This window comes from Nonomuraea composti (assembly GCF_012034275.1).
GTDB classification, from domain to species: domain Bacteria; phylum Actinomycetota; class Actinomycetes; order Streptosporangiales; family Streptosporangiaceae; genus Nonomuraea; species Nonomuraea composti.
Genome location: NZ_JAATEP010000028.1, coordinates 1 through 57671 on the forward strand (window position 1 = coordinate 1; position 57671 = coordinate 57671).

Sequence of the window (57671 nt, forward strand, 5' to 3'; positions counted from 1 at the left end):
CCCCGTCATCACCCTGCTCGGCATGTACCTGCCCGCGCTGTTCAGCGGCGCCCTCGTCGTCGAGCGGCTGTTCAACTACCCGGGCATGGGGCTGCTGTTCTGGCAGGCGGCGCTCAAGCGGGACTATCCGATCCTGCTCGGCGTCACGCTGCTGATCTCGGTGGCCACGGTGCTCGGCGCGCTGGTCGCCGACGTGCTCTACGCCGCGGTCGATCCGCGCGTACGACTGAAGGCAGGCCGCTCATGACCGCGCCGCACGAGGAGGAGGCGCCCGTCCGGGGGATGTGGCGGCAGGGCCTCGAGGTCTTCTGCGAGAACCGGCTCGCCCTGGTGGGCGTGGCCCTGTTCGTCCTGCTGGCCGCGTTCTCCTTCCTGGGGCCGCTGTTCTACCAGACCGACCAGGTGCACACCGACCTGACCAAGGTCTTCCTGACGCCCGGCACGGACGGGCACCCGCTCGGCACCGACGGCGTCGGCTACGACCAGCTCGGCCGGCTGATGCTGGGCGGTCAGACGTCCATCGTGGTCGGCCTGGCCGCCGGCCTGCTCGCCACCGTCGTGGGCACGATCTGGGGCGCCATCGCCGGGTTCGCCGGGAGCTGGGTGGACGCGGTCATGATGCGGGTGGTCGACGCGATGATGTCGATCCCGGCGCTGTTCCTGTTCATGCTCATGGCCTCGATCGTGACGCCCACCGTGCCGATGCTCATCGTCATCATCGGCGCCTTCGCCTGGCTCGGCCCCGCCCGCCTGGTGCGCGGCGAGGCCCTGACACTGCGCACCCGCGAGTACGTCATGGCGATGCGCGGCATGGGCGGCACCGGCGGGCGCGCGGTGCGCCGGCACATCATCCCGAACGCCATCGGCACCGTGATCGTCAACGCCACCTTCCAGGTCGCCGACGCCATCCTGTACGTGGCCTACCTGTCGTTCCTCGGCCTGGGAGTGCCGCCACCCGCGGCGAACTGGGGCGGCATGCTGTCCGACGGCCTGTCGGACACCTTCAGCGGCCACTGGTGGCTGCTCTACCCGCCCGGCATCGCCATCATCCTCATCGTCCTCGCCTTCAACTTCATCGGCGACGGGCTGAGGGACGTCTTCGAGGTCCGCCTCCGGCGGCGCTAGCAGGAGGTTTCGTACATGGAGGCATCGAGCGAGCCGCTGCTGCGGCTGCGCGACCTCAGCACCGACATCGCGCTGCGGCGCGGCACCGTGCACGCGCTCGACCACGTCAACCTTGAAGTGAAGCAGGGCGAGACGCTCGGCATCGTGGGGGAGTCGGGCAGCGGCAAGACCATGACCGTGCTGTCGGTCATGGGGTTGCTGCCCGCGGGCGGCAGCGTCGTCGGCGGGGAGATCCTGTTCGACGGCCGCGACCTGCGCACGATGCCGGCGTCCGAGCTGCGCCGGGTACGCGGCGTCGAGATGGGCATGGTCTTCCAGGACCCGCTCACCTCGCTCAACCCCACCATGCGCATCGGCGCGCAGGTGGCCGAGCCGCTGCGCGTGCACCAGGGCGTGAGCAAGGCCGAGGCGCGCGAGCGGGCCGTCGAGATCCTGCGCCGGGTCGGCATGCCCCGCCCCGACAAGATCGTCGACGACTACCCGCACCAGCTCTCGGGCGGCATGCGCCAGCGCGTGGTCATCGCCATGGCGCTCATCCGCTCCCCGCGGCTCCTGATCGCCGACGAGCCCACCACGGCCCTGGACGTCACCACCCAGCGCCAGATCCTGGAGCTCATCGACGACCTGCGCGAGGAGTTCAAGATGGCGGTCATCCTGGTCACCCACGACCTCGGGGTGATCGCCGGCCGCGCCGACCGGGTCGCCGTCATGTACGCCGGGCGCGTGGTGGAGACCGCCACGACCACGGAGCTGTTCCGCGCGCCGCGCCACCGCTACACCGAGGCGCTGATGCGCGCCCTTCCGGAGTCCGCGGCTGATGGACGGCTCTACAGCATTCCCGGCCTGCCGCCGGACCTGTCGCGCCCGCTGACCGGCTGCCGCTTCGCGCCCCGCTGCCGCTTCGCCACCGACGAGTGCCGCACCACCGACGTCGCCCTCACCGGGGACGGGCACAAGTTCGCCTGCCTGCACCCCGTCGCCGAGCCCGTCCCGATCACGGCCTCCACCGGTCACCACCGGGCCGCCGCCACCTCCGCCGCCGACCCCATCCTCGCCGTGCGGGACCTGGTCAAGGAGTACGACGCCGGCGGCGCCGGCCTGCGCAGGACCGCCGGGCGCGTCAGCGCCGTGGCCGGGGTGTCGTTCGACGTCAAGCCCGGCGAGACGCTCGGCATCGTCGGGGAGTCCGGCTGCGGCAAGTCCACCGTCGGCCGTCTCGTCGCCGGGCTCGAGCCGGCCACCGGCGGCCAGATCATCGTGGACGGCACCGACATCGCCACCCTCGACCGGCGGGCCCGCCACCACATGCACCGCAAGGTGCAGCTCATGTTCCAGGACAGCTACGCGGCCATGAACCCGCGCATGCGCATCGACTCCATCCTCACCGAGCCGCTGGAGATCCAGCAGGTGGGCGACGCCGCCGCGCGCCGCGCCCGGGTCAGCGAGCTGCTGGACCAGGTCGGGCTGCCCCGGCGGGCGCTGGAGCGCTACCCGCACGAGTTCTCCGGCGGGCAGCTGCAGCGCATCGGGCTGGCCCGGTCGCTGGCGCTGCGGCCCCGGCTCATCGTGGCCGACGAGCCGGTCAGCGCGCTCGACGTGTCCGTCCAGGCGCAGGTGCTCAACCTCATGCGCGACCTCCAGGGCGAGCTGGGCCTGTCGTACGTGTTCATCAGCCACGACCTGTCCGTGGTCGACTACATGGCCGACCGCATCGGCGTGATGTACCTGGGCAAGCTGGTCGAGATGGGGCCCGCCCACCAGGTGGTGCGCGCACCACGGCACCCGTACACGCAGGCGCTGCTGGACGCCGTGCCCTCGCCCGACCCCGGCCGCACGCCCAGCCCGGACACCACCATCCGGGGCGAGCTGCCGAGCGCGCTCAACCCGCCGACCGGCTGCCGCTTCCGCACCCGCTGCCCGCTCGCCCAGGACGTGTGCGCCACCGAGCCCGTGCTGGAAGGCGGGCCGCACCAGGTCGCCTGCCACTTCCCGCTGCGGCAGGAGGCGCCGGCCGCCTGAGTTCCTTTCAGCGTGGGACGCGGTCAGCGGCGGACCCGGAAGGCCAGGTGCAGCACCCGGTCACCCTGGACGACCACGTGCGGGTCCTCCAGCAGGCGCTGCCCGTCCAGGGAGCCGAAGTAGCGCCTGCCCGAGCCGAAGACCACGGGCACGACGTCCATCGCCACCTCGTCCACCAGGCCGAGGCCGAGGGCCTGGCCGCCGACCTCGCCGGCCGCCACCGCGACGTCGCGCCCCCCGGCGAGCTTGCCGGCCAGCTCGACCGCCTGGGCCACGTCGTCCACGAAGTGGTAGGGGGCCTCGGGGTGCCAGCCCTCGGGCCTGGGCCGGTGCGAGACCACCACCACGTGGTCACCCACGGACGGCCTGCCCTCCCATCCGTTGGTCAGGTCGAACAGCCGCCGCCCGATCACCATCGCCCCGATGCCCGCCCAGACCCGCCCGACGTAGGCGGCCGAGGCCGCGGAGACCTTGAACGCCGAGCCTTCGGCCAGCTCGACGTCGCCGTTGGTGTACCAGTCGAACAGCGGCCCGACCTGGTCGTGCTCGTCGGCGATGAAACCGTCGACCGACACCACGTTGTGCATCACTACCTTGCCCATGACATCTCCTGAATGTGTTCCTGCCGTGCTCTCACCCATGCGTCGAACGCGCGCGGCAGGAATCGACACCGGCCGGAGAAAGTTTTTTTATCCGGCGATCGCGCGGGCGGCGCTCTCGATGACCCGGGCCACCGTCTTCGGGTGGGAGACGGCCACCGAGTGGGAGGCGCGGACCTCGGTCACGTGCGCGTGGGCGCGCTCGGCCATGAAGCGTTGCGCCGCCGCCGGGATGTTGCGGTCCTCGGTCGTGATGACGTCCCAGCTCGGCTTGTCCTTCCAGGCGGCCACCTCGGCCTTCTCCTCCAGCGCCGACTGGGCGATGGGCCGCTGCGTGGCGGCCATCAGCGCGGCCGTGCGGGCCGGCACGTCGGCGGCGAACTGGTGGCGGAACTTGTCGGCCTTGATAAAGAGGTCGGTGCCGGTGCCGCCGCCGGGCAGGGTGAACGGCGTCGGGTCGAGCGCGTCCGGCAGCGTGGAGCCGGGGAACTTGTTCGTCAGCTCCAGCGCGGTCTCGCCGGGGGCGGGCAGGAACGCCGCGACGTACACGAGCGCCTTGACCTGCGGGTCGTTCGCGCCGGCGGTGCTGATGACCGAGCCGCCGTAGGAGTGCCCCACCAGGATCTTCGGGCCCTTCACGTGGTCGAGGACGCTGCGCAGCGCGGCGGCGTCGCTCGCGGGCCCGCGCAGCGGGTTGGCCGTCGCGATGACCGGATAGCCGTCCTTGCGCAGCTCCTCGATCACGCCGTTCCAGCTCGACGCGTCGGCGAACGCGCCGTGCTCCAGCACGATCGTGGGCTTGCCGGGCGCGGTGGTGGCGGGCACGGTGGTGGCGTTCGCGGTGGCGGCGTTCGCGGGGCCGGCGACGACGAGGGCGCCGAGCGCGGCGCCCGCCGACAGGGCTCCCAGCAGGAGCCGCCGCTTGATGCTGACCATGGGACTTCCTTCCGAGCGTTCGAGCGGCGCCGCCCGGACGGGCGGCGCCACCCTCACTCTCGGCCGCGAGGGGGCGCCGCCACATCAGTCACATGACGGTCAACCTGCGGCGAAAGGGCGCCGGTGCGGGAGTGTGCGGGACGGCTCGGCAGCCCGGCCCCCGCCGGACGAACGGAAGCGGACCCATCCGGTTCGGCCGTCATGTGACTGATGTGCCGCGCCCGGCGGGCGGACCAGAGTGAGGGCACCGCAACGGAGTCCGGCCGGACCCCCTCCTCAGCGATCACCCCACTCAGCGATGGGAAACTCATGAAAAGACTTCTGGCCGTCCTGGCGGCCGGTGTGCCCCTGGCGGCGGCGCTCTGCCTTCCGGCCAGCGCCTCGGCCGCCACAGCACCGGCCGCCACCGCGCCGCCGGTCAGCGCCTCCGCCGCCGCCAGTGCGCCGGCCGCCGGCGCGTTCACGTGTGCGGACATCTCCGTCAAAGCCCCCGCGGGCACGACGGTGGAGTCCGTGACGGCGCAGCGCCACGAGGCGGGTCCCGTGCACGTGCCCGCGGTCACGCCGCTGCCCGCCGTGGACGTCCCCGACGTGCCGGCCCACTGCGCGGTCACGGTCACGCTCACCCACCCGGGCGTGGACGACCACGCCAAGGTGCAGGTGTGGCTGCCCGAGCAGGGCTGGAACGGGCGTTTCCAGGCGGTCGGCGGCAGCGCCTTCGCCGCCGGCGACTACGGCGCGGCGCTGGCCGGCGCGGTCAAGGCCGGCTACGCCACCGCGACCACCGACGCGGGCGTCAGCACCTACCTCGACACCGCCTGGGCGCTCGACGACGCCGGCAAGGTCGACACCGCGCTGCTGAAGAACTTCGCCGACCGCTCCGTGCACGAGATGACGCTCGTCGCCAAGCAGGTCATCTCCGCCGTGTACGGCAAGCCCGCCTCCTACTCGTACTGGAACGGCTGCTCGACCGGCGGCCGGCAGGGCTACATGGAGGCCCAGCGCCACCCCGGCGACTACGACGGCATCCTCGCCACCGCCCCCGGCATCAACTGGGACGAGTTCGAGGTCGCCACCCTGTGGCCGCAGGTCGTCATGAACCAGGAGAGGACGTACCCGGCCGCCTGCGAGTTCGCCCTGTTCGACCAGGCCGCGGTCAAGGCGTGCGACCCGCTGGACGGCGCCCGCGACGGCCTCATCGGCGACCCGGCGAAGTGCCGCTTCGACCCGCGCGAGCTGATCGGCAAGACGGTCGAGTGCGACGGCGAGCAGGAGACCATCACCGCCGCCGACGCCGCCGTCGTCCGCAAGATCTGGGACGGCCCCCGCACCCCGTCCGGCAGGAAGCTGTGGTCCGGCATCTCCGTGGGGGCCGCCTTCGACCTCGCCGCCACCAAGCCCGGCGCCGACGGGCAGCGCGTCGGCCAGCCGTTCCCCGTGCCGGCCGCCTGGGTCGCGACGTGGCTCAAGCGCCAGCCCGCCTTCGACGTCTCGACGATCACCTACGCCGAGTTCGCCAAGCTGTTCGCGCAGTCGCAGGCCGAGTACGACAAGGTCATCGGCACCGACGACCCCGACCTGTCGGCCTTCCGCAGGTCCGGCGGCAAGCTGCTGACCTGGCACGGGTACGCCGACCAGCTCATCCCGACGCAGGGCACCGTGGACTACCGCGAGCGGGTGGAGCGCGCCATGGGCGGCGCGCACCGGGTCGACGACTTCTACCGGCTGTTCCTCGCCCCCGGCGTGGACCACTGCGGCAACACCGGCAGCACCGGCCCCGTCCCGACCGACGCCCTGGGCGCCCTGACCGCGTGGGTCGAGCAGGGCAAGGCTCCCCGGACGCTCAGCGCCGCCGTCAAGGACTCCTCGGGCAAGACGGTCACGCGCGAGCTGTGCCTCTACCCGTCCGTCTCCCGCTACACCGGCCACGGGGACGTGGCCGACGCGGCGAGCTACCGGTGCGTCCGGCCCCGCCACTGACCGGCCCGCGGACCGGGGCCGCGCGCGTGCGGCCCCGGCCCCTCTGGAGGCGGCCCCGGGCTGCGGCCCCCACCCCGGCTTTCGCCTCCGACATTCAGTCATTCGACTGTTCCCGCCGGTGGGCCGCCCGCCCGATCCTTGAGCCACGTCCAGCGCCTACGGAGGATCCGTGAACCCCACTCCCATCGTCTTCATCCACGGCGTGTGGCTGCACGCGCTGTCCTGGGAGCCGTGGGACGAACGGTTCTCCAGGCTGGGGTTCGCCGTCTCGGTGCCCGGCTGGCCGGGCGAGCCCGCCACGGTCGCGGAGGCCCGCCGGCTCCAGGGCGGCCCCCGCGAGGTGGGCCTCGACGCGCTCACCGAGCACTACGCGCGCATCGTCCGCTCGTTCGACACCCCGCCGGTGATCGTCGGCCACTCGGTGGGCGGCCTGATCGCCCAGCACCTCCTCGGCACGAACCTCGGCCGCGCCGCGGTCGCCATCGCCCCCGTCCCGGCCGGCCAGGTCCCGCGCGAGCGGTGGCCGGCCGCGCTGGACGCCGGGCTGTTCCGGCGGCTGTTCGCCAACGCGGTCACGGAGGAGGAATCGGCGCGGCTCTTCGAGCGGCACGCCGTCCCCGCACCGTCCCGGCTGCTGGCGGACCTGGGCGGCCCCCACCCCCGCGCGGACGTGGACACCGGCAACACCGCCCGCGGCCCGCTGCTGCTGATCTCCGGCCAGGAGGACCGGCTGGTGCCCGACTCCGCCACCCGCGCGGTCTACAAGCTGTACGGGGACTCGACGGCGGTGAGCAGCCTCAAGCAGTTCCCCGACCGCGCCCACTCGCTGGTCGTGGACAGCGGGTGGCGGGCGGTCGCCGACTACGTCCTGCTCTGGCTGGCCGAACGAGGCATCCGTGCCTGACGACAGGATGTCCAAGCCTGACGGCGGCCCGCCGGACGAGGCGCCCGTGCCTCACGGCGAGCCGTCAGTGGGCGGCTTTGGCCAGGGCGTCGCGCAGTGCGGCGCGCGAGGCGATGCCCAGCTTCGGGAACACCCGGTACAGGTGGGAGCTGACCGTGCGCGGCGACAGGTGCATGCGCTCGCCGATCTCCTTGTTCGTCAGCCCGCTCGCCGCCAGCTCCGCGATCCGGCGCTCCTGCCAGGTCAGCTCGGCCAGGTGGGCGGGCGAGGCGCCGGCGGGCAGCCCCGTGGCGCGCAGCTCGGTCTGGGCGCGCTCGGCCCAGCCCGCCGCGCCGAGCTGCTCGAACGTCCCCGCCGCGCCGGCGAGGAGCGGCCGGGCCGCCTTCGGCCCCTGCGTGTGCCGCAGCCGCACGCCGTGCGCCAGCCGGATGCGGGCCAGCTCGAACGGGAAACCGCCGCCCGCGGCCTCGGCCCTGGCGTACATGTCGTCCGCCTCCCGGTCGTCGCCGGTCGTCATCGCCACCGCGCCGTACGTGATCATGGCCAGTCGCGGGGAGATGCCGGGCAGCCCGGCGTCCAGGGCGGCGCCGGCGTGCCGGCGGGCCTGCTCCAGCCGCCCCGTGTGCACGGCCGCCTCGACCAGGTCCAGCAGCGTGCGCGGCGCCTGGTGCGCGTACGCCTCGAAGGATCCCGGCCGGGTGATGCCGATCGCGTGCAGGTACGCGGCCTCGTAGTCGCCCTCGCTCAGGGCCGCCGCCGTGCCGACCGCGTCCGCGACCTGCGTCAGGAAGCCGACGCCGCGCGGGCGCGCCCAGGCGTCCACGACCGCTTGCGCCTCGCGCGCCTGCTCCACCCGGCCCCGGACGGCGGCCAGCAGCCCCAGGTAGGCGCGGGTGTGGTGGGCGAACAACGCGTTGCCGTGCGCCGTGTTCAGCTCCAGCGCGCGCCGTCCCGTGCGCTCGGCGTCGTCCCACTCGCCGGCGGCGAGCTGGTCGAGCATGATCAGGTGCAGCATGGTCATGCCGTTCGCGACGGCGCCCGTCTCCACCTCGCGGTCCACGGCCCGCCGCAGGTACGGGCGGTAGCGGCCCAGCGTGTCCACGTGGTAGGCGGCCACGGCCAGGCGGGAGACGTCCCACGGCTCCAGCGCCGACACGTCGGCGAACGCGCGCTCCACCCGCTCGGCCACGCCCGCGCCGTGGCGCACCACGTCGCTCCAGGCGTCCCGGTAGATCGCCGAGCGCGGGTCGATCCGGTGGCCGAGCACGTCCATGAGCTGTTCCGTACGGTGCCACGACGCGCTCTCGCCGGCGTACAGGCTGGTGGCGAGCAGCAGGTCCACCAGCCGGGTGAGCACCTCCGCGCCGCCGTCGACGACCCCGGCCCCCTGGTGGTGGGGGTCGCTCAGGTGCTCGATCGCCGCCGCCACCCGGTGGTGCGCGGAGCGGACGTCGCCGTCCTCGTACAGGGCCACGTACGCGGCGGTGATGGCCGTGGCGGGCGACTCGGACCGGCCCGGCGCCGGGTCCGCGCGGACCAGCCGCTGCGCCTGGTCCAGCAGCGCCGCGTGCCCGGCGATGAAGGCGGCGTCGCCGAGCCGCCGGGAACGGGCGTCCGGCGTCTCGCTCAGCTCGGCCGCGCGGGTCAGCCACGCCACGGCGGCCACCGCGCCGCCGCGCCGCGTCGCCGACTCGGCCGCCGCCTCCAGCGCCGCGGCCACCTCCTCGTCCGGGTCCACCCGCGAGGCCGCCAGGTGGCGCGCCCGCCGCTCGACGTCGTCCCGGTGCACCCGGGCGAGCTCGGCGTGCGCGGCGCGCCGCTGGTTCGGCGTGGCGAGCTGGACGACCGTCGAACGCACCAGCGGATGCCGGAACACCAGGTCGCCCGTGGCGGGATCCACCTCCAGCAGGCCCGCCGCCACCGCCTCGTCGGCCTCCCGCATGCGGTACCGCGCCCCGCTCACCCGGCTCCCGCCCGGCCCCGCGCCGACGCCGTCCAGGGCGCCACGCAGCAGCTCCTCGCGTACGGGGCCGGACAGGCGCTCGATGCGCAGGCCGTACACGTGCTGGAGGCGCCGCGACAGCGGTACGGCACCGAACCCACCCGGCTCGCCCGCCCCCACGGAGGACGGCAGCTCCAGCAGGGCCAGCGGGTTGCCCCGGGCGTGCTCCAGGACCACGCGCCGGGCCGGCGGGGCGAGCCGCGGATGGCGCAGGTCCAGCAGCCGCGCGGCGGCCTCCTCCGGCAGGGCCGTCACCGGCAGCTCGGGCAGCGCGGCCGTGTCGAACCGCGAGGCGACGTCCGAGCGCACCGCGATCAGCAGCTTCACGGAGCCGCCCGCCAGCCTGCGCCCCACGAATCCGCACACCTCGATGCTGGAGGCGTCCAGCCACTGGCCGTCGTCGAGCACGAGCAGCAGCGGCCGCTCCTGCGACGCCGCCACGGCCAGCAGGTCGAGGACGGCGATGCCGAGCGACATGATCGACGGCGCCCCGCCCGCACGCAGCCCGAACACGACGTCGAACACCGCCCGGTGCCCGTCGTCGAGCCCGGACAGGTGGGGGAGCAGCGGGTAGAGAAGCTGGTGCAGGCCGGCGAAGGGCAGCTCCGCCTCCGCCTCGACCCCGGCGGCCCGCACCACGTCGTACTTCTGGGCGGCGGCGAGCCCCGCCGCGTGATCGAGCAGGGCGCTCTTGCCCACCCCGGTCTCACCCCGCAGCACGAGCGCCTGCCCGCCACTCGCCGCCAGGAACGCGGCCAGCTCCTCCCGCTCGCCGTCCCGCCCCACGATCGCGCACCCCGGCGGCACCGGTCCCCCCGAACCGGTCATGACAGCAGGTCCGCCAGGCGGCCGATCTGGCCGAGGTCGTCGGACCAGCAGCTCAGCATCACCTCGTGCGCGCCCGCGTCCCGGTACGCGGCCACGGCGTCCCTGATCGCGCCGGCCGTCGTCGCCATCGTCGCCACCGACTGCGCGGCCAGCTCCGGCGCGAACGCGTAGTACCGCAGCAGCGACTCCCGAGCCCGCGCCACGGTCGGCTCCGGACCCAGCGCCACGTTCACCTGGCCGACGAGCAGCGGCTCACCCGCCCGCCCCGCGTCCTTCCACTGCCGCCTGACCAGCTCGAACAGGCCCTGCGCGGCTCCTGGCGGCACCGGGCAGACGTAGCCGCTGCCCCACCGGGCGACCCGCGCCAGCGCCGCCGGCGCGAACCCGCCGAACAGCAGCTCGGGGCCGCCCGCGCGCAACGGGGCAGGGCCTACCGGGCCGGTCCCGGCCACGACCGGCTCGCCCGCCCACACCCGGCGCATGATCGCCAGCTGCTCGTCCATCCGCCGGCCCCGCGAGGCGTGGTCGGCGCCCACGGCCAGGAAGTCGTCCTGCCGCGCGCCGACCGCGAGGCCCAGCGAGAACCGCCCGCCGGACAACCGGTCGAGCGTCGCGCTCTGCTTGGCCAGCAGCACCGGGTCCCGCAACGGCGCGAGCACCACCTCCGACTGCACCCGGATCCGCTCGGTCGCCGCCGCCATCGCGGCCAGCATCACCATCGGCTCGGGATTGTCGTACACGATCCGGTCCGGCACGCCGATCCGGCCGAACGGGCCCGCGTCCGCGCGTCGCGCCCACGCGAGCAGCGCGGCCGGGTCCGTGAAGGGCACCGCGAGTCCGAGCGTCATCCGCGCCCCGCCTTTCCGCCGTCGCCGTCAGCTTCGGGACGTGTTCGTCCGAACGCGTGCATGCGGCGGACCCCGGTGGTCGCCGCGAATTCGATAGTGGTGGGCATGGCAGGGAGCGTAGGAGCGGCAGGCCAAGACTCCGTTGACGAACGGTCGCCATCGGCGCGGGCGGTGTATACGTTCTGTTGCAGCTCGACCTCCGGCACGGGGTAAGGTCCCCCAGGACTCACGCGCCGAAGTTAGGAGTCGCACCACCATGCCGCTTTACGGGCGGAAGGCCGAACTGGCGGCCCTGGCCGACCTCATCGCCGACCTCCGGGGCCGTAGCGACCTCCAGGACCGTGGCGGGCTCGGGGACAGTGGCGGCCTTCCGCATTGTGGCGGGCTCCGGAACGGTGGTGGCGTCCTCATCCGGGGTGAGGCCGGGATCGGGAAGTCGGCGCTCGTGGCGGAGGCGGCCTCGGCGGCGTCGGCGGCCGGGCTGCGCGTGCTCACCACGACCGGCGTGCAGGCCGAGCGCGACCTCGCCTACGCGGGGCTGCACCAGCTCCTGTACCCGGTCCGGGCGGCCGTGGACACGCTGCCCGCCCGCCAGCGCACCGCCCTGCGCGACGCCCTGGGCCTCGGCGAGGACCCGGAGCCGGCCGCCACCCAGCCGGGCACCCCACCCGACGGGGCGGTGTCGTCCGGTGCGGCGCAAACCGGTGTGTTCCTGGTCGGGCTGGCCGCGCTGACACTGCTGGCGGAGGTGGCCGCTGCCCGGCCGCTGCTGGTCGTCGTCGAGGACGCGCACTGGCTGGATCGCGCCAGCGCCGACGTGCTGGCGTTCGTGGCGCGCCGGATCGAGTCCGAGCCCATCGCCATGATCGTGACCCTGCGCGAGGGAGAGCCCTCACCGCTGCTGGAAGCGGGCCTGGCGGCGATGCCGGTCGGCCGGCTCACGGGCGAGGCCGCCGCCGAGCTGCTGGACGCGACCGCCCCCGGCCTCGCCCCGCCGGTACGGGCGCGCCTCCTGGAGGAGGCGGCGGGCAACCCGCTCGCGCTCACCGAACTCCCCGCGACGGTGACCGGCCTGGGCACGACCGGCTCGGGCGGCTCGGGCGGCTCCGGCGCGATGGGCGCGATGGGCGCGATGGGCACGACGGGCGCGGGTGGTCTGGGCGCGGGCGGCTCGCTCGTCCCCCTGGGCGAGCGCCTGGAGCGCGCGTTCACGGCGCGTTACGCCACCCTGCCCGCGCCGGCCCGCACGGCCCTGCTGGTCGCGGCGCTCAACGAGAGCGAGTCGGTCGCGGAGACGCTGGCGGCCACGGCCCGGCTCCTGGGCCCGGAGCCGCTGACGGGCACGAGCGTGCCCGCGCAGCCACTCGCGGGCGCCGAGGTGGAGATCCTCGTGCCGGCCGTCGAGGCGAGGCTGGTCGAGCTGGGCGGCGGGACGATCAGGTTCCGTCACCCCCTGATGCGCTCCGCCATCCCCGCGGCGGCCCCGCTCCCCGACCGCAGGCGGGCGCACCTCGCGCTGGCCGAGACGCTGGGCGAGCAGCCCGTCCGGCGGGCGTGGCATCGGGCGGCGGCGACGGCGGGGCCCGATGAGGGGGTGGCGGCGGAGCTGGACCGGGCCGCGGCCGAGGCGCGGCGCAGGGGCGCGGCCGCGGCGGCGGTGGCGGCGCTGGAGGAGGCGGCCAGGCTGAGCGAGGAGCGCGAGGGGAAGGCGCTGCGGCTGTTGCGGGCGGCGGAGCTGGCGGTGGAGTCGGGCCGCCGGGACGTGGCCGAGCGCCTGGTGGCGGAGGCTCGCGAGGTGGGTCTGTCGCCGCGCCGCCGCGCCACCGCCGCCTGGCTGCTGAGCGGTTTCGAGGACGGGGTGCGCGAGGACGTGTCCCGGGTGCGGGAGCTGGCCGGGCTGGCCGCGTCCATCGCCGCGGAGGGCCACGTGGAGCCGGCCGTCAGGATCCTGTGGGGCGCCGCGATGCGCTGCTTCTGGTCGGAGCCGGGCCAGGACGCCCGCCGCCTGGTGCTGAGCGTGGCCGACGACCTGCCGCTGCCGGCAAGGGACCCGCGCCTGGTGGCGATCGTCGCGTACGCGGCGCCGTTCGAGCGGGGTGAGAGCGTGCTGGGCGGGCTGCGCGAGCTGGCGGGGGCGGCGGGCGCGGACCCGGAGGTCGATCGGTACCTGGGCAGCGCGGCCATGCAGGTCGGGGCGTTCGACCTGGCGGCCCGCCTGTCCGCGGCGGCGGCGCCCGGTCTGCGCGCGCAGGGCAGGCTCGGGCTGCTGCCGAGGGCGCTGGCCGTGCAGGCGTGGACCTCGGCCAGGCTGGGCGACCTGGCGACGGCGGTCCCGGCGGCGGAGGAGGCGGCGCGGCTGGCCGGGGAGACAGGCCAGCCGTTCATGTACGGGCTGGCCACGGCGGTGCAGGCGGAGATCGCGGCGTTGCGCGGCGACAGCGAGCGGGCCAGGGCGCTGGCGGACGAGGCGGAGCGGGTGGCGCTGCCCGCCGGCGCCCGCCCCGTTCTGGCCACCGTGCAGCTCGCGCGCGGGCTGGCGGCCATGAGCGAGGGACGCTTCGACGACGCGTACGCCGACCTGAGCCGCATCCTCGACCCCACCGACCCCGCCTGCCAGCTCGCCCTGCGCGCCTGCTTCCTCGCCGAGCTGACCGAGGCCGCGCTGCGGGCGGGGCGGGTCGCGGCCGTGCGGGACGTCCTGCACGGGCTGGAACCCCTGGCCGCGTCGGCGCCGTCGCCCGCGCTGCACGTCGGGCTGCGGTACGCGCGGGCCGTGCTCGCCCCGGAGGAGGAGGCGGAGGAGCTGTTCGCCGCCGCGCTGCGGGCGGACCTGACGGCGTGGCCGGCCGAACGGGCGCGGCTGCACCTGGCGTTCGGCGAGTGGCTGCGCCGCCGGCGCCGGGCCGTCGAGTCCCGCATGCACCTGCGTACGGCCAGGGACGCCTTCGACGCGCTCGGCCTGGCCGCCTGGGGCGAGCGGGCCCGGCTGGAGCTGCGCGGCGCGGGCGAGTCGAGCCCGAGCCGGGACCCGGACGCGTGGGACCGGCTCACCCCGCACGAGCTGAGCATCGCGCAACTGGCCGCCGAGGGGCTGACGAACCGGGAGATCGGGCAGCGGCTGTACCTGTCGCACCGCACCGTCGGCACCCACCTGCACCGGATCTTCCCCAAGCTGGGGGTGAGCTCCCGCGCCGACCTCGCGCGGGTGCTCCAGACCTACGAGCGCCCGGACGAGTGAGGCGCCGGCCAGGACGCGTACCGGTCGGACGTGTGAGGCGCCGGCCAGGACGCGTACCTGTTCGGCGAGCGAGGCGGCGGCCGGAAGGTCAGACGAGGGAGGCGCCGGCGGTCGCGTTGATGCTGGCGTACATGCGGCGCAGGCCCGGCCCCGGGTCGAGCCCGAGGTCGTCGTCCAGCAGCCGGGCGATCCGCCGGAAGGCGGCCAGGGCCTCCTCGCGGCGGCCGTCGCGGTCGAGCGCCCACATCAGCAGCTCCCACAGCCGCTCCCGGTACGGCTCGGCCGCCGTCGCCCGCGTCAGCTCGGCGATGGCCGGGCCGCAGTCGCCCCGTTCGATGTCCAGCGCCCACCGCTCCTCCACGGCCGAGGCACGCAGCTGCTCCAGCCAGGTGCGGCGCCCCTCGAAGAACGCCCCGCCGAGCCCGTCGAACGCCGGCCCGCGCCACAGCGCCAGGGCGCCGCGCAGCAGCCGGGCGGCCTCGGCGAGGTGGCCGCGCTCGCGGGCCTGCCGGGCGGCGGCGGTGGTCTGCCGGAACACCGTCACGTCCACCGCGCCGGGGTCCACGACGAGCTGGTAGCCGCCGCCCGCCGACCGGATCTCCGCCTCGGTGCCCAGCCCGGCGCCCCCGCCGTCGGCCAGCACCCGGCGCAGCCGCGAGACGTACGTGCGGGTGCTCACGACGGCGCTGCGCGGCGCCCCGTCGTCCCACAGCGCGCCCACGATCTCGTCGAGCGAGACCTGGCGCCCCTCGCCGAGCAGCAGCAGGGCGAGCACCCCGCGCTGTTGCGGCGGCCCCGCGTCGCGCTCCTCCCCGCCGCTCCAGACGCTGATCGGGCCCAGCAGCCCGAAGCTCACCCCGCCCATCGAGGGTCCCCCACCTCTTGCTTCACGTGATTCATCACCGATGCCGCGAAAGGCATCTCCTCCGACCGACCCTACTGACGCCGCGTCGGGATTTTGACGCATTGCCGGGCTCGTTCGCGGTCCGTAAGCTCTTAGGCACGGGTCCGGTTCCGGCGGCACGTACACGTGACGTACACATATGGCGTCATCTGACGCTCGCGGCGCCGATTCCGGCGCTCCTACCGTCGGGGGCATGCTCCCGTCCCCCAGCAGGTTCACGATCCTCGGGCCGCCCGGGCTCTGCTGCGGCGCCACCCGGCTGGACCTCGGCACGCCGCAGCAGCAGGCCGTTCTCATGCTGCTGCTCGCCAACAGCGGCAGTTACGTCCGCATCAGCGAGGTCATCGACGGCCTGTGGGGCGAGCACGCGCCGGCCACCGGCGAGGCCGTCGTCAGAACGTATATCTCCCGCATCAGGCGGCTGCTGTCGGCGCAGGGGCTGGACGCGGCGATCACCTCCAGGTCGGGCGGCTACATGCTCGATCCGGCGCTGTTCGCGGTGGACGCCCTCGAGTTCGCCGGCCTGCTGGAGTCGGCCAGGGAGGAGCGCGAGCGCGGGCACGTCCCGGGCGCGGTGAAGCTGCTGGAGCAGGCGCTCGGCCTCTGGACGGGCACGGCGCTGGCCGGGGTGCCGGGCGAGGCGGCCGAGCGGGAGCGGTTCCGGCTGGAGCGGCTGCGGCTGGTGGCCGTCCAGGAGCTGCTGCGGGTGCGGCTGGAGCGCGGCGAGCACGCCGAGGTGGCGGCCGAGGTGCCGCTGCTGATCGAGCTGAACCGGCTGGAGGAGCCGCTGTACGAGATCTACCTGCTCGCCCTGTACCGGAGCGGCAGGCGGGCGGAGGCGCTCGAGGTCTACCGGATGGTGTACGACCTGCTCGGCAAGGAGCTGGGGGTCAGCCCGGGGCCGCGGTTGCGTGCCGTCCACGACCGGATCCTGCGGGCCGAGGCGGACCCCCGCGACGAGCCCGCGCCCGCGTCGCCCGCCCGCCGGCCCGCCCAGGAGGCCCGGCCGGACGCCGTGCCGTTCGTCGGGCGGGCCGCCGAGCGTGCCGCCTTCCAGGACCTCCTCCAGCAGGGCCGCCTCGGGGTGCTGTTCGTGCGCGGGCCGGCCGGCATCGGCAAGTCGGCGCTGCTGCGCGGCCTCGCCGAGGACGCCGCCGTCCAGGGCCGCCCCGTACGCCACCTCACGCCCTCCGCCGGGAACCACCTGACGCCTGCCACGGGGAACCACCTGACGCCCGCCGCCGCGGGCCGGTCCGCCAGGAACCGGCCCGCCACGGATCGGCCCGTCGCGGACCGCCCGGGCGCCGATGCCCGCGATCGTCTTGAACGGTTCGCGAAGGAGCTGGCGGGCGCGGCGGGTCCCGTCCTGCTCATCGACGCCTTCGAGGAGCTGGCCGAGCTGGAGCCATGGCTGCGTGACGACCTCCTCAGGCGGCTGCCCGCCGACACGGCCGTGGTCGTGGCGGGCAGGACCGGGCCGAGCGCCGCCTGGCTCACCGACCCGGCCTGGTCCGGCACGATCGCGATCCGGCACCTCGACCCCCTCACCGCCCCGGAGTCCGCCGCGCTGCTCGAAGCCCGGGGCGTCGAGCCGGGCCTGCGCGCGTCGATCGCGGGCTTCGCCGCCGGCCACCCGTTCGCGCTGTCGCTGGCGGCCGAGGTGGGCAGGAGCAGGTCGGCGACGGGCCAGCCGCCGTTCCGGGAGGCGGTCCGGTACGTGGTGGACAACGTCCTGGACCGGCTGGCCGGGGACGTGCCGTCGGACCTGCACCGGCGGGCGTTGCACGTGTGCGCGCACGCCCGCCACACCACGGAGGGCCTGCTGGCCGCGGTGCTGCCGGGCGGCCGGGCGGCGGAGCTGTTCGACTGGCTGCGGTCCCGTCCGTACGTGGAGACCGCCGCCCACGGCCTGGACGTCGGCGGCGTGCTGCGCGAGGCCCTGGAGCACCACCTGCGCTGGCGCGACCCGGCCGGCTACGAGCGGATGCACCGCCGCGTCCGCCACTACGTCATGGGCGAGCTGCTGCGCGGCGCCCGCGACCCGCGCGCGTGCGTGGCGGTCATGCGCACGATCAGCCACCTGCGCCGGCGCGGCGGCGTCATCGGCCGGTACGTGTCGCAGGTCGGCGAGGAGGACGTGCGGGCGTGCGGGGTGACGCCGGACGGCCATGACGAGGTCGTCGCGATGGCCCGCGAGGCCCACGGCGAGCTGACGGCCGCTTCCGTCCGGTTCTGGCTGCGCCGCCGGCCGGAGGCGTTCACGCTGCTGCGGTCGCGGCGGAGCGGCCGGTTGCGCGCGTACCTGAGCTGGCTGACGCTGAGCCGGCCGGAGCGGGCGGAGCTGGACGCGGACCCGGTCGTCGGGGAGATCTGGCACGACGTGAGCCGCCGCACGGCGCTGCCGCCGGGGGCGCACGTCGGGATCGCGCGGCACTTGATCTGCCCGGCGTTCGAGGCGAAGCCGTCGCCCATCACGGACGTGTTCCAGGCGTGGCTGCTGCGCCGCTGGCTGCACGAGCCTGGGCTGGCGGCGTCGTACCTGCTGGTCGCCAACGCGCAGCTGTGGCGGCCGCTGATGGAGTACCTGGGCCAGGACGAGCTGACGGACGCGGGCGCGGACCACCCGTACGCGATCTTCGGCCACGACTGGCTGACCGAGCCACCCGAGGTGTGGCGTGACCACCACATGGACGAGGAGCTGTGGGCGGAGCGAGGCACGAGCCTGTTCCTGCGCCAGGGCGGGTCCGGAGCGGAGCGGGAATGAGGAATGACGAAAGTCTTACGGGAGCGGGCCGCCGCGCGCGGGAGGAGGCCGCGGCTGCTCGAATCACGGACGTGAACGATCGACGACACCCGAAGGAGAGCGGCGCGCCCATCGCGCGCCGGGCGATGCTCTCGATGCTCGGCGCCGGCTTCGCCGCCCTCGCCGCGGCCCCTCTCGTGCAGGACGGCTGGGAACGGCTGGCGAGCTCGGACCCGACCGGGTTGCTGCCCGGCTCGGGCGGGTTCCGGTACTTCAGCGTGGCCGGCTCGGTGCCGGAGCGGACGGCGGCCGACTACCGGCTGGAGATCGGCGGCCTGGTCGAGCGGCCGGTGACGTACACGCTGGCCGAGCTGCGCGCCATGCCGCAGACCAGGGTCGTCGGCGACGTCACCTGCACGGACGGCTGGCGGGTGCCCGGCACCCCGTTCACCGGCGTGTCGCTGACGCACCTGCTGGAGGTGGCGGGCGTGCGCCCCGAGGGCAAGGCGCTGCGCTTCACCTGCTTCGACGGCGTCTACACCGAGAGCCTGACGCTGGAGCAGGCCCGCCGCTCCGACGTGGTCGTGGCCCTGGACATGCAGGACAAGCCGCTCACGCACGAGCGCGGCGGCCCGGTCCGGCTGTACGTCGCGCCGATGTACTTCTACAAGTCCGCCAAGTGGCTGTCCGGCATCTCCGTCACGGACCAGGTCGTCCCCGGATACTGGGAGGAGTACGGCTATGACGTCGACGGCTGGCTCGACGAGCGCGGCGCCTGACCGGCTGCGCCGCTTCACCCGCCCCGAGCGGCTGGTCCACCGCGCCACCGCCACGCTCATGCTGGTGTGCGTCGGGACGGCGGCGTTCCTCTACGTCGGGCCGCTGGCCCAGCTCGTCGGCCGCCGCCACCTGCTGGTCGTCGTGCACGAGTGGTCGGGGATCCTGCTGCCGGCGCCGTTCCTGCTCGGGCTCGCCGCCCGCTCGTTCCGCGCCGACCTGCGCAGGATCAACCGGCTCGCCCCGTACGACCGGGAGTGGCTGCGCGCCGTCCGCCGGGGCACGCCGGGGCCGCGCCCGGCCGGCAAGTTCAACGCCGGGCAGAAGATCTGGGCGGGCTGGATCGCGGGGGCCGTGCCGGTGATGATGCTCACGGGGCTGCTGATGTGGTTCACCGGGCTGCTGCCGTGGATCTCGCGGGCGAGCGCCATCTTCGTGCACGACCTGACGGCGCTGGCCATCGGCGTCGTCGTGCTGGGGCACATCCGGCTGGCCTGGCGGGATCCGGGGGCGCGGCTCGGCATGCGTACGGGGTGGGTGACGTGGGGCTGGGCCAGGAGGAACCATCCCCGGTGGGCCGAGGAGGAGCGCGGGTAGCCGGCAGAAGATGCTATGGTGGCAGGTGCTCGTTCATGACAGCTAGGAGAGCAGACGTGGCAGGTGACGACGACATCTCCGGGTGATACCGGAGATTGACCCCGGCCCCGGGCAGGCGTGACAAAGACCGCCCCCGGTGTGGCCCAGGTCGTCGTTCCCTCATTCCCGTTCCACTTGCCGGGCCTTCCTTTTGCGTGCCCGGGTCAATTCTCCGAGGTCTCTCAGCATGTCCGACGCGTTCGTCATCTGTTCCGGGCTGTCCTTCTCCTGGCCCGACGACACCCCCGTCTTCACCGACCTGTCCTTCAGCGTGGGCGGCGGCCGTACCGGGCTCGTCGCCCCGAACGGCGCCGGCAAGAGCACGCTGCTCAAGCTCATCGCCGGCGAGCTGCGGCCGTCCGGCGGCGACGTCTCCGTCAAGGGCGTGCTCGGCTACCTGCCGCAGAGCCTGCCCCTCACCGGCGACCTGACGGTGGCGCAAGTGCTCGGCATCGCCCCCGTCATCGCCGCGCTGGACGCCATCGAGTCCGGCGACGCCTCCGAGGAGCACTTCACCACCATCGGCAACGACTGGGACATCGAGGAGCGCACCCGCGCCCAGCTCGACCGGCTCGGCCTCGACGGGCTCGCCTTCGACCGCACGCTCGCCACGCTGAGCGGCGGCCAGGTCGTCTCGCTCGGCCTGGCCGCGCAGCTCCTCAAGCGGCCCGACGTGCTGCTGCTCGACGAGCCCACCAACAACCTCGACCTCGAGGCCCGGCACCGCCTGCACGACCTGCTCGGCGACTGGAACGGCTGCCTGCTCGTGGTCAGCCACGACCGCGTCCTGCTCGACCGCATGGACCGCATCGCCGAGCTCGAACGGGGCGAGGTGCGCTTCTACGGGGGCAACTTCACCGCGTACGAGGAGGCCGTACGGACCGAGCAGGAGGCCGCAGAGCGCACCGTGCGCAGCGCCGAGCAGGAGCTCAAGCGCGAGAAGCGGGAGATGCAGCAGGCCCGCGAGCGCGCCGAGCGCCGCGCCGGCAACGCCGCCCGCAACCTCAAGAACGCCGGCCTGCCCCGCATCTTCGCCGGCAACATGAAGCGCGGCGCGCAGGAGTCGGCCGGGCGGGCCGGCCAGATGCACGCCGCCCGCGTCAGCGACGCCAAGGCCAGGCTCGACGAGGCCGGGCGGGCGCTGCGCGACGACCAGCGCATCACGCTGGAGCTGCCCGGCACCAACGTGCCCGCCGGGCGCACCGTCTTCCACGGCGAGCACCTCCAGGCGCGCGGCCTGTTCGCCGAGCCCGGCCTCGACCTGACCGTGCGCGGGCCCGAGCGCATCGCGCTGACCGGCAGGAACGGCGCCGGCAAGTCCACCCTGCTGCGCATCGTCAGCGGCGACCTGACGCCCGACGCCGGCACCACCCGCCGGGCCGACGGCCGCGTCGCCTACCTGTCGCAGCGGCTCGACCTGCTCGACCTCGACCGCACCGTGGCCGAGAACCTCGCCGACGCCGCCCCCGGCATGGCCCCCGCCGAGCGGATGAACCTGCTCGCCCGCTTCCTGTTCCGCGGCCCGCGCGCCCACCTGCCCGTCGGCGTGCTGTCCGGCGGCGAACGGCTGCGCGCCACGCTGGCCTGCGTCCTGTGCGCCGAGCCCGCCCCGCAGCTCCTGCTGCTCGACGAGCCCACCAACAACCTCGACCTGGTCAGCGTCGCCCAACTCGAAAGCGCGCTCGCCGCGTACGAGGGCGCGTTCATCGTGGTCAGCCACGACGAGCGGTTCCTCGCCGAGATCGGCGTCGAGCGGTGGCTGGAGCTGTCCGGAGGCCGGCTCCTGGAGACCGGAGGCCCCCAGGGTGAGTGACGCGCTGCTCGCCCGCGATCTCGTACGGACGCTGGGCGCGCGGCGCGTGCTCGACGGCGTCTCCCTCACCGCCGCGCCCGGCGAGCGGATCGGGCTTATCGGCGAGAACGGCGCGGGCAAGACCACCCTGCTCCGCTTGCTGGCCGGGGTGGACCGGCCCGACGCGGGCACCGTCACGCGCCCCGCCGACCTCGGCTTCCTGCACCAGGAGCTGCCGTTCGACGCCCGCGCCAGCATCGCCGACGTGCTGGCCGACGCCCTGCGCGAGGCCCGCGCGGACCTGGCCGAGCTGGACCGGCTCGGCCAGGCGCTCGCCGCCGACCCCGGCGACGCCGCCCTGCTCGCCGCGTACGGGGCCAGGCTGGAGCAGGCCCAGGAACGCGGCTCCTGGGACGCCGACCGGCGCGCCGGCATCGTCCTCGACCGGCTGGGCCTCGGCGGCCTGCCCCACTCCCGCGCGCTCGCGTCGCTGTCGGGCGGCATGCGCGGGCGGCTGGCGCTGGCCGCGCTGCTCATCCGGCGGCCCGCGGCGCTGCTGCTCGACGAGCCCACCAACCACCTCGACGACGCAGCCGTCGCGTTCGTCGAGGAGGAGCTGCGCGGCATGACCGGCGTCGTCGTCGTGGCCAGCCACGACCGGGCCTTCCTCGACGCCGTCTGCACCGCCCTGCTCGACCTCGACCCGTCCATGGACGGGCCCGTCCGGTACGGGGGCGGGTACCGCGCCTACCTGGCCGAGCAGCGCGCCGAACGGGAACGCTGGGCGCGGCGGCACGCCGACGAGCAGGCCGAGCTCGCCGAGCTGCGCGGCGCCGTCGCCGTGACGGCCCGGCAGGTGGCGCAGGGCGGGCTGCGGCGCGACAACGAGAAGATGGGGTACGGGCACCGGGCCGGGCGGGTGCAGCAGCAGATCTCGCGACGGGTGCGCAACGCGGCGCGGCGGCTGGCCGAGCTGGAACGCGACCAGCTCCCACCCCCGCCACCCCCGCTCCGCTTCCACCCCCGCCTCCTGACCACGGACGCGACCGGCACCCCGGACGCCGCCCACACGACCCATGCCGCGGAAGGCGCGGATCCCGGGAACGAGCCCTTGCTGTCGTTGCGGCGGGTGCGGGTGCCGGGGCGGCTGGCCGTCGATCGGCTCGACCTGACGCCCGGCGACCGGCTGCTGGTCACCGGGCCGAACGGGGCCGGCAAGTCGTCGCTGCTCGCCGTCCTCGCCGGCAGGCTGGAGGCGGCGGGCGAGGTGTGGCGGCGGCCCGGGCTGCGGGTCGGGCTGCTGGCCCAGGACACGGTGTTCGAGCGGCCGGACCGCACGGCGCGGGAGACGTACGAGCTGGTGCTCGGGGCGGAACGCGCGGAGGCGGTGCCGCTGCGCTCGCTCGGCCTGCTCCGCCCCCGCGACGTGGACCTGCGGGTCGGCGAGCTGTCGGTCGGTCAGCGGCGCAGGTTGGCGCTGGCGCTGCTGGTGGCGGACCCGCCCGAGCTGCTCCTGCTCGACGAGCCCACGAACCACCTCTCGCCCCGCCTGTCGGACGAGCTGGAGGAGGCCCTGGGTGCGGAGGGGCCGGGCGCGGTCGTGGTCGCCAGCCATGACCGCTGGCTGCGTTCCCGCTGGCCGGGCCGGCGCCTCCGCCTGTCACCGGTGTGACAGGCGGAGGCGTGGTGCCTGTCACCGGTGTGGCAGGCGGGAGGCGTGGTGCCTGTCACCGGTGTGGCAGGCGGGAGGCGAGGCGTCTCAGAGCCGCACGCCCACCAGGAGCGGGTCGTGGTCGGAGGAGCGGAACGGGTCGGGCGCGTACAGGTAGGGCGGGTTGTACTCGGTGTTGTAGTCCATGAACCGGCCCTCGTCGGCGTTGACGTGCCAGATGGTCGCGCCGGTGACCAGCTTGCGGGCGCCCTTGTCGGCCAGCACGTGGTCCAGCTCGCCCGACAGGCCGTCGAAGACGTAGCTGTAGCGGTCGTCCTTCTTGACGTACTTCTTGCTGAGGCTGGTCAGCCCGCCGTCCTCGAAGGCGTGGATCGGGTCCTCCTCGCCGTAGGCGTTGATGTCGCCGAGGACGAGCGCGTTCTTCAGCTTCAGCTCGCCGATCAGGGACAGCACGGCCTGGGCCTGCTTGACGCGCTTGGCGTTGTAGCAGCTCTGCCTGTCGCCCTGGTCGGCGTCGGCGCCGGTGGCGGGCCCGTCGGAGTCGGTGCATCCCTTCGACTTGAAGTGGTTGACCAGCACCGTGAACGTCTTGCCCCGGCCGTTCGCCTTGCCGAACGTCTGCACCAGCGGCGGCCGGTTGAAGATCGGGTCGGACGAGGAGCGCGCGGGGCCGATCGGGGTGACCCTGGCCGGCTGGTAGATGAGCGCGGTCTGGATGAGGTCGGTGCCCGGGTTCGGGTGCGTGATCGCCTGGTACGTGCCGGCGCCCGCCTTGGCGTTGAGCGCGTCCACCAGGGCGTTGAGCGCGACGTCGTCGTTGCGCTCGACCTCCATGAGGCCGGCCACGGCCGGGTCGAGCGTGGTGATGGTGGCGACCAGCTTGGCGAGCTGGCGGTCGCGCTCCTCGGCGGTGGTGGCGCCGCGCGAGCCGAGCGTGGTGAACCAGTTGAGCGTGTTGAGGCTGGCCACCCGGACGTCGCCGCCGACCCGCTCGGGGCGGGCCGGGCGCGGGTTCTCGGCGCGGAAGACGACGGGCGCGGTCGGCTGGACGCGGTAGACGTCGAAGCCGTAGGTGAGGATGCCGGTCAGGTCCCGCACCTCGTCGCCGACGCGCACGGTGTTCGAGCCCTGCGTGTGGTACGGCAGCGTGGCCGGGTTCTGCGCGTTGGAGCCGTCGTCGAGCAGGATCCGGCGCCGCGCGTCCCTGGCGGTGTCCACGCCCTCGCGGTCGGTCGGCTGGAACAGCCGCTCGTCCTCGGCGAGGAGCAACTCGCCGTAGCGGGCCAGGTTGTAGGTCTCGGAGATCGCGAGGTCGTCGTCGAACGTGACGAGCATGCCCTCGTACCGCTCGAACGTGACGTCCTTCCTGAGCGGCAGGTCGATCTCGGTACGCCGGACCGTGCCGGTGCCGCACACGTTCACGGCCGTGGCGGGGGAGATCTCGGTCAGGCCGTTGTACTCGATCGCCTTGCCGGACACGAGCACCCGGTCGCCGGCCTTGACCGGCGTCGAGGAGAACACGAACAGGCCCTCCGAGGTCGCCGGGTCGGCGTCCGGCCGGGCGGCCTGCACGTAGAAGCCGCCGAGACCGCCGGAGCCCTGGAAGTCGCCGGTCACGACACCCTCGACCCGGACGTTCTGCCCGGCGACCGGGCTCGCCTCACCGTTGCCCTGCACCTGCGGGATCTGGTGCGTGGCCGGCGTGTCACAGCTCTCGGCCGGCGTCGGGGTGGGTGTCGGGGTGGGCGTCGGGGACGGCTCGCCGCCGCCGCAGGGGGCCGGGGCGGTGGCGCTGTTGCGGGGCGCCGGGGCCCCGGTCTCGAAGTCGGCGGCGTTGTCGTCGGTGTCGGCGCAGCCGCCGCCCTTGCGCAGCCCGGCGGTGGCGTTCGTGAGCGCGGGCGCGGCCGTGCCCTCCGAGAAGTTCGCGGTGCCGTACCCGACCAGGTCGGCGAGCTGCGCGAGCTGGTCGTCCGAGCAGGGGGCGGTGGAGCCGTTGCAGGCCAGGCCCTCGGCCGAGCGCACCAGCGCCACCTTGCCCGCGGTGCCGCCCATGTTGATCGAGCCGACACTGTCGGGCTGGGGCAGCGCCCCGCTGGGCGTGGTGCCGGCGGCGAGCTGCACCAGGTGGTACTGGCCCGGCGCCAGGGTGCCGGACAGGTCGGCCTTGTTCGAGGCGAAGTTCCCGGTGCCGGTGGCGCTGGTGTACTGCACGGACCAGCCGTCCAGCGAGACGGGGGCGGCGCTGCGGTTGAACAGCTCCACATAGTCGTTCGAGAGGGGGGCGCCGGAGTTGCCGCCCCCGCCGTAGACCTGGCTGATGACCACGGTGCCTGGTGCCGCGGCGGCCATGGAGGGTGAGGACAGGGCGGCGATCGGACCGGCCAGGCCGGCCACGACGAGGATCGCCAGGACCCGGGACTTAACACGCATGCCGGGGAGCGTAAACCGACAAACGACGAAAAACCCTGACTTGGGCGTGGACTTGTCATGAAATCTCAAACATTGACACTTCGTGTCCACTCAGGGCCCCCGGATGTGTCGCCTTCGGCCGATGCGCCACCCGCACCACCGCCCCTCGCGCACACGTACGCGAGGGCGACCGCCGCCCGCCCACCCGCACCGAGAAGCCGCGACACCCCCTCGTGCGGCGCCACCTCGCGCGGCCGGTGAGGGGCACATACGCGATCCGGAGCGGCAGGCTCGACCGCCCGACGCCAGCGGCCTCGCGCGGCCACCTCGCACGGCGGCACCCGGTGCGGCGCCCACCTTGCGCGGCGCCCACCTTGCGCCGTGCCCGGCTCCGTGCTGCGGCGCCCGCCTCGCACGACGGCACCCCGTGGGCCGTCACCTCGCGCGGCGCCTGCATCGCGCTGTGTTCAGCTCGCGCGGTGCCCGCCTTGCGCGTCGGGCATCGCATGGCTCGCGCACGGCATGGCGGGTAGGGCGTGAGTTCCGGCGTGGTGCGTAGGGCACGAGGTCCGGTGTGGCGGGTTCACGCAGGATATGGGGGTCGGAGTGTGGGGGCGGGTCAGGGGGACAGGGTGAAGCCCTCGTAGCCCTTGGCCGCGATCTCGTCACACAGGGCGCGGTAGGTGCCGACCCCGCCCGCGTAAGGCATGAACACCCGAGGCTTCCCAGGGATGTTCGCCCCCATGTACCAGGAGTCGGCGCGGGGGAAGAGCGTCTGGGCGGCGACCTCGCCGACGTGCCGCATCCACCCGTCCTCGGCGTCGGCGTTGGCCTCGATGACGGTCGCGCCGGCCTCCGCGAGGTGGCGGAGGCAGTCGGCGATCCAGTCCACGTGCTGCTCGATGGAGACGAACATGTTGCTGAGCACCGACGGGCTGCCGGGCCCGGTGATGGTGAACAGGTTGGGGAAGCCGGCAGTCATCAGGCCGAGGTACGTGCGCGGCCCGCCCGCCCACTTGTCCCGCAGCGTCACGCCCCCCGCGCCCGTGATGTCGATGGCGAGCAGCGGCCCGGTCATGGCGTCGTAGCCGGTCGCGTACACGATGACGTCGACCTCGTACGTGGCCTCGGTGGTCCGCAACCCGGCCGGAACGAGCTCCTCGATGGGGGTGGCGCGGACGTCGACGAGCCGCACGTTGGGCCGGTTGTAGGTGGCGTAGTAGCCGGTGTCGAAGCAGGGCCGCTTGGTGCCGATCGGATGGTCGCGCGGCGACAGCAGCTCCGCCACCTGGGGGTCGTCGACGGCGCGGCGGATCTTCTCCCGTACGAACTCGGCGACGACCTCGTTGGCCCGCTCGTCCACGGCGGTGTCGCCGAAGGCGCCGAGGAAGCCCGGCCCGCCGTGCGCCCACCGAGCCTCCAGCTCCTCGGCGCGCTCCCGCTCGGAGGCCGCCAGCGCGGAGCGGGTGTTGAACGGCGCCGCGATGCCGAACAGGGATTCGCGCATGGAACGGCGCATCTCGGCGAAGTTGTCCTTGACCCATCGGGCGTACTGGGGCCGCATCGGGCGGTTCCAGGCGGGGATGGTGAAGTTGGGCGTCCGCTGGAAGACCGTGACCTGGGCGGCCCGCTCGGCGATGACGGGGATGATCTGGATGCCGGACGAGCCGGTGCCGATGACGGCGACCCGCTTGCCCGTGAAGTCGACTTCTTCGTGCGGCCAGCGCCCGGTGTGGTAGCTCTCGCCCTCGAAGGTGCCGGGCAGGTCGGGGACGCGCGCGTCGGACAGGCAGCCGACGGCGGTGATGAGGAAGCGGCCGGTCACGCGGTCGCCGCGGTCGGTCTCCACGCGCCAGCGGGCGCCGGCCGCGTCGTAGGCGGCGCGGTTGACGCGCCTGCCGAACCTCATGTCGCGGCGCAGGTCGAAGCGGTCGGCGACGTGCTCGGCGTACCGCAGGATCTCGGGCTGGGACGGGTACCGCTCGGTCCAGTCCCACGCCTGCTGCAGCTCCTCGGAGAACGAGTAGCAGTACTCGACGCTCTCCACGTCGCACCGGGCGCCCGGGTACCTGTTCCAGTACCAGGTGCCGCCGACGCCGTCGCCCGCCTCGTAGAGCCGCGCGGTCAGGTCGAGGCCGCGCAGCCGGTGCAGCATGTACATGCCGGAGAACCCGGCGCCGATGACGACCGCGTCGAAGGACGAGCCGGTCTCGATGGACGCTTCGGTCATGACGATCACCCCTGTCGGCACGATCCGTGCCCGTAACCCTGACATGACCGTCACCAGCGGCCAAGAGCCTCGATACAGGATTAGCACCCGGCGGCTCGTGAGTGTCCCGTCACCCCGCCGGGCCCGCGTTGGGCCTAGCATTTCGCAGGTGACCAGCTACGACGATCATGACGACTTCGAGTACGTGGACTTCTCGGCCCTGCCGCAGCGCCAGCAGCGGATCCTGGCCACGATCCGGGACTGGGTGGCCAGGTACGGTTACCCGCCGAGCACCCGCGAGCTCGGCCGTGCGGTGGGGCTGAGGTCGCCCTCGTCGGTGTCGAAGCATCTGAGGAGCCTGGAGGAGCGGGGGTTGCTGCGCCGGGGCACCACGGTGACCCGCTCGATCGACGTGCGCCCGTTCCTGCGGGCGGCGGCGCCGGAGCGTCCGGCGGACATGGTGAGCGTGCCCGTGGTCGGCGACATCGCCGCGGGCAGCCCGATCCTGGCGGAGGAGCACCTGGACGAGGCGCTGACGCTGCCGCGCGACCTGACCGGCCGCGGCACCGTGTTCGGCCTGCGGGTGCGCGGCGACTCGATGATCGACGCGGCCATCTGCGACGGCGACATCGTCGTGGTGCGCCAGCAGCCGGAGGCGCACTCGGGCCAGATCGTCGCCGCGATGATCGACGGCGAGGCCACCGTCAAGGTGTTCCGGCGGCGCGGCGGGCACGTCTACCTGGAGCCGCGCAACCCCGCCTACGACGTGATCGACGGTGACGAGGCCGTGGTGCTGGGCATCGTGGTCTCGGTCCTGCGCAGCGTCTGACCCTCGACGGCCTACGTCGTGGGCACGGGGGCGGGGAGCAGCTTGCCGAACGGGACGGTGCGCAGGGCCCGCAGGCGCTCGATGGCCTGCGGGTGGCCGTGGTCGGCGGCGAGCTTGTAGTAGAACCGCGCGATCTCCTCCTTGGCGGCGCCCGCCTGCTCGTAGGTCTGCCCGTAGGCGAAGCACTGACCGGCCGCGAACTCTTCAGGCCGCGAGGTGGCGGCGAACGCCTCGGCACCGGGATGCCGCCGCTGCCGGGCGACGTGCAGCCAGTACCTGGCCTCCGCGTTCTCGCCGGTCAGCACCTTGATGATCGCCAGGCGGTAGACGGACTCGTCGTCACCGTCCCCCGCCAGGCGGACCAGGCGCGCGACGGTCCTGGTGGTACGGCGCTCGGCCTCGTCGGCGGGGGTTCCGTAGAGGTCGTACGAGCCGATGGCCTGGGCGCGTTCGTTCCTGGCGGCGCGCCAGTGGGCCAGCCACTGGGCGACGCTGCCGAGGCCGTCCGTGGGCAGGCCGGTCGACTCGGCGTGGCGGTGACAGACCATCACGAACGAGACGACGAGCTGGCAGTCGGGCAGGCGCTCCCGCTTGCCGTTGAGTATGTCGTTGAGCGTGCTCGCCGGTAGCTCCTTGGGGACGTCCTCGGCGCGCGACAGCTTGTGCATCTGGGAATAGGTCGGCTGGCCGGCCGCTTCCCGCAGCTCCTTGAGCGCGGCGATGAATTCGGAACGGGCTCCTGCCCTATGAGTGTCTGCCATCATCCTTGATGATCGATTCCGGTTCATGTGGCGGTGGAGTCGACGGGGAGTCGACGGATGCGGGCCATGCTTCCAGAGAACGTTTCACGATAGACGCGACTTCGCGGATCCGATCTCATCCGGTATCGCAGGTCACATCCGCTGATCGCCTGCCCATGCGACCCAAGAGTGGCATTCAGCCTTGATTTCGCGATTAATCCGGCTGAATCCGGCTGAACCCGGATGCATTCGGATAGGTGTGGAAGTTTGCGTCGAAGCCGGCGATCATTTTCGGCCTCGTACGGCTCCGTCCGAGCACGTTTGGACCGCTGGCCGACGGCGTTCTCCGAGCCACAGGGTGGGTCGCGTCCATCGACATCGACCACTTCCAAGGGGACACCGCCTTGTTCACCACCCGCCAGCTTCTCACCCTCACCCTGACGATCATGATCGCCGCGATCACGTGCGCGCTCGTCCTCGCCGCCGGCGCCCAGTGGCCGGGCGCCCTGCTCAGCGGTGGCGGCGCGGGCGGCGCGACGCTCGCGGCCCTGCCCAAGCTGCTGAGCAGGCGCGACCCGTGACCCGCGACGGTCCGTGGAACGGGCCGCGCCGGTCGCCGGGCGTTCCCTGCGATGCCTGCGATGAGTGATCCTGGGCCGCGGCCGCCCGCGCCCGGCCGTCGCGGGCCGCCGAGTCGCGCGTCCTACTGCCGCTCGGCCAGCGAGCCGCAGGTGAAGCCCTTCTCGCGCTCCGGGTCGAGCTGGATCGAGGCCAGATTGGTCGTCTCCATGGGCCGGCGGAACGTCTCGTACTTGTCGCAGTCGTAGAAGACGTACGTGCCGTCGCTCTCGCCGAGCAGCATCATCCAGCGCCCGTCGTAGAGCGGCTTGTCGTCCTCGGCGTTCTTGATGATCGCCCACTGGTCCTGGAAGCCGACGTACGTGAGCAGGTCGTTCGCCTGGCCGGTCTCCTGCACCTGGAGCGCGCCCTGCACCATCGCGAGGATCAGCAGGAACCCCAGCCCGACGCCGGTGAGGGCGCCGAGCAGGACCTTCGTGGCGGCGCGCCCGACGGGCTTGCGGCGCAGCAGCCGGAACGGCACCAGGAACGTCAGCACGCCGAGCCCGACGGCGACGACGACCATGACGAACAGGTCGAGGTCGCCGAAGAGGGTGAACAGCCCCCAATACGTGGCGCCGCACCACAGCGCGGCGAGCAGCGCGGCCACCCAGGGCCGCCGCCGGACGGCCTCGATCAGCCGGCCGAGCGCGCCCCGGGTGATCCGGTCGGCGACCCAGAACAGGCCGACGAGCAGGCCGAGGGTGGGGATGAGGATGAGCAGCATCAGGATCAGCGTGCCCATGAGCCGCCCGAGCAGGACGGACTGGTCGATGCCGGCCTGCTGGGGGCTGATGCCGAACACCTGGTACATCGCCTCGACGCCGAGGTAGAGCACCGCATAGAGCGTCACGCCGATGGGCACGATGACGGAGCCGATGCGTTCGAGCAGATAGAGGACGCCGCCGTTGCTCTCCTCGTCGGAGGAGGGGGAGGGGGCGCCGCTCTCGGGGGGCATATGTGTAGCGGTGGTGCGTTCTACCGCGACCTGGTCAGTGGACATGGCGCACGAGGATAGGGCCTGCGTGTCAACGGATCATTGACGGATGCTCAACGGGGGAAGTCGTCGGAGGGGTTCCGCTTCACCGGGCTCGGTGAGAAGACATCCGATGTGAAGTCTTGTTACGCCCGGATTTCGATGCTATTTCCTTTGATCAAGGCTCCTGTGATCGGAGGAATCCGTGCCGCACCCCCCGCGACGACGCGTCAGCAGCGCCCTGGTCGCGCTCTTCACCCTGGCCGCCGGCCTGTCCGTCCCGCTGACCGCGACCGCCGCCACCGCCCAGACACCCGATGACTTGACCCTCTGGTACGACAAGCCCGCCACCGACTGGGAGACCCAGGCCCTGCCCATCGGCAACGGCCCCCTGGGCGCCATGATCTTCGGCGGGGTCGCGTCGGAGCAGCTCCAGTTCAACGAGAAGACGCTGTGGAGCGGCGGCCCCGGCGTCCAGGGCTATGACTTCGGCAACTGGAGGACGCCGAGGCCGGGCGCCATCGCCGAGGTCCAGCAGCAGATCGACCGCGACGGCAGGATGACGCCGAACGACGTGGCGGCCAGGCTCGGCCAGGGCAAGACCGGGTTCGGGGCGTACCAGACGTTCGGGGACCTGTTCCTCGACTTCGGCCACGCGGCCCCCGCCGATTACCGGCGCGAGCTGAGCCTGCGCGAGGCCGTCGCCCGCGTCGGCTACACCGCGGACGGGGTGCGTTACTCGCGGGAGTACTTCGCCAGCAACCCCGGCAACGTGATCGTCGGCCGGATCGCCGCCGACCAGGCGGGCAAGGTGTCGTTCACGCTGCGGCACACCTCGCCGCGCGACGACAAGACCGTCACCGCCTCCGGCGGCCGGCTCACCATCCGCGGGCAGCTCCGGGACAACCGCCTGCGTTTCGAGGCCCAGGTGCAGGTCATCGCCGAGGGCGGCACGCGTACGGACGCGGGGGACCGGATCACCGTCACCGGGGCCGACAGCGCCGTGATCGTCCTGTCGGCGGGCACCGACTACGCCGGCACCTACCCCGCCTACCGGGGCGAGGACCCGCACGCCAGGGTCACCGCCGCCGTGGACGCCGCCGCCGCCCAGGGCTACGACCAGCTCAGGAAGGCGCACGTGGCCGACTACCGCGAGCTGTTCGACCGGGTGCGGCTGGACCTCGGCGGCACCGCCCCGGCGATCCCCACCGACCGGCTGCGCAGGAGCTACACCGGCGGCGCCGCCGCCCAGGACCGCGCCCTTGAGGCGCTGTTCTTCGCCTACGGCCGCTACCTGCTGATCTCCTCCTCCCGCGAGAACGACCTGCTCCCGGCGAACCTGCAAGGCGTGTGGAACAACGTCACCAACCCGCCCTGGTCGGCCGACTACCACGTCAACATCAACCTGCAGATGAACTACTGGCTCGCCGAGCAGACCAACCTGCACGAGACGACCACGCCCTACGACCGCTACATCACCGCGCTCGTCGCGCCCGGCCGCAAGACCGCCCAGGAGATGTACGGCGCCCGCGGCTGGGTGGTCAACAACGAGACCAACCCCTTCGGCTTCACCGGCGTGCACGACTACGCCAGCTCCTTCTGGTTCCCCGAGGCCGCCGCCTGGACCACCCAGCACCTGTACGACACCTACCGCTTCACCGGCGACGAGAGGTACCTGCGTGAGACCGCGTACCCCGTGATCAAGGGCGCGGCCGAGTTCTGGCTCGACTTCCTGCACACCGACCCGCGGGACGGCAGGCTGGTCGTCTCGCCGAGCTATTCGCCCGAGCACGGCGACTTCTCGGCGGGCGCGTCGATGTCGCAGCAGATCGTCCGCGAGGTGCTCACGAACGCCGTGGCGGCGGCGAGGAAGCTGAAGGTGGACGAGGACTTCCAGGCCGAGGCGGGCGCCGCCCTGGCGAAGCTCGACCCCGGCCTGCGCGTCGGCTCCTGGGGCCAGCTCCAGGAGTGGAAGAGCGACTGGGACTCCACGACCGACACGCACCGGCACGTCTCCCACCTGTACGCCCTGCACCCGGGCAACCAGATCACGCCCGGCACGCCCGAGGCGGAGGCGGCGAAGGTGTCGCTGACCGCGCGCGGCGACGGCGGCACCGGCTGGTCGAAGGCGTGGAAGATCAACTTCTGGGCGCGGCTGCTGGACGGCGACCACGCGCACAAGATGCTCGCCGAGCAGCTGAAAGCCTCCACGCTGGACAACCTGTGGGACACGCACCCGCCGTTCCAGATCGACGGCAACTTCGGCGCCACCTCCGGCATCGCCGAGATGCTGCTGCAGAGCCAGCACGACGTCGTGCACGTGCTGCCCGCCCTGCCCAGCACGTGGCGCGACGGCTCCGTCAAGGGGCTGCGCGCCCGCGGCGACATCACCGTGGACGCCGCCTGGAAGGACGGCGCGCCCGACACCGTCACCGTCCGGCCGGGCAAGAGCGGGCCGATCAAGGTCAGGTCGTCGTTCATCGCCGGCCGCTACCGCGTCTACGACGAGCAGGGCCACGAGGTCGGGCCGCGCCGCGACGGCGACGCGCTGAGCTGGACCGCCCGCGCCGGCAAGGCGTACACGATCCAGAACGAGGCCGCCGTCGCCCTCCAGGCGCCCGGCACCGCCACGCCCGGCACGCCGTTCGAGGCCGAGGTCACCGTCACCGCCACCCGCCGCAGGTCCGTGCCCGCCTCCGACGTGACACTCACCGCCCCCCAGGGCTGGACCGTCGAGCCCGCCACCCGCCACCTCGCGGGCGTGGCGCCCGGACGCTCCCGCACCGCCACCTTCACCGTCACGCCGGGACCGGCCGACGGCACGCGGCGGGCGCTGCTGACCGCCTCCGTCGCCGGCGACACCTGGAAGGGCGCCGCCACCGCCGTGCTCGCCCTGGAGCCGTGCGCGCCCGCGCCGCCCGGCTCCGTCCTGGTCGCCTGGGACCCCAAGGAGGGCGGAACGGTCACCGACTCCTCCGGCAACGGCCGTGACGCCACCGTCGCCGGCGGCGCCCCGGCCTACGACGCCACCGCCCCCACGGGCAGCGGGCTCACCCTCGACGGCAACACGTACCTGACCACCGCGAACACCACGCTCGGCGTCGTGCGGGAGGCCACGTTCGGCGCCGAGGTCAAGGTCGCGGGCAGCGGCTACCGGCGGCTGTTCGACTCCCAGCCGTCCGGCGACCCCGGCACCGACGGCGTCCTCATCGACGTCACCCCCGCCGGGAAGGTCCGCTTCATCGGCGCGGGCGCCAACGTCACCCTGGACGCCACCCTGCCCGCCGGCCGCTGGCTCGACCTCGTCCTCACCCTCGACCGCACCGGCGCCCTCACCCTCTACGTGGACGGCGAGCGCGTCGCGACCGGCCAGGTCACCGGCGACGGCATCACCGGCTGCACCGCCCGCCCGCTCCGCTTCGCCGCCGACCAGGGCGGCGGCCAGCGCCTGACCGGCGGCGTGGACCGCGCCGCCATCCTCGCCAGGACGCTGACCGCCGACGAGGTCAAGAACTGGAGGGACCTGGCCTTCTGACGTCATCCCGCCCCTGCCGGTCATGTCCGCCGCAAAAACCAGTCGCCCTCGCGGGAACGGGACGGCAGCATGACGACGGCGGCTATCGGCGTTCGGGAGGGGCGGATGACTGTGCTCGAAACACAACAGGGCTCCGAGGAGAGCACCGCTCCCTCGGACTCCACGTCCCCGCGCAAATCAGCGATCCTGCTGGTCCTGCGCCACTACTTCGGCGAGCTGAAGCGTCAGTGGCGGGTCGCCGCGCCCGCGCTGACGCTCCCGGCCCTCGGCAACGTCTGCCTGTTCTACCTGGCGCCGCTCGCGGTGGCCGGGCTCGTCGGGCGGCTCGCCGCCGGCGGTGACGGCACGATCGGCACGCTGCTGCCATACGTGCTCGGCTTCGGCGGCCTGCTGCTGCTCGGCGAGGTGTTCTGGCGGGTGGGCCTGCACTTCCTCAACCGCACGGACGCGCGCGGCATCGAACGGCTCGGCGTCGTCGGCATGGACGAACTGCTCGTCAAGGACGCCGCGTTCTTCCACGACAACTTCGCCGGCTCGCTGACCAAGCGGGTGCTGGGCTTCTCCAGCAGGTTCGAGGACTTCGTCGACACGATGACGTTCTCGATCATGGCCAAGCTGGTGCCGCTGGCCTTCGCCTCGGTGGTGCTGTGGAACTACGACCCGCTGCTGGTGGTCGTGCTGCTCGGGCTGATCGTGGTGACGGGCTTCCTCGTCGCCCCGCTCATCCGCCGCCGGCAGGCGCTGGTGGACGAGCGCGAGGCCGCCAAGGTACGCGTGTCGGGCCACGTGGCCGACGTGCTGTCCAACATGGACACGGTCCGCGCGTTCGCCGCCGAGGACCGCGAGGCCAGCGAGCACCGCGCCAGGATCGCCGAGCAGACCAGGCTGTCGCTGCGCTCGTGGGACTACGGCAACCTGCGGGTCGACACCGTGGTCGCCCCCATGTCGGTCCTGACCAGCGCCGTGGGCCTGCTCCTCGCCGTGGCGCTGCGGGGCGGCCTGGGCGTGGAGGCCGTCGTGGTGACCTTCACGTACTACACGAACACGATCAGCATCATGTTCGAGTTCAACCAGATCTACCGGCGGCTGGAGAGCGTGCTCACCGAGGCCGCCCAGTTCACCGAGCTGCTGCTCGACCCGCCGACCGTGGTCGACCCGGCCGACCCGCAGCCGCTGCGGCCGGCCGACGCGAGCGTGCGCTTCGAGCGGGTGCGGTTCGCCTACAACAACGGCCCGCCCCTGTTCGACCGGCTCGACCTCGACATCGCCAGCGGCACCAGGATCGGCCTGGTCGGCCAGTCGGGCGGCGGCAAGAGCACGCTCACCCGGCTGCTGCTGCGCCTCATGGACATCGACGGCGGCCGCATCCTCATCGGCGGCCAGGACATCTCCCGCCTGCGGCAGGCGGACCTGCGCAGCCTCATCGCGTACGTGCCGCAGGAGCCGGCCATGTTCCACCGGTCGATCCGCGACAACATCGCCTTCGCCCGGCCCGGCGCGACCGAGGCGGAGATCATCGAGGCGGCGCGGGCGGCGCACGTCACCGAGTTCGCCGACTCGCTGCCCGACGGGTTCGGCACGCTGGTGGGGGAGCGCGGCGTCAAGCTGTCCGGCGGGCAGCGGCAGCGCATCGCGCTGGCCCGCGCGATCCTGCGCGACGCCCCGATCCTGCTGCTGGACGAGGCGACCAGCGCGCTCGACTCCGAGAGCGAGATCCTCGTGCAGGAGGCGCTGTGGCGGCTGATGCAGGGGCGCACCGCGCTCGTGGTCGCCCACCGGCTGAGCACGGTCGTCCGGATGGACCGGCTGGTCGTGCTCAACAAGGGGCGCATCGTGGAGCAGGGCACCCACAGCGAGCTGCTGCAGGCGCAGGGCCCGTACGCCCGGCTCTGGCGGCACCAGTCGGGCGGTTTCCTCATCGACGACGACCAGGAGGACGAAGCGCCGGCCGCTGCCCGCGACACCATGGCCGACCGCTGACGACCTGCTCCGACAGGGGTCAGAAGCCGGCCAGCTTGGCGAAGCGCTCGCCGATGAGGCGGTGGGTGGCGGCGTCCGGGTGGAGCTCGTCGGGCAGCGGCAGCTCGGCGTAGTCGGCCTCGCCGTAGAGGTCGCGGCCGTCGAGGTAGCGCAGGTTCGGGTCCTCCGCGCGGCGCTGCTCGACGATGCGGGCCAGCTCGTCCCGGATGACGCCCAGCGTGAGCTTGCCCGCGGCGCGCTCGGCCGGGTCGCCGGTGGCGCGGAAGCGCAGCTTGCCGGAGCTGAGCGCGGACAGGTCGAACGCGCAGGGGCCGGGCGTGTCCTCGTGGATCGGGCAGTAGATGGGCGAGACCACCAACAGCGGCGCGGTCGGGTGGCCCTCGCGGATCGTGTCGAGGAAGCCGTGCACCGCCGGGCCGAACGCGCGCAGCCGCATCAGGTCGGCGTTGACGACGTTGATGCCGATCTTGATGCTGATGAGGTCCGCCGGGGTGTCGCGCATGGCGCGGGCGGTGAACGGGTCGAGCAGCGCGCTGCCGCCCAGCCCGAGGTTGATCAGCTCCAGGCCGGCCAGGCTCGCGGCCAGGGCGGGCCACGTGGTGCTGGGGCTCGCGGCGTCGGAGCCGTGGCTGATCGAGCTGCCGTGGTGCAGCCACACCCGGCGGCCGCGGTCCGGCATGGGTTCCACGGGAGCGTCGGTACGCAGCGCGACCAGCTCCGTGGTCTCGTTGTGCGGCAGCCAGATCTCGACGTCCTTGTCGCGGCCGGGCAGCCCGGTGAAGCGGACGGTGCCGACCGGGCCGGGCCGGGTCTGCGTGGCTCCGGTGGCCAGGTCGATGGTGATCGTGTCGCCGTCGCCGAGCGTGGCCTGGCCGGTGAGGCGGCCGTCCACGACGAGGTCGTACACGCCGTCGGGGCGGGGCGGCGCGCCCGTGTAGAGGCGCTTGGTGGGCAGCGTGTCCAGCTCGACGGTGGTGGCGCGGGTGCGCAGGGCCAGGCGTACGCCGGAGGGCTGCGACTCGGCCATGGCGAGCTGGCCGTCGGCGCACTGGGCGCGGGCCCGCGCGGGCAGCCGGTGCGGCAGCAGACCGCGCTCGGTGGGCTCCAGATCGAGGGCGCCGCGCAGGAGGCCGGCGGTGATGGGCGTGGTGATGAGCATGGTGTCAGCCGATCGTTGTGACGGGGAGAGGGCGCAGGGGGTGCGGGCGCAGGGGGGTGCGGGCGCAGGGGGTGCGGGCGGGCCGGGTGCGGGGGAGGGGCTTACGGCGTGCGGGCGGGCCAGGTGCGGAGGAGGGCGTCGAGGGCGTCCATGGTGCGGGCCCAGGTCTCCTGGGTGTCGGGCGCGCTGTGGTCGAACCCGCCGCCCAGCTCCAGGCTGACGTAGCCGTGGAAGACGCTGCCCAGCAGCCGTACGGCGTGCGTCTGGTCGGGCTCGGCCAGGTCGTAGCCGCGCAGGATGGCCCGCGTCATCTGCGCGTGCCGGGGCCCGGCGCTGGCCATCGCCGTCTCGGTGTCGAGCCGGAGCTGGGCCGCGGCGTAGCGGCCGGGGTGCTGGTGGGCGTAGTCGCGGTAGACGTCGGCGAAGGCGATGAGGGCGTCCTTGCCGGCCCGCCCGGCCAGCGCCTCGGCGGCCCGGTCGGCCATCTCCTCCAGCGCGAGCAGGGCGATCCTGGTCTTCAGGTCGTGGGAGCTCTTCAGGTGGGAGTAGAGGCTGGCGACCTTGACGCCGAACTTCCTGGCCACGGCCGAGACCGTGACCTGCTCGAACCCGACCTCGTCGGCCAGCTCCGCCCCTGCCTGGACCAGGAGCTCCGTGGTCAGACCCGCTCGTGCCATAAGTGTTCCTCCATTTGCCTTAAGCGAGTATGTAACTACCTAAAGGCTTTAGGCAAATCCATGCATTGGAACAAAGCATTCCGTTCTGATAGGGTGAGGTGACAACGACGCACAGAGGAGGACGACATGATCCTGATCGTCGGGGCCACGGCCCACTTCGGCAGGCAGACCGTGGAGGCGCTCGCCGCCGGGGGCCACCCCGTGCGGGCCCTGAGCCGGGCCCCGGAGCAGGCCGGCCTGCCCGAGGGCGTCGAGGTCGTGCGCGGCGACCTCACCCAGGAGGAGACGCTGGCCCCGGCGCTGAGCGGCGTGCGCGCGCTCTTCCTCGTCCTGCCCTACGGCCTCGACGCCGCGCCGCTGCTGCGGGCCGCGCGGCAGGCGGGGGTGGGGCGGATCGTGTTCCTGTCCTCCGGCGCCGTGATCGACGGCGCCACGGAGCAGCCCGACGTGATCGCCGCCTACCACCACGGCGTCGAGCAGGCGATCAAGGAGACGGGCGCCGAGTGGACGTTCCTGCGCCTGTTCTTCCCCGCGATCAACTCACTGTCGTACGCGATGCAGCTGCGCGGCTCCGATGTCGTGCGCGGCGCGTACGCGGGCGCCACGAGCGCGCCCGTCCACGAGCGGGACGTGGCGGCGGTGGCGGCCGGGGCGCTGACCGGCGACGGGCACGCCGGGCGGGTCTACGGCCTGACTGGGCCCGAGTCCATGACGCAGGCCGACCAGGTGCGCGTGCTCGGCGAGGCGCTGGGCCGCCCGCTGCGCTTCGAGGAGCTGGACGCGGGGCCGGTCAGGGAGCAGCTGGCGCAGTTCATGGACCGGGCCTTCGTCAACGCGCTGTTCGACCTGATGGAGGCCACGGTCGGCAAGGCCGCGCCGGTCAACTCCCTCGTCGAGGAGCTCACCGGCCGGCCCGCCCGCACGTACGCGCAGTGGGCCGCCGACCACGTGGCGGACTTCCGCTGAGCGCCGGCTCAGCGGGGCAGGTCCGGGGTGCTCTCCGCCGGGCGCAGCTCGCTGAACAGCCGCAGCGTCAGCCGGCGCGGGCGCAGCAGTGGCACCCCGGGCAGCCGCAGGCTCCACGAGGAGAACGCCGTCTCCAGGACGATCTTCTCGTACGGCCGCTCACCGGGGATCTCGGCGCACAGCACCGACACCGCCCGGCACACCTCGTGCTGCCCGAGCCGCAGCCAGGCCCGTCCCTCGCGATCGAGGTCGGCGGCCTCCCACCACAGGTCCTGAGGCTCGCCCCGGCGCGCGGGCAGCGGCAGCCGCAGCGCGAACCCGGCGAGCCCGCCGCCGGGCCGCAGGTAGAAGGCGCCGTCGAGGCTGGGTAGCGTGAAGAGGGGGTCGGGGGACGTGCTCGCCGAGAGCGTCGCCTCTGTGGCGTCCATGGCGATCCGCCAGGCCATGATTCACCTCGCTATCACTCAGTTACCTCTTAGACGTCGCAGCGAGCACGTTTGTGACACCCATGACCCGGATCACAACCGCCCGCCCCATGTCACACTCGGCACCCCGCCGGGGCTCTTGGTGGGCGGATCAGGAAGATGACGGGGGGTTCGAGGATGTCCGGGGAGAACCGGGAGGACACGGTCGCGAAGGTGTTCGCCGAGCACCGCGAGCTGCTGTTCTCCATCGTCTACAACATGCTCGGCACGGTGGGCGACACCGAGGACGTGCTCCAGGAGACGTGGCTGGCCTGGTCCGGCAAGAGCCTGGAGGAGATCGGCCACCACCGCGCCTACCTGGTGCGCGTCGCGGTCAACCAGGCGCTGGCCCACCAGAGCACGCTGCGCCGGCGCAAGGAGACCTACCTGGGCCCGTGGCTGCCGGAGCCGCTGGCCACCGACGCCTCCGAGCCCGCCGTGCGCGGGGAGTCGGTCTCGATCGCGGTGCTGGTCGTCCTGGAGACGCTCACGCCGCTGGAGCGGGCGGTGTTCGTGCTGCACGAGGTGTTCGCCTACCGGCACACCGAGATCGCCGCCATGATCGACCGCAGCCCGGCGGCGGTGCGGCAGATCGCGCACCGGGCCCGCGAGCACGTGCAGGCGCGGCGGCCGAGGGCCCGCGTCGACCGGCGGACGCACCAGGAGGTGACCGAGCGGTTCGTGGCGGCCGCGTTCGGCGGGGACCTGGCGGCGCTCATGGAGCTGCTCGCGCCCGACGTCACGCTGTGGCCGGACGGCGGCGGCAAGTCGGCGGTGGCCGGGCCGCGCCCGATCCGCGGCCGGGACGGCGTGGCCCGCACGATCGTCGCCGGCGCCCGCCACAACGAGCACGTCGACCTGCGGTACCGGCAGGTCAACGGCGATCCGTCCGTGGTGCTGTTCGCCGAGGACGGGCCGTTCGCGGTGATGGTGCTGGACCTGGCCGCCGACGGGGAGCACGTCCGCGACGTGTACGTGGTCAGCAACCCCGACAAGCTGGCCACCATCCCCGACGACCGGGCGGGGTGAGCCCCCGGCCGGTCTGGACGGCCGGGGGCTCAGGAGGTGTCACTTGTAGGTGATGTCGGACGCGGAGTAGATGCAGTTCACCCCGTCGGCGCCTTCGCCGATCTTGGTGGGCTCGCTGCCCTTCGGCACGCCCTTGTACTTCTCGCAGATGACCGCGCTGCCGTACACCGTGATCCGGCTGAAGCGCGCGGTGTCGCCCCAGTTGGTGTTGATGCCGGCCAGCACCTTCGTGGAGCGGGCGGTGACGCCGTCCATGACCACGTTGCGCTTGTAGGAGGAGGAGCAGTTGCCGCACGCCCGGTAGAGCTTGCCGGCGCTGTGCACCTGGAAGTTCTTGATAGTGACGGTGCCGGCGCCGTTGTGCTGGAAGACCTTGTCGGAGGCGGACTTGGCGCCGCCGCCGTCCACCAGGTAGGTCGCCGAGGAGCTGGAGCTGAGGAACGTGGCGGCGTCCTCGCCGACGTCGTTCCACCACACGTTGCGGATGGTGCAGGAGCCGAGGCAGTGGATGCCGTCGCCGGCGGGGGCGTCGATGATGACGTTCTGGATCGTGCCGCCGTTGGCGACCTCGAACATCGGGTCCTGGCTCTCGCTCTGGCCGCCGTCGCCGATGCCGTAGTAGCTCTTCATGCCGCCGTCGAAGTTGGTGACCTGCTGCGTGTCGGTGATCTTGAGGCTGCCCTTGGCGGTCGGCCACGCGCCGCTGCCGTCACCGCCGCCGCTGGTCGGGGTGACGGTCGGTGTGGGGGTCGGGTCGGGGCCCGAGCCCCCGTCGGCGGGCTGCAGCGTCCACTGCTTGGTGGACGCCGAGTCGCAGGAGTTCTGCTGCAGGACGGCGCCGGAGGCGGTGGAGTTGTCCTTGACGTTGAGGCACTTGCCGCCGTTGCCGTTGACCACGCGGTAGGCCGACCCGGAGGCGGTGAGCTGCCAGGTCTGCGAGGCGGCGCCGGTGCAGCTCTCCTGCTCCACGGCCTTGCCGGCCGAGGTGGAGGCGTCGCGGACGCCCGCGCACTTGCCGCTGTGCTGGGCCTTGATCTGGTAGCCGCTGCCGGAGGAGGTGAGCGTGAAGACCTGTCCGGCGCCGCCGGAGCACGCGCTCTGGACGAGCTGGACGCCGTCGCCGGTGCTCTGGCCGGGCACGGCGGCGCACAGCCCGCTTCCGCCGTTGACCAGCGTGTAGTTGCCGTTGGACGGGGCGGCCGAGGCGGGGCCGTTGAGCGCGACCACCAGTCCTCCGGTCGCGAGGAGGCCGGTGGCCAGCACGATGGCCAGCCGTCTGCCGAGACGTTCCTTTTCGCGCACGCCGATCTCCCTTTCGAGAAGAGGAATGGGTAAGCGCTTTCCCGAAGTGAGGGCGAGTCAACCACAGCGGGAACGGCTCCGGGAAGCGACCGCTGCAACCGGTTGCACATCCCTGCAACACCCTTGCGCGAGCCCCAGGTCGGTGGCTGATCGGCGGCTCACGACGGCGATGAAAGTTTCACCGGCGGCCCGCTGTGCGAACCTCGCGGAACGCGGGCGATCCGCCGCCCGGCGCTCCAGAATGGAGGCAGGATCGGGCCGGCGTTGAGACGGTGGCGATGAGGCGGTGGCGATGAGATTCGTACGGCGCATCAAGGCTGACGTACGGGCACGCAAGAACCTCGAGGCCTACACGATGGCCCTGATCGTGGCCGCCGTCGCCGTCGTCTCGGTCGCCGGCGACGCCGTGCCGGAGGACGTCAGGTGGGCGGCCGTGCTGGCCGGCGTCGGCGTGCTCCTCTACCGCGCCACCCTGCCCGAGCAGGAGCGCGGCGGGCGCGACGTGCTCGGCGACCGCACCGACTTCGACCAGACCCCCGTGACCAGGCTCTTCGATGGCGTCCGCGACGTGCGCATCTTCGCGCCGTCGGCCGCCAACCTGCTCACCGCGCAGGTGTGCGAGACCCTGCGCACCGGCGTGCTGCGCCACCCCGAGGCCACCGTCCGCGTCGTGCTGCTCGACCCGGACGAGGAGACGGCGATCCGGATCGCCCGCAGGCAGCTCGACGAGTCGGACGCCCACCGCACCCAGACCCTGCCCGTCGCGCTCAACGCGGTGCTGGAACGGCTCGCGAGCATGCGGGGCTGGAAGACGCGGGGAAAGGTGGAGTACCGGCTGTTCCCGTACAACCCGGGATTCAGCCTCGTGCTCACCGACCCCGAAGCCTGGCAGGGCCGCGCCATCGTCGAAATGCACGGGGCCGGCCAGTCGACTTTCGCGCGTATGCACGTGGACCTCATCCGGGAGCGGCACGAGCGGTGGTACGCCTATTGGGTCGGGCAGTTCGACTATCTGTGGGAAACGGCGCGGCCGGTGGAGCCCCCCACGCCCGAGCCTGAAGACGCCTGACGCGGGGCCGGGCGGCGCCGCAAAGCCCTATGCAGCAAGGGAAACTTTGAATTCGACTTCAATACCGGGGAATCGCCGCCAATGCCCTCGGGGCCGGTCTGAGCGGCGGGTCAGGACGGCGGATCGGCGCCCGCGTACCCGGCGGGGTTGACCCGGGCGAGCATCAGTCCGGTGCCATCATGCGCAAGTCGCAGCCTGACGCGGGGCCGGTTCGCTAAAGTCGTTTGCGCAGGTATGGCCCCCCTCGGTGATGCACGATGTGCTGAAGCGGGCTACAGTACCTGCAGCCCGTGACGTTAATTGGAGCACCCTTATGGCGAAGCGTATTGTTGAGTCCTTTATCGATGACATCGACGGCAGTGCGGCCGAGGGCACGACAAGGTTCGCACTCGACGGAGTGAACTACGAGATCGATCTGTCGGGCCCGAACCGGGAGAAGCTGGAGAAGGCTCTGGCTCCGTATATCACCAAGGCCCGCGCGGTGCGCGCCGATCGCGGTGTTCGCGGCCGTCGTGCCGGCGCGCTCTCCTCGCGCGCGGTCAGCCGTGAGAAGGCCACGGAGATCCGCCGCTGGGCCAAGGCCCAGGGGCTGCCGGTCAGCGAGCGGGGCCGCATCGCCTCCACCGTCGTGGAGCAGTACGAAGCCGCTCACTAGAGGTTCCGGGTGGTGGCGGCGCCGAATCCGTCCTGATCGAGACAAGACGATTGTCAGCATTTGACGATCTTCTTATATTCGAAGAGGTCGGACTCCCCAGTCGGAGGACAAAGGTGATGGCTGACGCGATCCCCGATTTCCCGTTCGACCGCCCCACCGCTCTGGAACCGCCGCCGCAGTACGCCGAGTTGCGCGAGCGCTGTCCCGTGGCGCACGTACGACTGCCGAGCGGCGACGTCGCCACCATGGTCACCAGGTACGACGACGCCCGCGCGATCCTGGCCGACCCGCGCTTCAGCCGCAACCTCGCGGGAAAGGGCGCCGCCAGGCTGGCCAACACCGAGGACGGCGGGATCTTCGGCCGCCAGAAGGAGGGCGCGGCGAGCGTCCCCGACGGCCAGGGGCACCTGCGCTGGCGGCGGCTGCTCAGCGGCTGGTTCACCCTCCGGAAGATGGAGGCGTGGCGGCCCAGGGTCCAGGCCATGACCGACGACCTGCTCGACTCCATGCTGGCCAAGGGCGCGCCGGGCAACCTGTCGTCGGGGCTGGCCCTGCCGCTCCCCGTACGCGTGATCTGCGCGCTGGTCGGCGCGCCCAGCGAGGACCAGGACAAGTTCGCCCACTGGTCCCGCGTGATGCTGACGCTGACCCTGTTCACGCAGGAAGAGGTCGACCAGGCCTACAGCGAGTTCAACGCCTACGTCTCCGACCTGGTGGCGCGCCACCGGGCCCACCCCGGCGACGACCTGCTCAGCGAGCTGACCCAGATCACCGACGCCGAGGACGGCCGGCTGAGCCACGAGCTGCTCGTCTCCACGGTGCGGGGGCTGCTGCTGGCCGGCCACGAGACGACGTCCAACATGATCGCGATCATGACCGCGATGCTGCTCGCCGACAGGAGGCGGTACGAGGACGTCGTGGACGACCCCGACCTGATCCCCGGCACCGTCGAAGAGGTGCTGCGCATGGACAGCACGCTGTCGGCGCTCGGCGGGGTGCCCCGGTTCATCACCGAGGACGTCGTGCTGAGCGGCACCACGGTGCCCACGGGCAGCACCGTGATCCCCAACATCCCGGCCGCCAACCGCGATCCCGCCAAGTTCCCCGACCCCGACCGGTTCGACCCCCGGCGCGAGAACGGCGCCCAGCACCTCGCGTTCGGCGCCGGCCCGCACTACTGCCTCGGCCAGCCGCTGGCCCGGCTGGAGCTGCAGACGGTGCTCGGCACGCTGACCCGGCGCCTGCCGGGCCTGCGGCTGCGTGACCACCCCGACGACCTGCGCCTGCGCACCGGCGGCATCTCGGGCGGCCTCCAGGACGTGTGGGTCGTCTGGTGACCGCCGCCCGGCGTGATCGGCCGTCCCCGATCACGCCGATGGTCCATCGGTCCTGCTCGTAGGGACTTTGGTCCCTGCCCCGTCACGGGCGGCGGCCACGAGGCTGTTGCCATGCCCGATATCGACGCTGTTCCCGGCATGGGGCCGTTGCTTGCTGCCAGGACGTTCTTCACCAAGGCGGAGGTGTCCGCCGACGGCCGCACCCTGCACCAGATCGACTCCGGCGCGTGGGACCGCTTCTACCGCGACCGGTGGGCGCACGACAAGGTCGTCCGCTCGACCCACGGGGTGAACTGCACGGGCTCGTGCTCCTGGCAGGTGTTCGTCAAGGACGGCCTGATCACCTGGGAGCACCAGGCCACCGACTACCCGTCGGCGGGGCCGGACTCGCCCGAGTACGAGCCGCGCGGCTGCCCCCGTGGCGCGTCGTTCTCCTGGTACACGTACTCGCCGTCGCGCGTCCGCTACCCCTATGTGCGCGGGGTGCTGCTGGAGATGTGGCGGGAGGCGCGCGAGCGGCTGGGCGACCCCGTGCTGGCGTGGGCGGAGCTGACCGGCGACCCGGAGCGGGCGCGGGCGTACAAGCGGGCGCGCGGCAAGGGCGGGTTCGTGCGGTCGAGCTGGGACGAGGTCCTGGAGCTGATGGCCGCCGCGCACGTGCACACGATCAAGCGGTACGGGCCCGACCGGGTCGTGGGGTTCTCGCCGATCCCCGCCATGTCGATGGCGTCGTTCGCGGCCGGCACGCGGTTCCTGTCGATGATCGGCGGCACGCTGCTGTCCTTCTACGACTGGTACGCCGACCTGCCGATCGCCTCGCCCCAGGTGTGGGGCGACCAGACGGACGTGCCCGAGGCCGCCGACTGGTGGAACTCCCGCTACCTGATCATGTGGGGCTCCAACATCCCGGTCACCAGGACGCCGGACGCGCACTTCATGACCGAGGCCCGCTACCAGGGCACCAAGGTCGTCGCCGTCAGCCCCGACTACGCCGACAACGTCAAGTTCGCCGACGACTGGCTGTCGCCGCATCCGGGCACGGACGGCGCGCTGGCCATGGCGATGGGGCACGTGGTGCTGTCGGAGTTCTTCCGCGACCGCCAGGTCCCCTACTTCACCGACTATGTCCGGAAATATACGGACCTGCCGTTCCTGGTCACGCTGGAGCCGCGCGGCGACGCCCACGTCCCGCGCCGCTTCCTGACCGCCGCCGATCTCGCTGAGCAGAGCGAGAACGCCCAGTTCAAGACCGTCTTCCTGGACGAGCGCACCGGCGAGCCGGTCGTCCCGAACGGCTCGCTCGGCTTCCGCTGGGGCGAGAAGGGCGAGGGCCGCTGGAACCTCGACCTGGACGGCGCCGTCCCCATCCTCACGCTGCACGGCCGGCGCGCGGTCGAGGTGGACCTGCCGCGCTTCGACGAGGGCGCCACCGAGGGCGGCTCCTCCATGCGGCGCGGCGTGCCCGTCACGGAGGTGGGCGGCAAGCTCGTCACCACCGTGTTCGACCTGCTCATGGCCCAGTACGGGGTGGCCCGCGACGGGCTGCCGGGGGAGTGGGCGGCCGGCTACGACGACGCCGCGCAGCCGTACACGCCGGCCTGGGCCGAGGAGATCACCTCCGTGCCTGCCTCCACGATCGCCAGGATCGCCCGCGAGTTCGCCCGCAACGCCGAGGTCACCGAGGGCCGCTCGATGATCGCGATGGGCGCCGGCACCAACCACTGGTTCCACTCCGACCAGATCTACCGCTCGTTCCTGACCCTCACCACGCTGACCGGCTGCCAGGGCGTCAACGGCGGCGGCTGGGCGCACTACGTCGGCCAGGAGAAGGTGCGTCCCGTCACGGGCTTCCAGCACCTGGCCTTCGCCTTCGACTGGCAGCGGCCCACCCGGCACATGGCCGGCACCGCGTTCTGGTACCTGGCCACCGACCAGTGGCGATACGAGCGCATCGGCGCCGACGAACTGGCCAGCCCCCTCGGTGAGGGCCTGTTCAAGGGCCGCTCGTTCGCCGACTGCAACGCGCAGGCCGCCCGGCTGGGCTGGCTGCCGTCGCACCCGACGTTCGACCGCAACCCGCTCACGCTCGCCGACGAGGCCGCCGAGCGGGGCGTCCCGGTCGCCGAGCACGTCGTGAACGAGCTGAAGGCGGGCCGCCTGCGCTTCGCCGCCGAGGACCCCGGCGACCCGGCCAACTTCCCGCGCGTGCTCACCGTCTGGCGGGCCAACCTGCTCGGCTCCTCAGGCAAGGGCAACGAGTACTTCCTGCGCCACCTGCTCGGCACCGACGCCGAGACCCGCAACGAGGAAGGCGACCGCCCGTCGGAGGTGACCTGGCGCGAGGAGGCCACCGAGGGCAAACTCGACCTGCTCACCACCATCGACTTCCGGATGACGTCCACGGCGCTGTTCGCCGACGTCGTGCTGCCCGCCGCCACCTGGTACGAGAAGCACGACCTGTCCAGCACCGACATGCACCCGTTCGTGCACGCCTTCAACCCGGCCATCGCCCCGCCCTGGCAGACCCGCTCCGACTACGACGCCTTCCTCGGCCTCGCCGACGCCTTCTCGGAGCTGGCCGCCACGCACCTCGGCACCCGTACCGACGTGCTGGCCGTGCCGCTCACCCACGACACCCCCGACGAGCTGGCCCAGCCCGGCGGCCGGGTGCTCGACTGGAAGCACGGCGAGTGCGAGCCCGTCCCCGGCCGCACGATGCCGAAGATCGTCACGATCGAGCGCGACTACGCGGCCGTCGCGCAGCGCATGCGCGGCATCGGGCCGCTCTTCGGCAAGCTCGGGCTGACCACCAAGGGCATCACCTACCGGGTCGGGCCCGAGCTGGTGCACCTGCGCGGCAAGAACGGGCTCACCCCCGAAGGCCGGATCTCGCTGGAGAGCGCCGACCGCATGTGCGAGGCCATCCTCGCGCTGTCCGGCACCACCAACGGCCGCCTGTCCACGCAAGGATTCGAGACGCTGGAGAAGCGCACCGGCACGCGGCTCGCCGACCTGGCCGCCGAGCACGAGGGCAAGCGCATCACGTTCGCCGACACGCAGTCCAGGCCGCAGCCCGTCATCACCTCGCCCGAATGGTCCGGCTCCGAGACCGGCGGGCGCCGCTACTCCGCGTTCGTCATCAACGTCGAGCGCGACAAGCCGTGGCACACGCTCACCGGGCGGCAGCAGTTCTTCCTCGACCACGACTGGATCATCGAGCTGGGCGAGCAGCTGCCCGCGTACCGCCCGCCGCTCAACCTGCTGCGCCACTACGGCGAGCAGGGCGAGGGCGGCGCCGCCGAAGTGACGGTCCGCTACCTGACCCCGCACTCCAAATGGTCCATCCACTCCGAGTACCAGGACAACGCGTACATGCTGGCGCTCTCGCGCGGCGGGCCCACCATCTGGATGAGCGTCGAGGACGCCGCCCGCGTCGGGGTCGCCGACAACGACTGGATCGAGGCGTACAACCGCAACGGCGTCGTCGTGGCCAGAGCCGTCGTCTCCCACCGCATGCCCGCCGGGACCGTGTACATGTACCACGCCAAGGACCGCAACGTGAACGTCCCGCTCACCGAGAAGTCCGGCCGGCGCGGCGGCGTGCACAACTCCCTCACCCGGCTGCTGCTCAAACCCAGCCACCTCATCGGCGGGTACGCGCAGTTCACCTACGCCTTCAACTACTACGGGCCGACCGGCAACCAGCGGGACGAGGTCACCGTCATCCGCCGGCGCGGCCAGGAGGTGACCTACTGATGAAGGTCATGGCACAGGTCGCCATGGTGATGAACCTCGACAAGTGCATCGGCTGCCACACCTGCTCCGTCACCTGCAAGCAGACCTGGACCAACCGCGAAGGCGTCGAGTACGTCTGGTTCAACAACGTCGAGACCAAGCCCGGCGTCGGCTACCCCAAACGCTACGAGGACCAGGAGCGCTGGCACGGCGGCTGGCAGCTCGACCGGCGCGGCCGGCTCAAGCTCCGCGCGGGCGGCCGCATCAAGCGGCTGGTCAACCTGTTCTCCAACCCCGACCTGCCCGACCTCGACGACTACTACGAGCCCGCCACCTACGACTACGACACCCTCCTCAACGCCCCCGCCGGCCCCCACACGCCGGTGATCCGGCCCAAGTCCGCCATCACCGGCCAGGACATGGCCATCACCTGGGGCGCCAATTGGGAGGACGACCTCGGCGGCGCCCCCGAGCACGCCGCCGCAGACCCCAACCTGGCCGCCATGGCCGAGCAGGTGAAGATGGAGTTCGACAAGACCTTCATGTTCCACCTGCCGCGCATCTGCGAGCACTGCCTCAACCCCGCCTGCGTCGCCGCCTGCCCCTCCGGCGCCATGTACAAGCGGGAAGAGGACGGCATCGTCCTCGTCGACCAGGACCGCTGCCGCGGCTGGCGCATGTGCGTGTCGTCGTGCCCGTACAAGAAGGTGTACGTCAACCACAAGACCGGCAAGGCCGAGAAGTGCACCTTCTGCTTCCCGCGCATCGAAGCCGGACAGCCCACCGTCTGCGCCGAGACCTGCGTCGGCCGCCTGCGCTACATCGGCCTCGTCCTGTACGACGCCGACGCCGTGCTCGCCGCCGCCCGCGTCGAGAACCCGCACGACCTCCTGGACGCCCAGCGCCAGGTCTTCCTCGACCCCGACGACCCCGCCGTCATCGCCGCCGCCCGCGCCGCCGGCATCAGCGAGGACTGGATCACCGCCGCCCGCCGCTCACCCATCTACCGCCTCGCCATGAAATACCGGGTCGCGCTGCCCCTCCACCCCGAATACCGCACGATGCCCATGGTCTGGTACATCCCGCCGCTCTCACCCGTCCTCGACGCCGTCACCGGCGCCGGCGCGGACGCCGACGACCCCGACAACGTCTTCCACGCCATCACCGACCTGCGGATCCCCCTCGAATACCTGGCCAGCCTCTTCTCCGCCGGCGACACCGAAGTGGTGGCCGGGGTGCTGATGAAGCTGTCGGCCATGCGGGCGTACATGCGGGCCAGGACCATCGACGGCAGCCGGTCACCCGACCTGCTCGAAGCGGTCGGGATGACGGCGGGCGACGTCGAGGAGATGTACCGGCTGCTGGCCATCGCCAAGTACGACGAACGGTACGTCGTGCCGGCCGCGCACCGCGAGGACGCCGCCGCGCTGTCCGCGCAGGCGGACGGGTGCAGCCTCGACGGGGACGGGGGGCCGGGTATGAGCGGGTTCCATCCGACGGGGCTCACCGGGAGGCGCGGTGACGGGCGGCTCGGGCTGAAGCTGTTCGCCGGCAAGGGAGGTGCGGCGTGAAACTCCGCACGCACCTGCGGGACCGTGCCGCCGCACGGCCGGAGGAGGAGCCGGACGCCATCAGCGTCCAGGGGCGGGCCGCGTTCCTGCGGCTGGTGTCGCTGCTCCTGCAGTACCCCGACCCCGGCCTGCTCGCCGCCCGCGACGAGCTGTGCCGCGCCGCCGACGCGCTGCCCGCCTCCCCAGGACGGGACAAGCTGGTCGCGTTCACCGCCTGGTACCGCGAGTGCGAGCCGATGCCGCTGGCCCGCTCCTACGTCGAGACGTTCGACCTGCGCCGCAGATCCAGCCTCTACCTCACCTACTACCTGCACGGCGACACCCGCCGCCGCGGCATGGCCCTGCTCACCCTCAAGCAGCGCTACCGCGTGGCCGGGCTGACCCCGCCTGAGGGCGAGCTGCCCGACTTCCTGCCGGTGGTGTGCGAGTTCGCCGCCCTGGCCGGGCCCGGCACCGGTGAAGCGCCGCTGCGGCAGCACCGCAAGGGGCTGGAGCTCATCCGCGCCGCGCTGCGCTCCGCCGGCTCGCCGTACTCACTGGTGCTGGACGCGCTCTGCGCCGGGCTCCCCGGCCTCTCCGCCGCCGAGCGCGCCGCCGTCACCGACCTCGCCCTGTCCGGCCCACCCGCCGAAGACGTCGGCCTCGCCCCGTACGGCCCGCCCCTCGACCGGCTCGCCCCGTACGGGCCGCCCCTCGACGAGATGAACGCGCCGCCGTACAGCTCACCGCTCAACGAAATGGAGGTACGGCCGTGAGCGTCGCGCTCTGGGTCGTCGTCCCGTACATCGCCCTGACGATCTTCATCGTGGGGCACGTCTGGCGCTGGCGGGCGGACCAGTTCGGCTGGACCACCCGCACCACCCAGGTGCTGGAGAGCCGGCTGCTGCGGCTCGGCTCGCCGCTGTTCCACCTCGGCGCGTTCGCCGCCATCGGCGGGCACGTGCTCGGCCTGCTCGTCCCGAAGAGCTGGACCGCGGCGATCGGCGTGGACGAGCACCTCTACCACCTCGTGTCGGTCGGCGCCGGCACCGTGGCCGGGCTCATGGTGGTGGCCGGGCTCGGGCTGCTGCTGGCCCGCCGCCTCACCCGCCCCCGCGTGCGCCGCACGACCACGACCGCCGACAAGGTGCTGTTCGCCGTCCTGACGGTGGTCATCCTGCTCGGCCTGTCCGCCACCATCGGCAAGAACCTGCTCGGCGGCGGCTACGACTACCGCGCCACCATCGCCGTCTGGTTCCGCGGCGTCCTCACCTTCCGCCCCGACCCCGCCCTGATGGCGGACGTCCCGCTCGTCTTCCAGCTGCACGCCCTGTCGGCCTGGCTGCTGGCCGCCATCTGGCCGTTCACCCGCCTCGTCCACGTGTGGTCGGCCCCGATCGCCTACCTGTGGCGCCCGTACGTCGTCTACCGCCGCCGCCTCGTCCCCGCCGGAGCCGGCAAATGAGCGCGGTCCGAAGCGCGGCCGTGCTCCTGCCGGCCGCCGCCGGCACCGCGATGGTCGCGGCGGGCCCGCTCATGGCCCTCAAGGGCGCCCGCGGCCGGCCGCGGGCGAGGGCGTTCGGCGAGGTGATCGGGCGTAACGTGCTCGCCGCGGGCACCGTGCTCGCCACCTCGGGGTGATCCCCGGTGCACCAGCGCGAGCTGCCCGCCCCGTACGAGGCGCTGTTACGTTCGTACGAGACCGCGCTCGCCCACTCCCACCTCGCTCCCTCCAGCCGCACCGTCTACCTGCGCCGCGTCCGCGCCTATCTGGCCTGGATCGCCGCGGCGACAGCAGACGGCCGGCTCCCGGACGGGCGGCTCCCGGACGGGCGGATCGGGGACGGGCGGTGCGTGGACGAGCGGGACAGGTGGCCGGTGGGGGAGCCGCTGGCCGACATGGCGGCGGCCGTCGGTGCCGCGCGCGCCTACCACCGGGCGCTGACCGCCCGCTGCTCCCCTCGCACCGCCGACGGGGTGCTCGCCGCCGTCGAGGACTTCCACGCCCGGCTCCGGCTGGGCGGCACGGGCATCCCGCGCCGCCCAGCACCGCAACCGCTTGCACCCCCGCCCGGCTGACGCACGTGAACCACGCCCGCACGTGAGCCTGCACCCGCACGTGAACACGGGTTCGGACGTGAGCGCGCGCCCGCGTCCCGGGAGCGAGGTGCCCCCGTCCGGGAGCGAGGTGCCCGTGGTCAGAGGTGGGCGCCCAGGAGGATGTGGGCCACGACGTCGGCGGCCGAGTGGTCGTCGGGCAGGTCGGTGAGGAAGCCGGTGTCCTGGCCGAGGGTCAGCAGGGGCGGCTCCGTGTAGCCGTCGGCGCGGTGCTGGCCGAGGCCGATGGCGGCGAGGAGGCCGTTGCACAGGCAGCGGCGGCCGGCCGCCTCCTCCGCCGGGCGGCCCTTGCGGACGTAGACGTCCACGGGCTCGGCGGGGCAGCGGTAGCCGATGGAGCCGTCCGCCTTCTCGTACGGTGTCCGCAGGTACCCGAGGTCGCACAGGCGCGGCCTGGCCTCGTACACGTCCTGCTCCGACAGCGTCCCGGGGACGGCGGCGACCTTGAAGGGGAACCCGGTGGGTGAGGCGAGCGGGTCGTTGCGGACGAGCCCGGCCCGCCTGCGCAGCCGGCGGCGCAGCGCGGGGTCGAGCCCGGACTCGCGGCACAGCGCGAACGCCGACCCCACCTGGATGCCCTCGGCGCCCGCCGCCAGGGCCCGCTCCAGCCCGCCGGGCGTGCCGTACCCGCCGGCCAGCCAGAACGGCAGCCCGAGCGCGGCCACCTTGGCGGTGTCGGCCTCGTCGCGCGGCCCGTACACCGGCTGGCCGGCGGGGTCGAGGACCATCCGGCCGCGCGGCGGCGCGCTGTGGCCGCCCGCGACGGGTGTCTCGATGACGAACCCGTCGGGCCTGGTCGCGGCGCTGCGAGCCAGGTAGAGGGCCAGCACGTGCGACGACACGATCGCCAGGAACGCGGGCCGGGCCAGCGGCGGGAGCCGGCGTCCGAGGAGGGCCACCGGGTCGAGGCCGACCGTGTGCCCCTCGCCGCCCGCCACGGTGACGGAGACGCGGCCGTCGCGGTGCTCGGCCAGGTCGTCGAGCAGGCGCGGCAGCTCCGCCGGGATGCCCGCGCCCATCAGCACATGGTCGGCTCCGGCCAGCATCGCGCCGTAGGCGGCGGCGGGGGTGGCGAGCTGGATCTTCTCCAGGTAGTTGACGCCGATCGGGCCGTCGTGGCCCTGCTTGGCGAGGAAGACCTCGGCGAAGTTCGCGACCACGGTCAGCTCGTCGCGGGCGCGGCTCCCGCGCAGCCCGAGCCTGGGCACCGGCCGGTACGGCACGCCTTCGGCGGTACCGCCGGGCACGAAGTAGCGGCCGAGCACCCGTTCGGCGATCTCGGGCACCGGGAAGGCCGCGAGCGCGCGCCGCAGGTGCCCGCCGGGGTCCCCGAGCTGCAGGCGCCGGGCGAGCGTGACGTCCAGCGCGGTGCCGGACACGACGCCGAGCTGCCCGGTCATGGCGACGGCCCGCGCCAGCCGCCACCCGGACACGCCCACCCCCATCCCGCCCTGGATCAGCACGGGACGCGCGTCCGCAGGGGAGGACCCCACCTGTCGTGCGCGCTCACCCATGCCGGGCCGCCCGCAGGTCGACGACCTCGAAGACGGGCCGTCGCGGCACCCGCGCCACCGGTGGCCCGTAGCCGAACCTGGCCAGCATCTGGACGTGCCCGAACGGCCCCACCCGGTCATCGCGGTGCTGCGGGGCGCGCAGGTCCAGCGGCTGGCTGAACAGGGAGGCCGCCACGCCGTGGGCGGTCGCGGTGAGCAGGACGCGCTGCAGCGCCTGCCCGGCCCGCAGCCAGTCGCGGGGCCCGTCCTCGCGGGTGAACAGGGCGGCGAGCCGCGGCTCCGTCTCGAAGGCGGCGCGCGGGCGGGCGGCGCCGGGCGCGAAGTCGCGCAGGGGCAGCTCGCCGCGGGCGGGACGGGGGCCGAAGGCGTGCTCGGGCACCCCGTCGGCGCGGGCGTCGGAGCCGGTCCAGCGGGCCAGCTCGGCCCGGTACGACTCGTCGGCGGCCAGTGTGTTCTCGGCCGTGCCCACCATGTCCAGCACCCGCCGCGCGGCCCGGCCCGTGACGGGCACCAGGGTCGCGTGCTCCGCGTGGGCGGCGTGGACCAGCTCGACGAACACCTCCCTGGGCGGCGGCGGCCCGTCGAAGGGGAACCGGTTGGTGCGCCGGCGCGGGATCATCTCGTACAGCAGTCGCTCGCCGGGACGCGGCGGCTCGCCGGGCACGGCCCGCACGGTGGCCAGCAGGTCGGGGCGCTCGCCCGGGTCGGGCAGCGCCGTCACCTGGGCGTCGTGACCGGACGTCCGCAGGGCCAGCCTGAGGTTGAACAGCGCGGCCCCGCAGCTGATGCCGAGCCCGCGCCCCATCGGGTCCGTGGCGATCAGCAGCCGGTCGAGGTCGGCGTACAACTCCATGGTGGCGTCGTCGACCCGGCGGAAGCGCCAGGGCTGGGTGTTGTGCACGGACGGCGCGGCCACGGCGGCGCTCACCGCCCTGCGCACCCCGGCACGCGTCGCGAACGGCGGCGCGCCGAGCTCGGTCACGGGGACATCAGCAGACATGCGTCCAAGATCCCGCGACCGGGCGTGCCCGAGGCAGGGACCAAAGTCCCTCAGCGCAGGTCCGTTCGACCCGTGCGCCAGAAGGTGCGGGCCGCGTCGATGGCGGGCCGGCGGGGTCGCTCCAGATGGTGGGCGGTCAGGTGCGGGTCGCGCCTGCGGTGGGGAGGCCCGCCTGGTCGGGGACGACCTTGGGCAGGGCGCGGAGCCAGGCTTCCAGGTCCGCGGGCCACCACCGTCCGGCGGCCAGCCGTCCCAGCTCCGCCGCGACCGCCGCCGACGACGCGCTCACCGGCACCACCCGTACGGGCGCCGCCCCCGCCAGCACCCCCAGCCACCAGTGCCGCCACGTCTGGGTGAGCTCGTCGGGCTCCAGGACGAGGTAGTAGTCGGGCAGCACCAGGCGCCCGGCCCGCAGCTCGCCCAGCGCGGCCTCGATGGCGACTTCGAGGGCGCCGACGACGCCGGTGCCGTCGAAGTACGCGGCCCATGCCGCCGCCACGTCGGCGAGCGGGTCGGCGTCGTGCACGACGTAGGTGGCCGCCGAGCGTCCGGCCAGCTCCATCACCTCGGACGGTGCGCGCTCGCCCCGGACGATCGCCCGTACGTTGTGCAGCTTGTCCAGCCCCGCGATCACGCCGGCCGCGCCGTCCCCCGCCACCACGACCACCGTACTGCTCAAACGCCGCATACCCGGCAGTTTACTGTCGGCCTCGAACACACATTCCGGCTCCCGAGTCACACTTCCGCGGTGCCCGGGGTCAAGGCAGTGGAAGACCCCGCAACGCACTGAAGGAGCACGTCATGAGCACCGCTCACACCGTCGTCACCGTCCTGGCCGCCCTCTGGGTGGGGTTCTCGGCCGTGTCGGTCTTCATCCACGCCAAGTGGGTCGTCGAGCCCCTGGCCGAGTACGGCGTGGCGCGCCGCTGGTGGCCGTGGCTCGGCACCGCCAAGGCGGCGGGGGCGCTGGGCCTGCTGGCCGGGCTGGCCGTGCCGGTGATCGGGGTCGCGGCCACGATCGGCCTGGCGGTGTACTTCACCGGCGCCCTCGTCACCGTGGCCAGGGCCCGCTCGTACGGCCACCTGCCGTTCCCGCTGCTGTACCTGGCCCCGGTGGCCGGCGCGTTCGTGCTCGGGCTGGCGGCCTGAGCGCCCCGGCCCGGCGTGGCACCACCCTCGTGCCCGCGATCGCGGTGACAATGGCGAAAAGCCTGGTCAGGGCGTACGGGGAGGGTGCATGCGGGCCATCATCGGCATGGCGGCGGCGGCCGTCCTCATCGCCGCTCAAGCGGGCGTCGCCCACGCCGGGACGCCGCCGCCGTGGCGCAAGCTCACGTCCTTCTTCGTCCTGCCGTCCGCGCCCCACCAGAACGACGTGGTCCGGGTGCTCCTGCACTGCCCGGACGAGGCGAACCACGCGATCGTCGGCTCCACCGCGTTCATGCTGAAGGGCTCCTGGCGCACCTACCGGGAGGTCGGCCTGGGCCTGTCGGAGCGGGGCTTCGCCAGGGACGGCGTGATCATCTCCCGTTACGCGCCGCCCGGCCACCACGAGGTACGCATGAAGTGCGTCAAGGTGACGATCGACCAGCACACCCACCTCAGGAAGGTGAAGGTGCTCAGCCGCGCCTCCGTCCCGCTGTTCGTGCGCGAGTTCCGCGTCCGGCAGTACTTCTGACGACCTCCGGTCGGGCTTGCCCCGGTTGCTCCCTATAACCTTCGGGTCGGCGATTCAAGGGATCTGCAGAAGGAGTGCCGGCCATGGCCGACCAGCGGGAGCTGCCGCGACGCCCGAGGCTGCTCGGAGGAACGCGCCCCACGGGCGAGCAGCACAAGGCGACGACGTTCGAGCTCTTCTTCGACCTGGTCTTCGTCTTCGCGGCCACCCGCGTGACGGGGTTCATGGCGCACGAGCACAGCGCGCACGGCCTGCTCCAGGGCCTGTTACTGCTGGCGCTGCTGTGGTGGACGTGGGAGGCGTACACGTGGCTGGGCAACCAGGCGCGCGCCGACGAGGGCGTGCTGCGCTGGGGCACCGCGGTCGCGACGGCGGCGGTGTTCGTGGTGGCGCTGGCCATCCCCGAGTCGTGGCACGACGTGCCCGGCGGGTTGTTCGGGCCGCTCGTGCTGGTCTGCGCGTACCTGCTCGTGCGGGTCGTCCACCTCACCCTCTACGGCATCGCGGCGGCGGGTGACACGGGGCTGCGCCGCCAGCTCCTGCTCTCGTGGGCCTCACTGCTGGCGGGCGTGCCGTTCCTGGTGGTGGGGGCGCTGCTGGGCGGGTGGGCGCAGACGGCGCTGTTCGCGGGGGCGCTGCTGGTCGACTGGGCCGGTACGTTCGTCACCTCGCGGCGCGGCAACTGGCGGGTGCACAGCGCGGCGCACTGGAGCGAACGGCACGGCCTGTTCGTGCTGCTCGCGATCGGCGAGTCGATCGCGGCCATCGGCGTCGGCGCCGGCGGGCACGCCCTGAGCGTGCCGCTGCTGGCGGCGGCCGTGCTCGGCATCGGCGTCGCCGTCTGCCTGTGGTGGCTCTACTTCGACACGGTCGCCCTGGCGGCCGAGCACCGCCTCGTCCGCACCACCGGCGCCGACCGGGTGAAGATGGTCGTGGAGGCCTACACCTACGGGCACTTCCCGATCGTCGTCGGCATCATCGTCACCGCCCTCGGCGTCGAGGGCGTGCTGGCCCACGCCGACGAGAGCACGCCGCTCGGCGGCTTCTACGCGCCGGCGCTCTTCGGCGGGGCCGCCCTCTACCTGGGCGGGCACGTGCTGTTCGGCAACCGCATGCACG

At 73.2% G+C, this 57671-nt stretch carries 45 protein-coding genes (1 of these 45 running past the window's edge); 29 read left to right on the plus strand and 16 right to left on the minus strand.

What is annotated here, in order from left to right; all coding sequences use genetic code 11:
- The 3 genes from HCN51_RS33150 to HCN51_RS33160 form a co-directional block, all read left to right on the plus strand.
- A partial coding sequence (locus HCN51_RS33150; RefSeq protein ID WP_168014947.1) for an ABC transporter permease subunit occupies nt 1–247 on the plus strand: 247 nt, incomplete at its 5' end.
- Nucleotides 244–1125, plus strand: coding sequence for an ABC transporter permease (locus HCN51_RS33155; RefSeq protein ID WP_168014949.1), 882 nt, complete (start codon nt 244–246; stop codon nt 1123–1125). The genes HCN51_RS33150 and HCN51_RS33155, both read left to right, overlap by 4 nt.
- 15 nt (nt 1126–1140) lie before the next feature.
- Nucleotides 1141–3144 carry an ABC transporter ATP-binding protein gene (locus HCN51_RS33160; RefSeq protein WP_168014951.1) on the plus strand — a complete coding sequence of 668 codons (2004 nt, stop codon included), beginning with the start codon at nt 1141–1143 and terminating at the stop codon, nt 3142–3144.
- A 23-nt stretch (nt 3145–3167) separates the two neighbouring features.
- On the opposite strand, the gene HCN51_RS33165 is transcribed toward HCN51_RS33160, so the two are convergent.
- Entirely contained in the window at nt 3168–3746 is a 579-nt protein-coding gene (locus HCN51_RS33165) for a dihydrofolate reductase family protein (protein ID WP_168014953.1), read from the minus strand.
- An 87-nt stretch (nt 3747–3833) separates the two neighbouring features.
- The gene (locus HCN51_RS33170) at nt 3834–4679 is read right to left on the minus strand and encodes an alpha/beta fold hydrolase (protein WP_168014955.1); all 846 of its coding nucleotides are present in this window, start codon (nt 4677–4679) and stop codon (nt 3834–3836) included.
- Between the two features lie 309 nt (nt 4680–4988).
- Between HCN51_RS33170 and HCN51_RS33175 the strand changes: the two genes are divergently transcribed.
- The gene (locus tag HCN51_RS33175) at nt 4989–6659 is read left to right on the plus strand and encodes a DUF6351 family protein (protein ID WP_168014957.1); all 1671 of its coding nucleotides are present in this window, start codon (nt 4989–4991) and stop codon (nt 6657–6659) included.
- 169 nt (nt 6660–6828) lie between these two features.
- Nucleotides 6829–7563 (plus strand): alpha/beta fold hydrolase, encoded by a 735-nt coding sequence (locus HCN51_RS33180; RefSeq protein WP_168014959.1) that lies wholly within the window; start codon nt 6829–6831, stop codon nt 7561–7563.
- A gap of 64 nt (nt 7564–7627) precedes the next feature.
- Here the strand turns inward: HCN51_RS33180 and HCN51_RS33185 are convergent, their stop codons facing one another.
- Both HCN51_RS33185 and HCN51_RS33190 read right to left on the minus strand, forming a co-directional pair.
- Nucleotides 7628–10393: a helix-turn-helix transcriptional regulator gene (locus HCN51_RS33185; protein ID WP_168014961.1), complete on the minus strand. Its 2766-nt coding sequence runs from the start codon at nt 10391–10393 to the stop codon at nt 7628–7630.
- Nucleotides 10390–11241: an LLM class flavin-dependent oxidoreductase gene (locus tag HCN51_RS33190; RefSeq protein ID WP_168014963.1), complete on the minus strand. Its 852-nt coding sequence runs from the start codon at nt 11239–11241 to the stop codon at nt 10390–10392. The genes HCN51_RS33185 and HCN51_RS33190 overlap by 4 nt, the downstream gene beginning before the upstream one ends.
- A gap of 256 nt (nt 11242–11497) precedes the next feature.
- Between HCN51_RS33190 and HCN51_RS33195 the strand changes: the two genes are divergently transcribed.
- On the plus strand, nt 11498–14479 hold the full coding sequence (locus tag HCN51_RS33195) for an ATP-binding protein (RefSeq protein ID WP_168014965.1): 2982 nt from the start codon (nt 11498–11500) through the stop codon (nt 14477–14479).
- An 88-nt stretch (nt 14480–14567) separates the two neighbouring features.
- Here HCN51_RS33195 and HCN51_RS33200 read toward each other — a convergent pair whose 3' ends face one another.
- Nucleotides 14568–15344: an AfsR/SARP family transcriptional regulator gene (locus HCN51_RS33200; RefSeq protein WP_168014967.1), complete on the minus strand. Its 777-nt coding sequence runs from the start codon at nt 15342–15344 to the stop codon at nt 14568–14570.
- A 232-nt stretch (nt 15345–15576) separates the two neighbouring features.
- On the opposite strand from HCN51_RS33200, the gene HCN51_RS58305 reads away from it, so the two are divergent.
- The 5 genes from HCN51_RS58305 (at nt 15577) to HCN51_RS33225 (ending at nt 23003) form a co-directional block, all read left to right on the plus strand.
- Entirely contained in the window at nt 15577–18147 is a 2571-nt protein-coding gene (locus tag HCN51_RS58305; RefSeq protein ID WP_206068171.1) for an AfsR/SARP family transcriptional regulator, read from the plus strand.
- A gap of 71 nt (nt 18148–18218) precedes the next feature.
- Nucleotides 18219–18905 carry a molybdopterin-dependent oxidoreductase gene (locus HCN51_RS33210; protein ID WP_206068172.1) on the plus strand — a complete coding sequence of 229 codons (687 nt, stop codon included), beginning with the start codon at nt 18219–18221 and terminating at the stop codon, nt 18903–18905.
- Nucleotides 18868–19500: a cytochrome b/b6 domain-containing protein gene (locus tag HCN51_RS33215; protein ID WP_168014969.1), complete on the plus strand. Its 633-nt coding sequence runs from the start codon at nt 18868–18870 to the stop codon at nt 19498–19500. Before HCN51_RS33210 ends, HCN51_RS33215 begins: the two co-directional genes overlap by 38 nt.
- Before the next feature lie 226 nt (nt 19501–19726).
- Nucleotides 19727–21352: an ABC-F family ATP-binding cassette domain-containing protein gene (locus HCN51_RS33220; protein WP_168014971.1), complete on the plus strand. Its 1626-nt coding sequence runs from the start codon at nt 19727–19729 to the stop codon at nt 21350–21352.
- Nucleotides 21345–23003 carry an ATP-binding cassette domain-containing protein gene (locus HCN51_RS33225; protein WP_168014973.1) on the plus strand — a complete coding sequence of 553 codons (1659 nt, stop codon included), beginning with the start codon at nt 21345–21347 and terminating at the stop codon, nt 23001–23003. Before HCN51_RS33220 ends, HCN51_RS33225 begins: the two co-directional genes overlap by 8 nt.
- A gap of 87 nt (nt 23004–23090) precedes the next feature.
- Here the strand turns inward: HCN51_RS33225 and HCN51_RS33230 are convergent, their stop codons facing one another.
- Together HCN51_RS33230 and HCN51_RS33235 are read right to left on the minus strand one after the other, a co-directional pair.
- Nucleotides 23091–25433, minus strand: coding sequence for an ExeM/NucH family extracellular endonuclease (locus HCN51_RS33230; protein ID WP_168014975.1), 2343 nt, complete (start codon nt 25431–25433; stop codon nt 23091–23093).
- A 598-nt stretch (nt 25434–26031) separates the two neighbouring features.
- Nucleotides 26032–27642, minus strand: a complete 1611-nt coding sequence (locus HCN51_RS33235) for a flavin-containing monooxygenase (RefSeq protein ID WP_168014977.1) — start codon at nt 27640–27642, stop codon at nt 26032–26034.
- A 139-nt stretch (nt 27643–27781) separates the two neighbouring features.
- On the opposite strand from HCN51_RS33235, the gene lexA reads away from it, so the two are divergent.
- Entirely contained in the window at nt 27782–28450 is a 669-nt protein-coding gene (gene lexA / locus HCN51_RS33240) for a transcriptional repressor LexA (protein ID WP_230466629.1), read from the plus strand.
- Nucleotides 28451–28461: 11 nt separating this feature from the next.
- On the opposite strand, the gene HCN51_RS33245 is transcribed toward lexA, so the two are convergent.
- Complete coding sequence (locus tag HCN51_RS33245) at nt 28462–29211, minus strand: hypothetical protein (protein ID WP_168014979.1); 750 nt, start codon at nt 29209–29211, stop codon at nt 28462–28464.
- 383 nt (nt 29212–29594) lie between these two features.
- Between HCN51_RS33245 and HCN51_RS33250 the strand changes: the two genes are divergently transcribed.
- Entirely contained in the window at nt 29595–29771 is a 177-nt protein-coding gene (locus HCN51_RS33250; RefSeq protein WP_155129327.1) for a hypothetical protein, read from the plus strand.
- A 122-nt stretch (nt 29772–29893) separates the two neighbouring features.
- On the opposite strand, the gene HCN51_RS33255 is transcribed toward HCN51_RS33250, so the two are convergent.
- Nucleotides 29894–30811 carry a hypothetical protein gene (locus HCN51_RS33255; protein ID WP_240973505.1) on the minus strand — a complete coding sequence of 306 codons (918 nt, stop codon included), beginning with the start codon at nt 30809–30811 and terminating at the stop codon, nt 29894–29896.
- A 178-nt stretch (nt 30812–30989) separates the two neighbouring features.
- On the opposite strand from HCN51_RS33255, the gene HCN51_RS33260 reads away from it, so the two are divergent.
- Nucleotides 30990–34319: a glycosyl hydrolase family 95 catalytic domain-containing protein gene (locus tag HCN51_RS33260; RefSeq protein WP_168014981.1), complete on the plus strand. Its 3330-nt coding sequence runs from the start codon at nt 30990–30992 to the stop codon at nt 34317–34319.
- A 105-nt stretch (nt 34320–34424) separates the two neighbouring features.
- Nucleotides 34425–36299 (plus strand): ABC transporter ATP-binding protein, encoded by a 1875-nt coding sequence (locus tag HCN51_RS33265; protein WP_168014983.1) that lies wholly within the window; start codon nt 34425–34427, stop codon nt 36297–36299.
- A gap of 19 nt (nt 36300–36318) precedes the next feature.
- Here the strand turns inward: HCN51_RS33265 and HCN51_RS33270 are convergent, their stop codons facing one another.
- Nucleotides 36319–37458, minus strand: a complete 1140-nt coding sequence (locus HCN51_RS33270; protein ID WP_168014985.1) for a GDSL-type esterase/lipase family protein — start codon at nt 37456–37458, stop codon at nt 36319–36321.
- A gap of 101 nt (nt 37459–37559) precedes the next feature.
- Complete coding sequence (locus HCN51_RS33275) at nt 37560–38135, minus strand: TetR/AcrR family transcriptional regulator (RefSeq protein WP_168014987.1); 576 nt, start codon at nt 38133–38135, stop codon at nt 37560–37562.
- Between the two features lie 126 nt (nt 38136–38261).
- On the opposite strand from HCN51_RS33275, the gene HCN51_RS33280 reads away from it, so the two are divergent.
- Nucleotides 38262–39101 (plus strand): NAD(P)H-binding protein, encoded by an 840-nt coding sequence (locus tag HCN51_RS33280; protein ID WP_168014989.1) that lies wholly within the window; start codon nt 38262–38264, stop codon nt 39099–39101.
- Nucleotides 39102–39109: 8 nt separating this feature from the next.
- Here the strand turns inward: HCN51_RS33280 and HCN51_RS33285 are convergent, their stop codons facing one another.
- A complete protein-coding gene (locus HCN51_RS33285) occupies nt 39110–39547 on the minus strand; it encodes a hypothetical protein (protein WP_080045993.1) in 438 nt (145 codons plus the stop codon).
- Nucleotides 39548–39703: 156 nt separating this feature from the next.
- Between HCN51_RS33285 and sigJ the strand changes: the two genes are divergently transcribed.
- Nucleotides 39704–40594: an RNA polymerase sigma factor SigJ gene (sigJ, locus tag HCN51_RS33290; RefSeq protein ID WP_168014991.1), complete on the plus strand. Its 891-nt coding sequence runs from the start codon at nt 39704–39706 to the stop codon at nt 40592–40594.
- A 39-nt stretch (nt 40595–40633) separates the two neighbouring features.
- On the opposite strand, the gene HCN51_RS33295 is transcribed toward sigJ, so the two are convergent.
- Entirely contained in the window at nt 40634–41896 is a 1263-nt protein-coding gene (locus HCN51_RS33295; RefSeq protein ID WP_168014993.1) for a pectate lyase, read from the minus strand.
- A 292-nt stretch (nt 41897–42188) separates the two neighbouring features.
- On the opposite strand from HCN51_RS33295, the gene HCN51_RS33300 reads away from it, so the two are divergent.
- The 9 genes from HCN51_RS33300 (at nt 42189) to HCN51_RS33340 (ending at nt 52321) form a co-directional block, all read left to right on the plus strand.
- Nucleotides 42189–42965 (plus strand): hypothetical protein, encoded by a 777-nt coding sequence (locus tag HCN51_RS33300; protein WP_168014995.1) that lies wholly within the window; start codon nt 42189–42191, stop codon nt 42963–42965.
- Nucleotides 42966–43278: 313 nt separating this feature from the next.
- Entirely contained in the window at nt 43279–43620 is a 342-nt protein-coding gene (locus tag HCN51_RS33305) for a histone-like nucleoid-structuring protein Lsr2 (RefSeq protein ID WP_168014997.1), read from the plus strand.
- Between the two features lie 116 nt (nt 43621–43736).
- The gene (locus tag HCN51_RS33310) at nt 43737–44957 is read left to right on the plus strand and encodes a cytochrome P450 (RefSeq protein WP_168014999.1); all 1221 of its coding nucleotides are present in this window, start codon (nt 43737–43739) and stop codon (nt 44955–44957) included.
- Nucleotides 44958–45068: 111 nt separating this feature from the next.
- A complete protein-coding gene (locus tag HCN51_RS33315; protein WP_168015001.1) occupies nt 45069–48713 on the plus strand; it encodes a nitrate reductase subunit alpha in 3645 nt (1214 codons plus the stop codon).
- On the plus strand, nt 48713–50263 hold the full coding sequence (gene narH, locus HCN51_RS33320; RefSeq protein ID WP_168015003.1) for a nitrate reductase subunit beta: 1551 nt from the start codon (nt 48713–48715) through the stop codon (nt 50261–50263). Before HCN51_RS33315 ends, narH begins: the two co-directional genes overlap by 1 nt.
- Nucleotides 50260–51018, plus strand: a complete 759-nt coding sequence (narJ, locus tag HCN51_RS33325) for a nitrate reductase molybdenum cofactor assembly chaperone (RefSeq protein ID WP_346433876.1) — start codon at nt 50260–50262, stop codon at nt 51016–51018. The genes narH and narJ overlap by 4 nt, the downstream gene beginning before the upstream one ends.
- Nucleotides 51015–51707, plus strand: coding sequence for a respiratory nitrate reductase subunit gamma (gene narI / locus HCN51_RS33330; RefSeq protein WP_168015005.1), 693 nt, complete (start codon nt 51015–51017; stop codon nt 51705–51707). Before narJ ends, narI begins: the two co-directional genes overlap by 4 nt.
- A complete protein-coding gene (locus HCN51_RS33335; protein WP_168015007.1) occupies nt 51704–51883 on the plus strand; it encodes a hypothetical protein in 180 nt (59 codons plus the stop codon). Before narI ends, HCN51_RS33335 begins: the two co-directional genes overlap by 4 nt.
- Before the next feature lie 6 nt (nt 51884–51889).
- The gene (locus tag HCN51_RS33340; RefSeq protein WP_168015009.1) at nt 51890–52321 is read left to right on the plus strand and encodes a hypothetical protein; all 432 of its coding nucleotides are present in this window, start codon (nt 51890–51892) and stop codon (nt 52319–52321) included.
- Between the two features lie 119 nt (nt 52322–52440).
- Here HCN51_RS33340 and HCN51_RS33345 read toward each other — a convergent pair whose 3' ends face one another.
- The 3 genes from HCN51_RS33345 to HCN51_RS33355 all read right to left on the minus strand — a co-directional run bounded on the left by HCN51_RS33345 (nt 52441) and on the right by HCN51_RS33355 (nt 55562).
- Nucleotides 52441–53823: a nitronate monooxygenase gene (locus HCN51_RS33345; RefSeq protein ID WP_346433877.1), complete on the minus strand. Its 1383-nt coding sequence runs from the start codon at nt 53821–53823 to the stop codon at nt 52441–52443.
- A gap of 43 nt (nt 53824–53866) precedes the next feature.
- Nucleotides 53867–54874, minus strand: coding sequence for an Acg family FMN-binding oxidoreductase (locus tag HCN51_RS33350; protein ID WP_168015013.1), 1008 nt, complete (start codon nt 54872–54874; stop codon nt 53867–53869).
- A gap of 136 nt (nt 54875–55010) precedes the next feature.
- Nucleotides 55011–55562: a hypothetical protein gene (locus tag HCN51_RS33355; RefSeq protein WP_168015015.1), complete on the minus strand. Its 552-nt coding sequence runs from the start codon at nt 55560–55562 to the stop codon at nt 55011–55013.
- Nucleotides 55563–55675: 113 nt separating this feature from the next.
- Between HCN51_RS33355 and HCN51_RS33360 the strand changes: the two genes are divergently transcribed.
- From HCN51_RS33360 to HCN51_RS33370, 3 genes are all read left to right on the plus strand, one after another.
- Nucleotides 55676–56023 (plus strand): DoxX family protein, encoded by a 348-nt coding sequence (locus HCN51_RS33360; RefSeq protein WP_168015017.1) that lies wholly within the window; start codon nt 55676–55678, stop codon nt 56021–56023.
- An 88-nt stretch (nt 56024–56111) separates the two neighbouring features.
- Complete coding sequence (locus HCN51_RS33365) at nt 56112–56552, plus strand: hypothetical protein (protein ID WP_168015019.1); 441 nt, start codon at nt 56112–56114, stop codon at nt 56550–56552.
- Nucleotides 56553–56635: 83 nt separating this feature from the next.
- Nucleotides 56636–57671, plus strand: the 5' portion of a protein-coding gene (locus HCN51_RS33370) for a low temperature requirement protein A (RefSeq protein ID WP_168015021.1). The gene runs 173 nt beyond the window's last position; 1036 of the gene's 1209 nt are visible here — the first part of the coding sequence; it begins with the start codon at nt 56636–56638; its stop codon lies off the right edge, out of view.

Excerpts from the sequence above, each read along its gene's own strand:
- HCN51_RS33185 (WP_168014961.1), bottom strand. The coding sequence starts at position 10,393 with ATGACCGGTTCGGGGGGACCGGTGCCGCCGGGGTGCGCGATCGTGGGG.
- HCN51_RS33280 (WP_168014989.1), top strand. The coding sequence starts at position 38,262 with ATGATCCTGATCGTCGGGGCCACGGCCCACTTCGGCAGGCAGACCGTG.
- HCN51_RS33305 (WP_168014997.1), top strand. The coding sequence starts at position 43,279 with ATGGCGAAGCGTATTGTTGAGTCCTTTATCGATGACATCGACGGCAGT.
- HCN51_RS33335 (WP_168015007.1), top strand. The coding sequence starts at position 51,704 with ATGAGCGCGGTCCGAAGCGCGGCCGTGCTCCTGCCGGCCGCCGCCGGC.
- HCN51_RS33245 (WP_168014979.1), bottom strand. The coding sequence starts at position 29,211 with ATGGCAGACACTCATAGGGCAGGAGCCCGTTCCGAATTCATCGCCGCG.
- HCN51_RS33255 (WP_240973505.1), bottom strand. The coding sequence starts at position 30,811 with ATGTCCACTGACCAGGTCGCGGTAGAACGCACCACCGCTACACATATG.
- HCN51_RS33230 (WP_168014975.1), bottom strand. The coding sequence starts at position 25,433 with ATGCGTGTTAAGTCCCGGGTCCTGGCGATCCTCGTCGTGGCCGGCCTG.
- narH (WP_168015003.1), top strand. The coding sequence starts at position 48,713 with ATGAAGGTCATGGCACAGGTCGCCATGGTGATGAACCTCGACAAGTGC.
- HCN51_RS33175 (WP_168014957.1), top strand. The coding sequence starts at position 4,989 with ATGAAAAGACTTCTGGCCGTCCTGGCGGCCGGTGTGCCCCTGGCGGCG.
- HCN51_RS33365 (WP_168015019.1), top strand. The coding sequence starts at position 56,112 with ATGCGGGCCATCATCGGCATGGCGGCGGCGGCCGTCCTCATCGCCGCT.
- HCN51_RS33155 (WP_168014949.1), top strand. The coding sequence starts at position 244 with ATGACCGCGCCGCACGAGGAGGAGGCGCCCGTCCGGGGGATGTGGCGG.
- HCN51_RS33275 (WP_168014987.1), bottom strand. The coding sequence starts at position 38,135 with ATGGCACGAGCGGGTCTGACCACGGAGCTCCTGGTCCAGGCAGGGGCG.
- HCN51_RS33360 (WP_168015017.1), top strand. The coding sequence starts at position 55,676 with ATGAGCACCGCTCACACCGTCGTCACCGTCCTGGCCGCCCTCTGGGTG.
- HCN51_RS33315 (WP_168015001.1), top strand. The coding sequence starts at position 45,069 with ATGCCCGATATCGACGCTGTTCCCGGCATGGGGCCGTTGCTTGCTGCC.
- HCN51_RS33310 (WP_168014999.1), top strand. The coding sequence starts at position 43,737 with ATGGCTGACGCGATCCCCGATTTCCCGTTCGACCGCCCCACCGCTCTG.
- HCN51_RS33160 (WP_168014951.1), top strand. The coding sequence starts at position 1,141 with ATGGAGGCATCGAGCGAGCCGCTGCTGCGGCTGCGCGACCTCAGCACC.
- HCN51_RS58305 (WP_206068171.1), top strand. The coding sequence starts at position 15,577 with ATGCTCCCGTCCCCCAGCAGGTTCACGATCCTCGGGCCGCCCGGGCTC.
- HCN51_RS33265 (WP_168014983.1), top strand. The coding sequence starts at position 34,425 with ATGACTGTGCTCGAAACACAACAGGGCTCCGAGGAGAGCACCGCTCCC.
- HCN51_RS33285 (WP_080045993.1), bottom strand. The coding sequence starts at position 39,547 with ATGGCCTGGCGGATCGCCATGGACGCCACAGAGGCGACGCTCTCGGCG.
- HCN51_RS33195 (WP_168014965.1), top strand. The coding sequence starts at position 11,498 with ATGCCGCTTTACGGGCGGAAGGCCGAACTGGCGGCCCTGGCCGACCTC.
- HCN51_RS33350 (WP_168015013.1), bottom strand. The coding sequence starts at position 54,874 with ATGTCTGCTGATGTCCCCGTGACCGAGCTCGGCGCGCCGCCGTTCGCG.
- HCN51_RS33200 (WP_168014967.1), bottom strand. The coding sequence starts at position 15,344 with ATGGGCGGGGTGAGCTTCGGGCTGCTGGGCCCGATCAGCGTCTGGAGC.
- HCN51_RS33170 (WP_168014955.1), bottom strand. The coding sequence starts at position 4,679 with ATGGTCAGCATCAAGCGGCGGCTCCTGCTGGGAGCCCTGTCGGCGGGC.
- HCN51_RS33300 (WP_168014995.1), top strand. The coding sequence starts at position 42,189 with ATGAGATTCGTACGGCGCATCAAGGCTGACGTACGGGCACGCAAGAAC.
- HCN51_RS33355 (WP_168015015.1), bottom strand. The coding sequence starts at position 55,562 with ATGCGGCGTTTGAGCAGTACGGTGGTCGTGGTGGCGGGGGACGGCGCG.
- sigJ (WP_168014991.1), top strand. The coding sequence starts at position 39,704 with ATGTCCGGGGAGAACCGGGAGGACACGGTCGCGAAGGTGTTCGCCGAG.
- HCN51_RS33235 (WP_168014977.1), bottom strand. The coding sequence starts at position 27,642 with ATGACCGAAGCGTCCATCGAGACCGGCTCGTCCTTCGACGCGGTCGTC.
- HCN51_RS33165 (WP_168014953.1), bottom strand. The coding sequence starts at position 3,746 with ATGGGCAAGGTAGTGATGCACAACGTGGTGTCGGTCGACGGTTTCATC.
- HCN51_RS33215 (WP_168014969.1), top strand. The coding sequence starts at position 18,868 with ATGACGTCGACGGCTGGCTCGACGAGCGCGGCGCCTGACCGGCTGCGC.
- HCN51_RS33190 (WP_168014963.1), bottom strand. The coding sequence starts at position 11,241 with ATGACGCTCGGACTCGCGGTGCCCTTCACGGACCCGGCCGCGCTGCTC.
- HCN51_RS33220 (WP_168014971.1), top strand. The coding sequence starts at position 19,727 with ATGTCCGACGCGTTCGTCATCTGTTCCGGGCTGTCCTTCTCCTGGCCC.
- HCN51_RS33270 (WP_168014985.1), bottom strand. The coding sequence starts at position 37,458 with ATGCTCATCACCACGCCCATCACCGCCGGCCTCCTGCGCGGCGCCCTC.